The organism is Rosenbergiella epipactidis (assembly GCF_018494055.1).
GTDB lineage: Bacteria > Pseudomonadota > Gammaproteobacteria > Enterobacterales > Enterobacteriaceae > Rosenbergiella > Rosenbergiella epipactidis.
Genome location: NZ_JABBFQ010000001.1, coordinates 57672 through 115342, shown reverse-complemented (window position 1 = coordinate 115342; position 57671 = coordinate 57672). Strand labels below are relative to the sequence as shown.

Genomic DNA, 57671 nt, shown 5'->3' with positions numbered 1-57671 from the left:
AGAAAGTGCGTGATGTTGCGGCAGAGTTGCTGGATATTTATGCGCAGCGCGCGGCAAAAACCGGTTTTGCCTTCACTCAGAACCGTGAACATTATCAGCAATTCTGCGAATCATTCCCCTATGACACGACCCCCGACCAGAAACAAGCCATCAGCGCAGTGATCAGCGATATGTGCCAACCGCTGGCCATGGACCGCTTAGTCTGTGGTGATGTCGGTTTCGGTAAAACCGAAGTCGCGATGCGTGCCGCCTTCCTCGCAGTTGAAAATAATAAGCAAGTTGCCGTACTGGTCCCGACCACCTTATTGGCACAGCAACATTACGATAATTTCCGTGATCGCTTCGCCGACTGGCCGGTACGTGTCGAGATGTTATCTCGCTTTCGTAGCGCGAAAGAGCAAAGCCAAGTGCTGCAAGATGCGGCCGACGGTAAGGTCGATATCCTGATCGGTACCCATAAGTTACTGATGAGCGATCTGCAGTGGTCCGACCTTGGGCTACTGATTGTCGATGAGGAGCATCGCTTTGGCGTTCGCCATAAAGAACGCATTAAAGCGATGCGTGCGGATGTCGATATCTTAACCTTAACCGCCACCCCAATTCCTCGCACCTTAAATATGGCGATGAGCGGTATGCGTGATCTCTCTATCATCGCTACGCCCCCTGCCCGACGTCTGGCGGTCAAAACCTTTGTCCGTGAGTACGATGCCCTAACGGTGCGTGAAGCCATCCTGCGTGAAATATTGCGTGGCGGCCAAGTCTATTATCTCTACAACGATGTCGAAAACATCAACAAAGCGGCAGAGAAATTAGCCGAGTTGGTGCCTGAGGCGCGAATCGGTATCGGACACGGACAGATGCGGGAGCGTGAGCTGGAAAAAGTGATGAACGATTTCCACCATCAACGTTTCAATGTGCTGGTCTGTACCACCATTATCGAGACAGGTATCGATATTCCTACTGCGAACACTATTATCATTGAGCGCGCCGATCACTTCGGTTTGGCACAGCTCCACCAATTACGGGGTCGCGTGGGGCGTTCGCACCATCAAGCTTATGCTTGGTTACTAACGCCTCATCCTAAAGCGATGACCACCGATGCCCGTAAACGCTTAGAAGCCATCGCTTCACTGGAGGATTTAGGCGCTGGATTCGCTTTGGCCACCCATGATTTAGAGATCCGTGGTGCCGGTGAGTTGCTGGGGGATGACCAGAGTGGCCAGATGGAAACGCTTGGTTTTACACTCTATATGGAGCTGCTGGAAAATGCCGTAGAGTCGCTCAAAGCGGGCAAAGAACCGTCGCTAGAAGACCTGTCACAGCGCCATACCGATGTCGAGTTACGGATGCCAGCGTTAATTCCCGATGAGTTTATCTCTGATATCAATACCCGCTTATCGCTGTATAAACGTATTGCCAGTGCCAGCGAATCGGCAGAATTGAACGATATTAAGGTCGAGATGATCGACCGTTTCGGGCTATTACCGGATCCGACACGTAATCTCTTGATGCAAACGGAGATCCGTCTTCACGCTGAATCATTAGGTATTGCGAAGATTGAGGCCGGAGAGAAAGGCGGTTATATCGAGTTTGCGGAACACAATAATGTCGATCCAGGCTGGCTGATTGGCTTACTGCAACAAGATCCGAAACAGTGGAAGCTGGAAGGACCGGTAAAACTGCGTTTTACCCGTGACTTAACTGAACGTCAATTACGGATTGATTGGTTAATGGAGTTGTTAGCGCAGATGGATAAACATCGCGTGAAGGCTCAGTAAATCGTCTTACAGCCACCCAAGGGTGGCTGTTTAGGGTTAGCTCTTCTGAACGGTGGGTTCGCTTAGTTTCAGATTTCCTTGCGCGTCCAGCGGGATCACCGAACCGGGTTTATGATCCATCATAACCGTGCCTTGTTTATCCCCGACCTTATAGGTCACGTTATACCCTTTAGTGCGTTGCTCCTGCGTGTATTGCGTCGAGCAACGACGATGAGCGGTCTGATAGGTATCGCTATTTTGTAGGCTTTGCTGCGCTTGATTCCCCGCATAACCTCCTGCCAGTGCGCCAGCGACGGTTGCAATATCCCGTCCATGTCCGCCTCCGAACTGGTGGCCTAATACCCCTCCTGCTACGGCACCTAATACCGAACCGGTAATACGGTTTTCATCTTGTACCGATCGACGATGGACCACATTCACATTACGGCAGACTTCGTGTGGTGTTGTAACCGTTTCGGTCTGCGGCTGTACAGCAATGACTTCAGCAAATTGTGGCGGTTGTTGCGTGAAATGACTGCCTGCAACGGCTGCAACCCCTAACGCGGCTAATGCACCGATACCAACACCGGCAACTAATGATTTATTCATATTCTCTCCTGCAATTTATTCTGGTTGATGGATACAGGGTTAACACTTTGCTTACGCAATCACTGCGCTGAGTGTGCCAAAGCAATCTAGTATCAGCTATCGGAATTATGGAGAAAATTAGGATAAGACTCTGCTGAAAATTGTGTATCGCTATTTTATCTGCCAGCAGCGAGAGGTGAGTGGAAAAAGCGCGAAAAAAAAGGCCGCTTTCGCGGCCCCTGACTTTAGTGCAGTTTTAACTTCGGTCGAATAACTTTATTGATACTACCTGAAAGCATCATTAATCCGGTACGGAAGTAGCCATGTAAGGCAACTTGGTGCATACGGTACAGTGATAGATAAACTAAGCGGGCAATACGTCCCTCTACCATCATCGAACCGTGCATAAGGTTACCCATCAAGCTTCCGACAGTACTGAAACGCGACAGCGACACTAATGACCCATGGTCTTTATATTTATACGCCGTTTGTGGCTTACCCTTACGCGCCGCTAAGATATTTTTCAGAACTTGTGACGCCATTTGGTGAGCCGATTGCGCACGCGGTGGCACGAAGCCGCCTTCAGGTAGCGCGCAGCTGGCACAGTCACCAATCGCATAGATATTCTCATCACGCGTGGTTTGTAACGTCGGCTGAACCACCAGCTGGTTAATACGGTTAGTTTCTAAGCCCGCGATCTCTTTCATAAAATCCGGTGCTTTAATCCCTGCGGCCCACACCATCAGATCTGCTGCAATAAAGCTACCGTCTTTAGTATTTAAGCCATCCTGTTGTGCACTAGTGACCATGGTCCCTGTTTTAACTTGGACCCCTAATTTGGTCAATTCCTGATGCGCCGCCGCCGAAATACGGGTCGGCAAGGCAGGAAGAATACGTTCACCCGCTTCGACCAAGGTGACATTAAGTGCTTCACGGCCTAAGGTTTTATAGCCGTAGCTGTTCAGCTGTTTGACGGCGTTATACAACTCGGCGGATAACTCCACGCCCGTCGCACCACCGCCGACAATCGCGATATTCACCGGCTTATCGTTCTGTTGCGCAGACGAGTGTTTCAGGAACTGATTCAGCATTTCATTACGGAAACGATGCGCTTGCTGAGGGTTGTCTAGATAAATACAGTGATCCTTGACGCCCTGTGTACCGAAGTCATTCGAGGTACTGCCCAGTGCCATCACTAAGGTGTCGTAACCAATGCTACGTGTCTCCACTAATACATTACCTTGCGCATCGTGGATAGGGGCCAGTTCGAGTTGCTGAGTTTCGCGGTCAATATTCACCAGACTCCCTAATTGGAACTGGAAATGATGATGGTGTGCATGAGCCATATAACTCAACGCATCGATCCCTTCATCCATCGATCCGGTAGCAATTTCATGTAATAACGGTTTCCATAGATGCGTCGGGTTGCGGTCAATCAGCGTGATCTCAGCCTCGCCTTTACGTCCCAGCTTATTTCCGAGTTGCGTAGCAAGTTCCAATCCCCCTGCTCCGCCACCTACTATTACAATTTTTTGTTTCGTCGTAGTCACATGACCCCCAAAGATTAACCTTCCCTAGTTAAATTAATGTTAAGAATAAACTTAATTAACATAGGGTTATAAAGTAAAATCGTTCACTGATTTCAGCATAGCACGCTCAGATTATTCAGCGTAATAAATTTGATCTCAATCAAGTCGATTGGCACAGATGCATAAATTAAGTTGTTTGATAGGATAAAAAAACGTGGTGGGAGTCATAAATGGGGGCCATGCTGGCCCCTTTTGACGATTACTGGTCGCGCGCAGTCTGCTTTGCTTCTAACCAACGCTGCTGGAAAGTCGCTAATTGTTGATGATTCGTTACCCAACGACGATGCTGTTGGCGTGTTTTCCATTCGAAGCGGCCATGATGGTAAAGGCGTTCAAGGCCAGCAGCCTGAGAAACCGGTAGCTGGTCCAAAATACTGATCACACCCGGGCGGTGATTGCAGACGAGGATCGCATCACACCCGGCATTCAGCGATTGTTTTGCGCGTTCAGGGTAGCTCCCCATTACGGCAGCACCTTCCATATGCAGATCGTCAGAGAAAATTACGCCTTTAAAGCCCAGCTCGTTACGCAGAACCTCTTTCAGCCAATAAGGTGAACCACTGGCGGGACGGTCATCAATGGTTGGATAAATCACGTGGGCAGGCATCATCGCATCAAGCTGATGCTGCTCGATAAAATGACGAAAGATTGCCATATCTTTCTGGCGGATTTCACTGGCTTCACGCAAATCGATAGGCGTTTCTTTATGGGAGTCCGCGACAACCGCACCATGTCCTGGAAAATGTTTGCCGGTAGTTTTCATGCCTGCACTGTGCATACCTTCCATAAAGGCTGCTGCCACAGGTAAGACTTTGTCTTGCTGATCGCTAAAGGCCCGATCACCAATGGCTAAGCTGATGTGGCCAAGATCTAATACCGGGGCAAAACTGAGGTCAATATCCATTGCTGTCATCTCACTGGCCATCTGCCAGCCCGTCTCGCGAGCGATCTGAATCGCCTCATCGACAGTCGCGCTAAGCGCAAGGAAAGATTGCATCGCTGGGAGTTGCGTAAACCCTTCACGAAAACGTTGCACTCGCCCGCCCTCTTGGTCCACTGCGACCACCAGGCGCGTGTGTGAGGCTTCACGGATCTGTTGAACGAGATGCGCCAATTGCTCAGGGTCGTGGTAGTTGCGCGCAAACAGGATCACCCCTCCAGTTAATGGGTGTTGCAGTAATTCGCGCTCTTCCGCATCGAGCTCATACTGCTCGACGTCCAACATTAGGGGGCCAGGGGTACTTGTCATGTTTTGTCCTATCGTACTCAATTCAAGAAGGTAAAAGGTATCGCCAACTCTCTGCCGCCTGCTTGGTCATCGCGGCACATTGGGTTTGTTCAGCCCGCAATTGGAACCAACTGGCTTGTAACAGTAATAACCAAGGTCGCCAGCGCTTGACCTGCGACCGCAACTGCGTGCTCTCCAGCGCAAAGGCATTGGCATAAGCCTCGATCCATGCCTCTGAGTGATCGGCATTCTGTAGACACAGGGTGGCGAGTTCCAGCGCAATATCGCCATCCGCGCTGTATTCCCAATCGATTAACCTCAAGCCCTTATCGCTCTGAATAATATTCCCGGGATGGAGGTCCATATGGAGAGGAACTAGGCGAAGTGGCCGTGGCTCGCCAAGGCGTTGTAATCGTTTTAATTCCCGTAACCAACGGGGGTGATGCTGCCGACAAAGTTGCCAATAGCGCTGCAGCAGTGACCACAGCGGCAAGCGATAGCCGAATAACGGTTGCTGATGCAGACGGATAATCAGTTGCAATAGCTCAGGATTCTGCGCAATAAACCGCTCTTTCGCCAGTGGTTCACCCTTAATCCACTCCACCGTCAGCCGTCCTGACTGATAGCCTTTAGGCCAAGGAGCAAGTTGGCTAGGGCGGAGCTGACGAAGAATTCGACCTTCACGCTGGCGGTTCACAAAAGGGAGCGGTTGTGTGGGTGTAAAGCGGTAGACGTCTTCATGCTTGTCTAGGTCACGCCAGCTATTGCCGGAAAGCCCCGGCAATAGCTGGTAATGGACGTTAGTAACTGGCTTTGCCACTGCCTGTCCAGATAATTTCGCCCGTGTTCACTAACATTAACTGCATTTGTACGCGCGCCGCTTTTACATCGCCGCGAGTGGTGGTGTACAGGACGTATTGCGCATTCAGATTACGCGCAAGACCGATCGCTTTACCGCGAGAGTTCAAGCTATCGTTCGGTGAAATTCCTAAGGTCTTCTTCGCTTGCGCCAGCTGCTCAGCCGTCACTAAGCTAAAAGAGGAGCCAGATAAGGCTTGATTTAACGCGCTATTCGCGTTGTCGCTTTGAATCGAGCCATTGGTGCTGTTTTTAATGCGGTCAACTAACAACACGCTACCGGAGGCAATCCCTTTAGTACTCACCATTTTGCTTACCAAAGGTTGGACCGTTGCAGGCCAATCGATCGAAGTCAGCTTAGGGGCTTCCGGTACGGGTTGCGGTTGCGTCACGGGTGGCGTGTTCTGCCCAGGCTTAGTCGTTAAGGGGGGCTGGGTGCTGCCATTCCCTTGCTCTACCGGAGCCGGTTGTTGCGATTGATTCAAGACACAACCACTGAGTAAACAAGCGAAGAGTAGTGAGCTGCTATATTTTAAGTATTTAGTCACGGTAATGCCCTCAGAGAGAAATATAGATACGAACCTGACGCGCATTCACGCTGCCAGAGGAAGAAAGGAGTTCGGTCGAACTGTGCGCAGGAACACGCATGAATTGCCGTTTCGCATCGTGTGGGATATCCAATCCTTGTTCATCGTACCAAAAATAGTGGTAATGAATGGTGACTGGAACATCCCGGTCGTTATAAACGCGCGTGGTTGCCGCAGGCGCTTGATCACCGTTAATCACTGGCGCATCGGCAGTAATGCCTGCAGAAAGTACCTCAGACCCCATGACCAATGGCTGTGAAATAGTGATGGCGGGCGGTTTACTGCTACAGCCGACCATTCCGATGACAGAGAGGGCTAACACACATAAAAAGCGCATGGTTCGACTCCGATTGATTAGCGTGTCAGCATCGGTCCGAGGGGTTTTCCACCTACCAGATGCATATGGATATGATAGACCTCTTGGCCACCATGTTGATTACAATTGATAATCAGACGGTAACCATCCTGTGCAATGCCCTCTTCCTTCGCGAGCTTAGCCGCTACCGTCATCATGCGTCCTAACGCGAGTTCATGTTCCGCCTTAACATCGTTAACGGTAGGAATAAGAATGTTAGGGATAATTAAGATATGACTCGGCGCTTGCGGGGAGATATCACGAAATGCCGTCACTAATTCGTCTTGATACAATTTTTGTGCGGGAATTTCGTCGCGAATAATCTTACTGAAAATCGTCTCTTCTGCCATGGTCAATCATTCCTTTAGGTCATCTCGCCGCAACGCGGCGAGTTATATTACGATAGCGTTAAGCGCTCAGGGGCAATATTAAATAATTTAGCAAAGTTTTCCGTAGTTTGCTCAGCGACTTGCTCAATACTGAGACCTTTGACCACCGCCAAATAGTCGGCGACATCACGGGTATAGGCTGGTTGATTCGCTTTACCGCGATACGGCACCGGGGCTAAGTAGGGAGAGTCTGTCTCGACCAAAATTCTATCCATCGGTACATAACGCGCGGCTTCACGGATCTGCTCCGCATTCTTGAAGGTTAAAATCCCGGAAAAAGAGATATACATCCCCAAGTCTAACAATCTTTTCGCCGTCTCACGGTCTTCGGTGAAACAGTGCAGCACGCCACCACAGCGATCGACATGATTTTCTGCCAATAAGCTGATCGTGTCTTCGCGCGCATCACGAGTGTGCACAATTACCGGCTTGTTAAGCTGACAGGCGACGTCTAGATGGTCGCGAAACGCTTGTTGCTGAATCGCCCACAGCTCTGGCGTCTTATGGTAGAAATAATCCAGCCCGGTTTCCCCTAATGCCACCACGTTTGGATCACTCGCATAAGCATGAAGGCGCTCGATATCCCAATCATCGTCAAGATTGAGAGGGTGAACACCGCAGGAGAGCACGACCTGTGCGTGATCCGCGGTAAGTTGTTGTAAGGCAGGAAAGGCGCTCAGCGTGGTGGAGACCGCCAACATAAACTGGACGTCACGCGCCTGAGCCTTACCGATCACTTCAGCCAGGTTCTGATGTTCTTTCTCGTAATCTAAGCCATCAACATGGCAGTGCGAATCCACTAAAAACATAATTCTCTCTATCACTTAATATTAATTATCTAACAGCGTTTCCCACGCCACTAACAGGTCGCTAATCACCAACTCGGTGTTGACTTGCGGGGTTTGCGTCAATAATGCATGGCAGTCACGACACCGCACAATCATCTGCTGCAAGCGGTGTTCGTCCATCAGCGTCGTCAAATAGTGACTGGCCTCATACCCGTCGACGTGCGTTAACCATGCCTGACTGCCACGCTGTAATTTTAGCGCATCGAGCAGAAAAGCCATCAGCCAATAGATTTTTTCGCTGCTTGGCTCATCCACTAACAGAGGAAGCAGCTGCATAGGCTGTCGTGGCAACGCGGTGCGTAACGCTTCCGCTAATTGACTTCGCTTTTGCCAACGCGGGGCGTTTATTAACGCAAGCGCTTGTGCCGGTGCCCCGCCGCTTAAGCGTAGCGCTGTTAATAATGTTTGCTCAGGTAATTGGCTTTCACGCGCTAGCCAAGCCAATCCTTGCGACTCTTCGGGTGCACGAATAGGGGTAACCACGCAGCGGCTACGCAGGGTCGCAGGCAATTGACTTAAGTGTGGCGTGGTGAATAAAAACCAACAGTTTGCTGGCGGCTCTTCGACCGTTTTCAGTAAGGCGTTAACCGCCGATTCGGACAGCCGCTGGGCCCCATCAATCCACACCACCCGCGCCCCCCCTTGCTGCGGCGAATGCCACACTTTCTCGCAGGTTTCACGGATCACATCGATACCAATAATCTGTTTACCTTTTTCGGCAGCAATGGGATACCAGTCAGGATGGTTATTCGCCAACATAAGCTGGCAACCGTGGCAGTGACCACAGGCTTTATGCCCTTGAGGTGTTTCACATAATAACCAGCGTGCAACGCCCCATACCAAGGCTTCCGCACCCATGCCTTCATGAGCATGCACTATCTGTGCAGGATGGGCCTGTTGCGTCTGATGCTGTGCAATCAGCTGCTTATAATAGGGCGTTAACCACGGAAACCATTGCATTACTGCTGTTCCTTAAGCCAGCGGCGCAGAATATCTTGTACCGCTTGCTGTACTTGCGGCTGGGGCTGTGTGGCATCAATCGTCAAGATGCTGCTATCACTTGCCGCGAGCGCCCTGTAACGCTGATGAGCACGATGAAAGAAAGCTAATGACTCTTGCTCAATGCGATCCAACTGCCCCCGTGCACGGGCACGAGACAGGCCGATTTCCGGAGTGACATCAAGATACAACGTCATATCCGGGGCGAAATCGCCCAAGACCGACTGTTTGATCGTCTGCATCATCACGGTATCAAGCCCCCGTCCGCCGCCTTGATAGGCTTGTGAGGAGAGATCATGACGATCCCCTACCACCCAAGCACCTCGTGCTAAGGCGGGTTTGATGACGGTCTCGACCAGTTGTACTCGTGCCGCATAGAGTAAGAGCAGTTCGGCATTGGCGGTAATGCTCTCCCCTTCGATCCCCTCTTTGACTATCTGCCGTAAGGCTTCGGCCAGCGGTGTACCGCCGGGTTCGCGGGTAAAGACAATATCGGTAATGCCGTGCGCGTGTAATTCGCTCACGACTTTATCGCGAACAGTGGTTTTCCCTGCGCCTTCTAAACCTTCAATCACAATGAATTTACTTTTCACTGGTTTTACGCTCATTTTCAACTTTGCGCCACGCTTTGACGGCTTGATTATGATTGGCGAGGGTCGAGGTAAAAGTGTGCCCCCCCTGACCATTCGCAACAAAATAGAGTAAGTCACTTTTTTCTGGATGCGCGGCTGCTTCCAGCGAAGCGCGGCTAGGGATAGCAATCGGCCCAGGGGGCAATCCAGGAATAATATAAGTGTTGTAAGCGGTGGGTTTTTCTAAATCACTACGCGTTAAAACCCCGGTAAAGGCACTGCCCAGGCCATAGATCACCGTCGGATCAGTTTGCAGGCGCATCCCTTTACGCAGACGATTGACAAATACCGAGGCCACTTTACCGCGCTCCGCCGATACCGCGGTCTCTTTTTCGATAATCGAGGCCATGGTTACCAGTTGATTGAGATCTTGATAAGGCAGACCGGCCTCACGTTGTTGCCAGACAGACTGTTGAAGCTGCACCATGCGCTGGCGTGCCTGTTTCAACAAGCTGATATCGGATCGTTTCGCGGTATAGTAGTAAGTGTCAGGGTAGAAGCCACCCTCTAACTCGGAGGTTTGCATACCCAGCGCTTTCGCCACAGTGGTTAACTGGTCATCGGCAAGTTGATGAGTGATCCACGGCGCATTACGTAACGTCTTCAACCACTCTTCGATTCGTTGACCTTCGACGAAACGCACAGGGAATTGCGCTTCTTTGCCGCTGGCTAATAGGGCCAGAAGTTGACGGACCGTCATTCCCGGCGTTAAACGATAGGTACCGGCTTTAAATTTCGATAGCTGTGGTTCGACCTTCAATAACCAACCAAACCATGGGCCGCGCGGCACAATGTGCTGAGATTCGAGTTGTTGCTCTAACACCAGGCGCCCCGATCCGGCGGGCAAGGTATAAATCGTTTCTTGCTGGATTAATAACGGATGCGCAGCAAAGCGCTTGACCTGCCAGAGGCCAGCGGTTGCCAAGATCACACATAAAATAACTAAGCCTAATAGGCCCTTACTTTTTTTCTGCATAACTTAACTCGCAGTAAATCCTAATTTAATCAGTGTTGCCATCGCCTCACCGGGTTGATATTGCCACTGGTCAATACGGATGACGGGAAGCACGGGCATTAACGCATTACAGATAATGACTTCGTCAGCCTGTTCAAGCGCGGTCGGCGCTTGGGTGACGTGGCTGCAATGGTACCCTTCCGCCTGCAAGGCTTCAATCACTAAGCCTTTCATTATTCCTTCAACGCCACTGTGGGTTAGCGCCGGGGTATAAAGCTGTCGCCCTTTACGCCACAGGATATTCGCGGCACAACACTCCACCACATTACCTTGAGAATCGAGTACCAGGGCTTCTTGCGCGGCTTGGCGGTCAAGATGCTGCTTGATTAACACCTGCTCTAAACGGTTGAGATGTTTGATCCCGGCTAGATAAGGGTTCATCCCTAAAGGTATTGGGCTGGTGATGAGGGAGACGCCTTGCTGTTGCCACGCAGCATAATGCGAGGGATAAGGCGCTAAGGTCAGGATACGTTGCGTCGCTGTACAGCCTGCAGTACTGTAGCCCCTTCCCCCACTGCCACGGGTTAAAAGGATCTTCAGCACCCCTAAGTCACACTGCGAGGCCAATGCAGTAATTTCTTGCGTTAACTCGGGCCACGCATCAAATACAATACCCAAGCGCTGGCTATCACGCGCCAATCGTGCCAGATGGTGTGCCAAGTGGCGCACCTGACCTGCCGCCACCTGTGCTGTTGTAAAACAGCCATCTCCGAATTGTAAGCCACGGTCGAGACTTGAGAGTTGAGATGTGTTAACACCATTGATCAGCTGCATACAAGAGGCCTTAGCGTTGGCAAAAAAAAAGCCCGTCAGACGGGCTTTTTGATGGAGTCAGCATTTAGATCTTACGGAAGATCAATGAACCATTTGTTCCACCGAACCCAAATGAGTTACAAAGTGAATACTCAAGGCCAGAAACCTGACGTGCAGTGTGTGGCACGAAATCGAGATCACAGCCCACATCTGGATTATCCAGATTCAAGGTCGGCGGGATCGCTTGATCACGTAAGGCCAGAATAGAGTAAATCGATTCGACGGCCCCTGCTGCACCCAGCAGATGTCCAGTCATCGATTTTGTCGAGCTGACCAACACCTTGGTATCTTGACCAAATACTGATTTAACGGCTTGGCACTCGGCTAAATCACCCGCTGGGGTTGAAGTGCCGTGTGCATTCACATAGCCAATCTGATCAGCATTCAGTTGTGCATCATTCAACGCATTATGCATTGCTTGTGCTGCCCCTTCACCATTTTCAGGTGGGGAAGTCATGTGATAGGCATCGCTGCTCATCCCAAAACCGACCAATTCAGCATAAATTTTTGCGCCACGGGCTTTCGCGTGCTCGTACTCTTCGAGGACCAACACTCCAGCACCGTCGCCCAACACGAATCCATCACGATCTTTGTCCCAAGGACGACTCGCCGCCTGAGGGTTATCGTTATGTGTTGAGAGCGCACGGGCCGCGCCGAAACCGCCGACACCAAGAGGAGTACTCCCCTTTTCTGCTCCACCGGCTAACATCACGTCAGCATCGTTGTAAGCAATCATACGTGCTGCATGACCGATATTATGAACACCGGACGTACACGCCGTCGCAATACAGATGCTTGGCCCTTTCAGACCGTACATAATGGTGAGATGACCTGCCACCATATTGACGATAGTACTAGGGACGAAGAATGGACTGATTTTACGCGGTCCACCTTTGGTCAAGGCTGCATGGTTCTCTTCAATCAGGCCAAGTCCACCAATACCCGAACCAATGGCGGCACCAATACGGTGGGCATTTTGTTCGGTAACGGTAATTCCAGAGTCTTGTAATGCTTGAACACCCGCCACGATACCGTATTGGATAAACATATCCATTTTACGTTGTTCTTTACGCGAGATGATCTCATCACAATTAAAATCTTTTACTGTTCCTGCAAAACGGGTTGCATAAGAACTAGTATCAAAATGGTCAATCAGGTTGATGCCGCTCTGACCGGCTAGGAGAGAATTCCAGGTAGACTCTACTGTATTGCCGACAGGAGACAACATGCCAAGACCGGTCACAACTACACGACGCTTAGACACGTTCGTCCTCCAGGGAGGGGAATAATTATTCTTCGTGGGACGGAATAAATTTCAGGCGGTCGAGTGACCGCCTGAAGGTGTTCATTAGCCCTGATGGCTATTGATGTAGTCGATCGCTGCCTGTACGGTAGTGATTTTCTCAGCTTCTTCGTCTGGAATCTCAGTATCAAACTCTTCTTCCAGAGCCATTACCAGCTCAACGGTGTCAAGAGAATCAGCACCCAGGTCTTCTACGAAAGAAGCAGAGTTGATCACTTCATCTTCTTTAACACCCAGCTGCTCAGCAATGATTTTCTTAACGCGTTGTTCGATATCGCTCATACTATTTAATTTCCTATCAAAACTCGCTAATGCGACGGTTTTCGTAGTTTATAAAATGTTTAAAAAGATGCAACTACTTCCCTGCTTTTCTGACGACAAATTAGTATTTTTTGTACAATAATTCGCAAAAATAATAATTTGAAGCAGATCAGACCATGTACATCCCGCCATTGACGTGCAAAGTTTCACCAGTGATGTAACTTGCTTCGTCAGAGGCTAAGAAGGCCACAGCGTTAGCAATTTCCTGAGGCTCCCCTAAACGGGCAGCAGGAACTTCTGCCAAAATACCAGATCGTTGCTCTTCATTCAGTGCTCGCGTCATGTCGGTTTCGATGAAACCAGGAGCCACAACGTTCACAGTAATACCACGTGACGCAACTTCTCGCGCCAGTGATTTGCTAAAGCCAATTAAACCCGCCTTTGCAGCAGCGTAGTTTGCTTGGCCCGCATTACCCATTGTTCCGACAACCGAACCAATGGTAATGATTCTTCCCATGCGCTTTTTCATCATGGCACGTAGGACGGCCTTAGATAGTCTAAAAACAGAAGTGAGGTTCGTGTCAAGAATATCCTGCCACTCATCATCCTTCATACGCATTAATAGGTTATCACGAGTTACCCCTGCATTATTAACTAAAATATCAATTTCGCCAAATTCTGCACGGATTTGTTGCAATACTGCATCGATAGATGCCGCATCAGTCACATTGAGAACCAGTCCTTTGCCCTTATCCCCAAGGTAGGCACTGATTGCTTCAGCACCACTGTCGCTGGTCGCCGTACCGATAACTGTTGCGCCACCGGCGACTAATTTCTCAGCAATAGCACGGCCAATTCCACGACTAGCACCCGTAACGAGTGCGATCTTACCATTGAAGTTCATGTTTTTCCTCTTATTCTTTAATCAATGCTGCGCTGAATGCAGCTGGATCGTTAATCGCTGACGCTGTTAACGTATCAACAATTCTTTTTGTCAGCCCAGTCAGGACCTTACCAGGTCCCACTTCGACGAGCTGTGTCACACCTTGTGCGGCGATGTATTGCACGCTTTCGGTCCAACGTACTGGGCTGTACAGTTGACGCACTAATGCCTCACGAATTGCTTCTGCATCCGTCTCACATTTTACATCAACATTGTTGACCACAGAAATTTTAGGCTCACTGAAAGTGATCTCCCGCAAAGCAACCGCTAATTTTTCTGCAGCAGGCTTCATAAGCGCGCAGTGGGACGGGACGCTTACCGGCAGCGGTAAGGCTCTTTTCGCGCCAGCTACTTTACAGGCTGCACCAGCACGCTCTACCGCCTCTTTATTGCCCGCGATTACCACTTGACCTGGAGAGTTAAAGTTAACAGGGGATACAACTTGCCCTTGAGCACTCTCTTCGCAGGCTTGACGAATGGCAGCATCGTCAAGACCAATAATCGCTTGCATCGCACCTGTACCTTCTGGCACAGCTTCTTGCATCAATTTGCCACGCAGTTCCACTAAACGGATCGCGTCAGCAAAGTCAATGACGCCCGCGCAGACCAATGCCGAGTATTCCCCTAAGCTGTGTCCAGCCAACAGCGCAGGCTGTGCGCCGCCCTGTTGTTGCCATAAGCGGAATAATGCGACAGACGCCGCCAGTAACGCTGGCTGGGTTTGCCAGGTTTTATTCAGCTCCTCAGCGGGGCCTTGTTGAACCAGTTGCCATAAGTCGTAACCTAGGGCCTCTGAGGCTTGCGCATAAGTGGCTTCAATGATCGGCTGCTCAGCGGCTAATTCCGCCAGCATCCCCACTGTCTGTGAACCCTGACCGGGAAAAACAAAAGCAAACTGTGTCATAAAAGATACCTGTCAATCAAAAACGAACGAGGGCAGAGCCCCAAGTGAAACCACCGCCAAAGGCTTCTAATAAAATCAGTTGCCCCCGTTGAATTCGCCCATCGCGCACTGCTTCGTCGAGTGCGGTCGGGACAGAGGCCGCAGAGGTATTACCATGACGGTCGAGGGTGACAACGACTTTATCCACTCCCATATGGAGCTTTTTAGCGGTGGCGCTGATGATACGTAGGTTGGCTTGGTGAGGCACTAACCAATCAAGCTCTGAACGATCAATGCCATTCGCTTCCAATGTTTCTTCGACAATATGAGCGAGTTCAGTCACCGCAACCTTAAACACCTCATTGCCCGCCATGGTTAAGTACGACGGTTGGTCTTGATGTGCACGGTCTTGGTAACCGAGTGTCAGGAGTTTGCCATAACTGCCATCAGCGTGCAGATGGGTTGAGATAATCCCTTCATTTTCACTCTGTCCAAGTAACACTGCGCCAGCCCCATCACCGAACAAAATAACGGTTCCCCGATCGGCAGGATCGAGCGTTCGGGTTAACGCATCTGAACCAATGACCAGTGCGTATTTGACTGCGCCATTTTTGATATATTGGTCTGCGACACTCAGTGCATAGGTGAATCCGGCACAGGCGGCGGCTAAGTCAAAGGCAGGACAGTCGGCGATCGCTAACAGTTGTTGGATCATACAGGCTGAACTTGGAAAAGCATGGCTTGATGAGGTGGTCGCGACGATAATTAATCCGATATCATCTTTATCGACACCTGCCATCTCGATGGCTTTTTGCGCAGCATGGAAACCCATCGTTGCCACATTTTCATCGGGACCCGCAACGCGACGTTCACGGATGCCAGTACGAGTGACAATCCATTCATCGGTCGTCTCTACCATTTTTTCTAAATCTGCATTGGTGCGGATTTGTTCAGGTAGATAGCTACCCGTACCCATAATTTTGCTAAACATTTATGTTCTGTCACTCCTGGCTACTACAGTGGCTAATTGGCGGGCGACTCGCTGCGAGAGTTGCCGCTGCACCGTCAATATCGACTGCTCAATTGCCGCTAAAAAAGCTTGCTGATTCGCTGCCCCATGGCTCTTAATGACCACGCCCGACAACCCTAATAAAAATGCACCATTATACTTGTCTGGATCAATCTTACTGGTATTTGGTGAAAGCAGTGTTCGGATAAGTCGCCGCCAGATTGACTGGCCACGCCCTGCACGTTGAAGAAAATATCTGACTGCCCCTTCTAACGTCTTCAATGCCACATTGCCACTGAATCCATCACAGACCAAGACATCCGCTTGACCTGTTAGTAATTCACTTCCTTCTAAGAAGCCAGTATAACGGATCCCGCTCTGTTGCCGTAATAATTTCGCGGCTTGACGGATAGATTCTTTCCCTTTGCTCTCTTCTTGACCAACATTGAGTAACGCGACCCGCGGCTCAGAGATGGCTAACATTTGTTGGGCCACCACTGTGCCCATCAACGCAAACTGTAATAACATTTCGCTGTCTGCTTCGACATTGGCACCAATATCAAGGATGACAGTCTGCCCATTTAACGCATTGGGTAACAGGGTCATTAAGGCTGGACGGCGGATTTGTGGCAGAGGTTTGAGCAGTAATAATGCAATCCCCATCAGTGCGCCGGTATCTCCCGCACTTAGGCAAGCCTGCGCCTTCTGGTCTTTGACTAACTCAAGCGCGAGTCGCATGGAGCTATTTTTACTTTGCCGGATGGCCGATGAGGGTTTGACATCACTGGTGATAACAGACTCGGCGGCAATACAATGCAGGCGTTCGAGCACAGAAGAATCTGCTTTAACAAGTAATGGCTGGAGTGTGTCGGGGAGCCCGACGAGATAAATCTCTAAGAAGGGGTAGATGCCCAGTGCCTGCAGAACTGCAGGCACTGTCACGTGGGGACCGAAGTCCCCGCCCATGGCGTCAACAGCCAGGGTCACACGTGTCAAAGTAATACCTAGCTTCGCGGCCAGAATTACTTAGCAATTACCTTGCGACCACGGTAGTAACCGTCAGCAGTCACATGGTGACGCAGATGCGTTTCGCCAGAAACTTTATCTACGGACAGAGCAGACGTAGTCAGTGCATCGTGTGAACGGCGCATGCCACGCTTGGAACGGGTTGGTTTATTCTGTTGTACGGCCATGGACCTTACTCCTATTACTTACGCTTTAAACTTGCTAATACGGCAAATGGATTCGGTTTTTCTGCCTCTGCAGGCAAATCGCCAAATACCATGTCCGCGTCGGACACTTCACAGTGTTCAGAATCATGTACCGGAACGACTGGTAATGCGAGGATAAGTTCATCTTCGATTACCGCAAGCAAATTGACTTCGCCAAACTCATCGACTTCAACCGGCTCATAATCTTCTGGTAACGCTTCCGCCTGCTCGTCATTGCGAACAGGGCTGAAGAGGTATTTTACGTGGACAGGATGGGTGAACGTGTCATTACAGCGCTGGCAGCATAACGTTACCGTTACGTCAGCAGTGCCCTCAAGGACGGCTAAGCGCTGGCTATCAATGCCGAACGACATGGTACACGACACATCGGTGTCCACACTCACCACTGAATCGGCTAAACGTTGTAACGCGTCCGCGACATAGACTCCCTGATAATCAAGGCGTTTTTGTGCAGTACGTTGCAGATCCAGAGTAAGAGGTAATTTTACTATTTGCATAGGGCGCGCATATTAACTTTGTAATGATGAAGAGTCAAAGAAAAAGGCCATTGACCCGCATCTTTAACCGAGAAATTCGCAACCAGTGCGGCAGATAGTTTAAGATGAGTTGACCTAATTCGCTATAGATTATGAAAAAAATATGCCATATAACCTCGTACTCGCCTCATCATCGCCATTTCGTCAGGCCGTTTTAGACAAATTAGGCCTGCCCTTCTTCTGTGCTGCACCGGATATCGATGAGTCCGCTATCCCCAATGAATCGATCGAAGAGCAAGTCTTGCGCTTAGCCCGTGAAAAAGCCTCCGCGCTGATTGACCAGTATCCAGACAGTATTATCATTGGCTGTGACCAGCTAGGAAGTTTAGCGGAACGCGTACTCGGTAAGCCGCATACGCCTGAGCAAGCTTTTACCCAATTACGGGCATCGTCGGGAAAATGTGTGACCTTTCACACAGGATTAGCGGTGTATGACGGCGTAAATAACCAGTGGCATCAACGTTTGGACACCTATCAAGTGTTCTTTAGAGAACTGACCGACGACGAAATTTGGGGCTATATTCACAAAGAGCAGCCTTTGCAGTGTGCAGGAAGTTTTAAATCGGAGGGATTGGGGATTACGTTGTTTGAGAAAATGGCGGGAGACGATCCCAACACACTGGTCGGGTTACCCTTAATTGCGCTATCAGCTATCCTGAGAAAAATAGGCATTAATCCTTTAACCGATTAATGCCCGACGCGGTTTAAGCGTTTTTCTTCTGACGTAAAGTATTCAAGCAGTGTTTAAGCCCTAAATCCAACGGGGCTTCAACCCTTAAGGTTTCACCTGTTGCCGGATGGGTAAAGGTGAGCGCTGCCGCATGGAGGAAGAGACGTGACAGTCCGGTGCTCGCTAATTGTTGATCAAACACGGCTACACCGTAGCGATCATCAAAGGCGATAGGATGCCCTGCATGCAGAGTGTGCACCCGAATTTGGTGAGTTCGACCGGTAACAGGACTCGCTTTCACCAGCGTCGCAAAGCCAAAGCGCTCTTCAACCTTGAAGCGTGTCTCAGAAGGTTTCCCTTCGCTGCTGACTTTCACCACCCGCTCACCACTTTGCAGAATATTTTTCAACAGTGGCGCTTTGACGGATTTGAGATGTGACGGCCATTCGCCACGCACTAAGGCAAGATAATCCTTCTGCATAGTCTTATCGCGGAGCTGCTCGTGAAGAGAGCGTAACGCAGAGCGTTTTTTAGCGACCAGCAGAATACCCGAGGTATCACGATCCAATCGATGCACTAACTCCAGAAAGCGCGCTTCAGGTCGTAACGCCCGCAACCCCTCGATCACACCAAAACTCAGGCCACTGCCACCGTGTACGGCGGTACCAGACGGCTTATTCAATACCAGAATGGCCTCGTCTTCATACAGAATAGCGTCATCCAACTGTGCGACGCGGGCTAACTTAGGCGAGACTTCCGGCGCGTCACTTTTAGACGTTCGAATCGGCGGGATACGCAGTTCATCCCCGGCAATAAGCTTGTATTCCGGTTTTATTCTTTTCTTATTCACTCGAACCTCACCTTTACGCAAGATTCGATAAATCATGCTCTTCGGAACCCCTTTTAAAAAGGTTCGCAAAAAGTTATCAATTCGCTGTCCGTCGTGTTCCGACGTGATGGCAATCAGCTGTACGCCATTATGTTCTGTTTTCATGCGAATAAGTGTAAAGAGAGTCAAGATTTATCGCCACTCTTTTATTACGCAGACGTGTGCTAATCTCGCGCGCCATGCTCTCTTTTTAACCAGCTATTTTCCGGTTTTCCCCTTAAATTGCTTAAATAATAAATAAAGTGATCAACAACGCGAAAGTCACCTTGCTATATGAAGGGGAGCAATGGAATAATGCTGGGGCTGAACGATTGCAGAACTTTGCATCGTAAAGCGACTTAGTTGAATTTTTATCTGAAAAGACAACACGCTGCAATGGCATAAGACGTTTAGTTGATTCAGATAGTTAGCGGGCTGCGGACTGCAGCCTGAACGAGATGGGATATTGCCCTCTGCCCTTAATTCGGGAAGAGATGATCTCTACGGAATTGTGAAACTGATTAGTAACACTTCCCCGACGTTATGCGCTTCTTAAGCGATCGACAGCCGTGAGGCTGACGTGATTGCCTACAGACACGAAGCCATCGGATAACTCGCTCATCGCAGTAATGCCCGCAGCTTTTCAAAAATGATAATGACGAGAACATGTAAATGAAAAGAATGCTCATTAACGCAACTCAGCAGGAGGAGTTGCGTGTCGCACTGGTAGATGGACAAAAACTCTATGACTTGGATATTGAAAGTCCGGGTCATGAACAAAAGAAAGCGAACATTTATAAAGGTAAAATCACTCGTATTGAACCCAGTTTAGAAGCCGCTTTTGTCGACTATGGTGCTGAACGCCATGGTTTTCTCCCGCTAAAAGAAATCTCCCGCGAATACTTCCCTGATAATTACTCCGGCCACGGGCGTCCAAACATCAAAGATGTTTTACGCGAAGGTCAAGAAGTAATCGTTCAGATCGATAAAGAAGAACGTGGGAATAAAGGTGCCGCTTTAACGACTTTTATCAGTTTAGCGGGAAGCTATTTGGTCCTTATGCCAAATAACCCTCGCGCAGGCGGTATTTCTCGCCGTATTGAAGGCGATGACCGCAGCGAATTAAAAGAAGCCCTCTCCTCTCTCGATATCCCTAATGGCATGGGTCTGATTGTTCGGACCGCAGGTGTTGGCAAATCAGCAGAATCACTGCAGTGGGATTTAAACTTCCGACTGAAGCACTGGGAAGCGATCCAAAAGGCAGCGAACAGCCGCCCAGCACCGTTCCTTATCCACCAAGAAAGCAATGTGATTGTCCGTGCCTTCCGCGACTACTTGCGTCAAGATATCGGTGAGATCCTGATCGATAACCCAAGTGTTCTGGAATTAGCCCGCCAACATATTGCTGCGTTGGGTCGCCCTGATTTCACCAGTAAAATCAAATTATACTCCGGTGAAATTCCGCTATTCAGCCACTACCAAATCGAATCGCAGATTGAATCCGCGTTCCAACGTGAAGTCCGTCTTCCTTCCGGCGGTTCGATCGTTATCGATACCACCGAAGCGCTAACCGCTATCGATATTAACTCCGCGCGTTCAACCCGTGGTGGCGATATCGAAGAAACCGCCTTCAATACCAACCTCGAAGCGGCGGATGAAATCGCCCGTCAATTGCGTTTGCGCGATTTAGGTGGCCTGATCGTTATCGACTTTATCGATATGACGCCAGCCCGCCATCAGCGCGCAGTCGAGAATAAATTACGTGATGCCGTGCGCCAAGACCGTGCACGTATTCAAATTAGCCATATCTCACGCTTTGGTTTGCTTGAGATGTCGCGTCAGCGTCTAAGTCCTTCACTGGGCGAATCAAGTCACCATGTTTGTCCACGTTGTAGTGGCACCGGAACCATCCGTGATAACGAATCTTTAGCGCTCTCTATCCTGCGTCTTATCGAAGAAGAAGCGTTAAAAGATAACACCAAAGAAGTGCATGCAATCGTACCGGTTCAAGTCGCCTCTTACTTACTTAACGAGAAGCGCTCGGCAGTCAATGCTATTGAGACGCGTCAAGGTGGCGTAAAAACCGTTATCGTTCCTGACGACAAAATGCAAACGCCACACTACTCAGTGCTGCGTGTCCGTAAAGGTGAAGAGACTCACACGCTCAGCTACCATTTACCGAAACTGCATGAAACCGAGATGGCACTGCCTTCGGAAGAAGAGACCGCTGAACGTCGTCGTCCAGAGCAACCTGCACTGGCCGCCTTTGTTATGCCTGATGCACCACCGGTTGTCAGCGAAACGCAAGCCACCCCTGCAGCAGAAAAAACCACGGGCTGTTTCTTTAGCCGCTTAGTGAAAGGTATTAAAGCCTTCTTTGCAGGTTCAGACAATGCAGAAAAGCCGGCGACAGAAACCTCGACCGCCGCGCCAACTGCATCGACTGCGTCTCAGTCACAAGATAGACAACGCCAATCAGATCGCCGTAATAATCAACGCCGTAATAACAACCGTTATGACCGCAATGATAAGAACGACCGTTCTGGCCGTCAGAATCAAAAAGAGAGCAGCAACTCGGGACAACAAGACGATACGCGTCGTCAACCAGCGCGTCCCTCAGCAAACAACAGTGAAAACACCCCTCGTCAAGAACGCGCACCGCGTCAAGACAATGCTGTCAGTGAGGAAGTCCGTCAACAGCGCGAGCAACAACGCCGTGAACAACGTGCTGAGCGTCAGCGTCGTCGTCAAGAAGAGCGTCGTCAGCAACAAGAAGCGCGTAAGCAAGAAACGGCTCCTGAGCAGCAAGCTGAAACGCCTGTTAGCGAAGAAGCGCCACGTGAAGCGAAGGTGATGCCACGTCGTCAACCGCGTGCGCTGCAACAAAAAGTACGGGTGGCTGATACGGATACTGCTGCGCCAATCGCCGCGCCACAGGCTGAGGCAACGGGTGACGTCGCTGAAACCTCTCCGGCTCGTCTGGCTGCGGAGAATCAAGATAACGTTGCACCGCGCCGTTCACGTCGTTCACCACGCCATCTGCGAGTCAGTGGTCAACGCCGCCGTCGCTATCGTGACGACCGTTACCCGCAACAAACCCCGATGGCTGTCACCACCGCTGCTGCGGCACCGGAAATGGCCTCAGGTAAAGTTTGGGTACGTTATGATCTGCCGGTGACTGCTGTCGAGTCAGTTGCAGAGACGCCAGTTGACACCGACATCGAGCAGGCCGCTACGCTGCCGGTCACTGATACGGTACAGGTTGAAACCCCTGCGATGCCTGTTGCCCCAACACCTGTCGAGACTGAAACAGCGCCAGTGGTTGCTGAACCAGAACCGGTCGCAACGGTTGAATCCGCTCCTGTACAAGATGAGCCTGCTGTGTCACAGCCTGCAGCGGTCGAAACTCAGCCTCTGGTTGCGGAACCTGTTACCCCAACAGCGGTTACCGCAGGCCGCCTGGTCGCAACCTCACCTGTCACCAAAGCCGAGGCCCCAGCTTGGGTAGCCGAGCCAGTGAAACAGAGTGATTGGGTACGTCCGGTTTATCATTTCATCGGTAAAGGGGCGGCAGGTGGACATGCTGCACGCCATCATGCTACCGCGGACGTGACCAAAGCGAGCTAAGTTAGCGCAAAATAAAACACCCGCGAATTTCGCGGGTGTTTTTTTATCTATCACTTATTCATCTGAAACAGAGAGAGTTTAGACATCTGTGTATAGGCGGTATAACTGGCCTGTAACGCCGTCTCTTTCATTTGGTATTCCGAAATGGTCTGTGTCACATCAGCATCTACTAATTGACTCAATTGCCCTTGTGCCAGAATACTCTGGCTAGCGCTGATCGAGCCTAAACTTTCCAACTCCTGTAGCTGAGTCCCATTTTCAGACTGCAACGTCAGAATATTATTTAAGCTATTATTCAGGCCTCGGTTGGCCGAATTCATCGCCTGCTGGAAATCTTTCATCGCCGAATCATCCGCATCGTGCAGCGGCGTTTTAAGCGCTGCAATAGCCTTATCGATTATCGAAAAGAGATCGGTATCGCCTAAACTGCCATCAGGTTCTAATTTTGGATTAAGGGACGCTGACTGAAAAACTTGCTTACCGGTGTGAGTCAGGGTCATCACCCGCTGATTATCCACTTGCTGCGTAATCGGTTGCTCGCCGCCTTGATAAGTCACCCCTTGAGCGTCCTCGACAAAAGGTGGCTGAGCGGTGTTATAGCCAGCAAACAGATAACGCCCGCTACTGTCTTGGCTATTAGCAATAGTCAACAGTTGATTGCGCACCCCCTCTAGCTTCACTGCCACAGACTGCCTATCATCATCGTTAAGAGTACCGGTTGCGCCATACACAATATCGCTGATCGCCGCTTGGATATTGTCGCTAATCGAGGAGAGCGCGGTGGCTTCTGTACTCATGGTGGTTTGCGCAAATTGCTGCGCCATACTGTAACGCTGCTCGGTGCGTTGATGCTGCTGGATCCCCAAAGCTTGTGAAGCGGCAACCGGATCATCGGAAGGCGATACTACCCGCTTCCCGGAGGATAATCGCTGTCCTGCCGCTAACCAGTCCGCTTGCGCCCGGCTTATTCCCTGCGTTTGTTGTTGGAAAATGAAGGTGGTACTTAATCGCATATCACTGACTCCCGCTCTGTACTAGCTCCGCACGCTGATTAAGGCATCGAATAGCGCACTGGCCGTATTCAACACTTGTGTATTGGCAATGTAATACTGTTGATATTGGGTGAGGTTGGCATATTCCTCATCCAGATTAACCCCCGAGACGGCTTGCTGACGCGCGGTGAGCTGGGTAATGATATTGTCTGATAAGTTGACGGCATTACCATAGGCTTGCGTTTGTGTACCAACAAAACTGACTGCAGCGCTCCAGGTTTGACTGAAGGTTTGCGTGCCGCCGACCCGTTTTTGCGACTGTAAGTCGAGCATCTTCTGAATATTACGATTATCGCTTTCGCCCGACAGATCCTCTGCCGCGGCTAATTTATTAGGGTCGCTAAAATTTAATGAAAACTGATGGGTTATCTGATTAACAGGCTGGAGGAGGAAACGGTCCTGTTCGCTCGGGCTACCACTGACAGTGATCGACAGTCCTTCGAAATTGAGCGTCGTCCCATCTGCCGAGGTCTCGACCGGGACGGAGGTATTATCGCTCAATCGAGTCACCTGCCAGCTGCCTTGTTGAAAGACCAGCTGATAATCGGAAGCTTGCACCTGTTGAGCATCGGTGAATACCGCACTCATTGAGGCCGTCCCGGTATTCAATACGTTTTGCTTAACACCCGGCTGGCCGATACTGAACATCGCTTCCCCTTGCTGGCCGTTCAAATCATAGCCTTGCTCCTGCACACTGTTGATCGCGGTAGCGAACGCTAAGGTCAATTGACCGAGTCGATTCTGCAACTGATTAAGCTCATCATGGCGAAAAGCGAGAAGCCCCCCTACCTTACCGGTCTTAAACAGCTTTTCAGGCAACTCCACTTGGCCAGCCAGCTTATCCTGATACCCCAAGGTTAACTGCTCAGGATTGGCATTCGAGGGCATTGCCTCTAAGGCATAACTTTTGTTGCCACTGACTAATGTAAAGCCGTTGGCAACACTGACGGTCATGTTGCCATCTTGCATCGCGACCGTCACCCCCACCTGATCGTTAAGCTCTCGAACTAATTGGTCACGCTGATCGAGCAGGTTATTCGGGGCATCGCCACTCTGCGATAATTGTGAGATACGTTGATTTAGGGTGGCAATTTGCTGGGTATAGCTGTTAATCGCGGAAACGGTGCTCTGTAATTGCGAATTGATATCGCGCTGTTGCTGATCGAGCATCGTCTGCGTGCTGGTAAACTGATTAGTGAGCGCTGCAGCTTGCGACATTACCGCCTGACGAGCGGCAGGGTCGGCAGCGTTATTCACCACATTCTGCAAGGTATCGAAGAAGGTTTCTAGCCCATCATTTAAGGTGCCGCCTTCCAGCGTCATCTGTTTATCAATGGCAGAGAGCTGAGTGTAATGCGCGGATTGCGCGCTACTCTTAGCACTGGCATTGCGTAATTGACTATCGATTAATGCATCGTATTGCCGTTGAACACCGTTCACAATCGCCCCATTTCCATACCAACTGTTACCACTAAAGGTGTTTTGTGCCTCAGAAATCACCGTAATCTGACGGTTATACCCCGCAATGGTATAACTACTGATATTACTCGCGGTGCTGGTTAACAGTTGCTGGGCGGCATTTAATCCACTCATCGCAGAATTAATTAAACTCGACATAACTTTTCCTTACCCTAATAAACTTGCGAAGGTCTTGGCCTGACAACGCTCCAACCTGTTTATCGGCACAAGATAAGAGAGACTTTATAAAGACAATTAAAATAATTCGTTTAGGTTGAGCGTGGCGGTAGGGTGCTGACTGGGCAGACGCTGATTGAGCTGGCGGATAATGGCGATAAGCTTTTGGGCGTAGTGCGGATCCGTAGCATAGCCCGCTTGCTGTAACGCGTAGGCCCCTTGCTCGGCGCTACGTGCAGAGGTCACTGCCTGATAACGAGGATTATTCACCAAGAGATCGCCGTAATCCTTTAACGCCTCCTGCCATGAAGGATAGACGCGAAACGACTCGGTGGTTTTTTCTGCCTGACCTTGACGATACTCTGTCGTGAGGGTCGCCGTTGTCGGCCCCCGCCAGCGCCCACCGGCTTTAATCCCGAACAGGTTATGACTGGGTTGCCCCCGCTCGGTGGTGATTTGCCGTTGTCCCCAGCCAGACTCTAGCGCCGCTTGGGCCAGAATCAGTTTCTCCGGGATGCCGGTTTCTCGGCTTACACTTTTCACATGCGGCAGTAATCGTTGAATAAATTGCTGCATAGGTTGAGCTAACTGCACAACGCTATCGACTTTTCGTTCCACCAACTGTGATAGCCGTTGGAAAAATTGCCGGTCATTATCGAATGGCATCGCCCGTTGCCCGACCTCCGCACTCGGCGGTGTCACAGGCTGCATCTGCTTCTCAATTAATGCCGCTAATCCTAGCGGACTAGCAGGGGCCATCTGGGTAATCTGTTGATCATAGAGCGAGGTAAAAAGCCGTTGCGAGTCGCTCCCCAGCAAATCTCCTCCGGGCAGGCTTTGCCGCATACTTTTTAGCATCATCTGCAGGAAGATACCTTCCACTTGTCGCGCCACAGTGGCGATATTCTCTTGCGGCGACTGCTTCGCCGCCCCACGTAACGCGTTCAGCTCATTGACATCCCACCCCGTTGTGACCGTCATATCCATTAGAGGATCTCCAATTCAGCATTCAAGCAGCCCGCGCTATCCATCGCTTGTAAAATGGACATTAGCTCCGTCGGGGTAGCACCAAGCGTATTCAGCGCGGCCACCACATCATTTAATGATGCGCTGGTATTCACTTTCTGTAGCGCCCCTCCCTGCTCACGTAACGAAATATTCGTTTGCGGGGTGACGACCGTTTCTCCCCCGGCCAATGGCGTATCCGGTTGATTCACCTTCGCTTGATTATCCACGGTGACCGACAGGTTACCCTGAGCGACGGCACAGCGTTCAATGCTGACTTGCTGATTCATAATGACCGAACCGGTTCGCGCATTAATCACAATTTTCGCGCGGGCAGTCGGTAACCGAATCGGTAAATCTAACAGTTTGGCTAATAGCTGTACTTGCGAGGCTTGGGTGGGCGAGACACGCACCGCGACGCTGCCCGCATCCAATGGCTCAGCAGCAGAATAGCCACTGTGTTGATTGATCACATCAGCCACCCGCTGGGCGAGGGAAAAATCGTTACGCGACAGTTGTAAGATCAGTTGGTTTTTATCACCAAAATTATGCGGCAGTTCCCGCTCGACGGTCGCGCCGCCGGTGATCCGCCCACCATTGAGTTGGTTAACCTGCACACTGCTACCCCCGGCTTGTGCGCCTGCCCCGCCGATCAGTACATTACCTTGCGCGAGGGCATAGACCTGATTATCCACCCCTTTCAGTGGCGTCAATAACAGCGTACCGCCGCGTAGACTTTTCGCATTCCCCATCGAGGACACCACGACATCGACCGTTTGGCCTTGTCGCGCGAAGGCGGGTAGCTTCGCCGTTACCATCACAGCGGCCACATTTTTCAGCTGAATATTAGTGCCCGCAGGCAGTGTAATCCCGAGCTGTGACAACATATTACTCATCGACTGTGTGGTAAAAGGGGTTTGCGTGGTTTGGTCGCCCGTACCATCTAAGCCCACCACTAATCCATAACCAATCAGGGCATTTTCCCTGACCCCTTGCACTTGGGTGACGTCTCGGATGTGCAGGGTTTGCGCAAGCGAGGTGGCACTCAAGCACAGTAATCCAATCATGATGATAATTCGCATCCTAAGACTCCCTTACATCGGTGCGATTGTTAAGAAGAAACGCTGTAGCCATCCCATTTGTTGGGCATCATTGATATAGCCGTTACCCACATACTCGATGCGCGCGTCGGCAACTGACGTGGAGAGCACCGCATTATCGGCATTAATAGTGCGCGGATTGACGACGCCAGAGAAACGGATAAATTCGGTTCCCTGATTAATTTCAATCTGCTTCTCGCCAACCACGTTTAAATTACCGTTGGCCAGTACGGCTGAGACCGATACGGTGATTGTTCCAGTGAAGGTATTATTCGCCGACGCGCCCCCTTTACCGCTGAAATCATTACCGCCTGACCCATCGAAGTTCGCTTTATCACCGCCCAATAAGCCATTCAACGACCGTGGCACCACACTCAGTCCAAACTGGCTACTGCCTTTTCGTGAGGCATTACTGCTGGAACTTTTACTGGCGCTGACGTTTTCCCGCAGGATGATGGTTAAGGTATCGCCGATCGCGCGAGGTCTACGATCTTCAAACAAGGGTTGATAGCCGAAATTCATTGGCGCAACAGCTTGAAAGATTGACCCATTCATTACGGGTTGCGGCAATACGGCGGGTTTGGCTGAGGTATCTCCTTTCACTAACGGAGTATGAGGAATGAGGGCGCAGCCGCTGAGGGCGCTCATACATGACCACATCAATCCTGTGTAAAACCAGCGCATTTTCACCGTGATCTCCTGTCTTATGTTGGGCGTGTCGACACGCCCATGGCGGGTTAGAGTTGCGTGAGTCGTTGTAACATCTGGTCCGAGGTACTGATGGCTTTACTGTTAATCTCGTAAGCACGTTGCGTCTGGATCATGGTGACCAACTCCTCAGCAACATTGACATTCGAGGTTTCAACATAGCCTTGATAGAGTGAGCCAGCCCCATTTTGGCCCGGCGTACTCTCGGTCGCCGCACCGGACGCTTGGGTCTCTTGATACAAGTTCTCCCCTTTACTCTCTAACCCAGCATCGTTAATAAAAGTGTTCAAGGTCAATTGCCCAACCTGCGCCGGTTGTGTCTGCCCGGCCTGCGTCACACTGACGATGCCATCTTTCGATATAGTGATGCTCAGCGCATCTGCCGGAATGGTGATCCCAGGCTGAACCGGATAACCGGCGTTAGTCACCAGTTGGCCATTTTGATCAACTTGAAACGATCCGTCGCGGGTGTAAGCCGAACTACCGTCCGGCAGTAAGACTTGGAAATAGCCTTGACCATTGATGGCGACATCTTTCGCATTATCGGTTTTCGATAAATTCCCCTGAGAATGCAGACGCTCAGTGGTGACGGGGCGAACCCCAGTACCGATTTGTAAACCCGAAGGCAACGTATTTTGCTCTGAGGCCTGAGTCCCCGGCTGGCGTAAGGTTTGATAGAGCAAGTCTTCAAATACCGCGCGTGAGCGCTTAAAGCCATTGGTTGAAACGTTGGCAAGGTTATTAGAAATGACATCCATATTTGTTTGCTGGGCATCAAGCCCGGTTTTGGCAATCCATAAAGAACGGATCATGGTCTTTCCTTATCAACTCGTAATGGATAATAACTGGTTAGCCTTTTGCTCGTTCTGATCAGCGTGACTAATCTCTTTCATTTGCATCTCGAAACGGCGAGCATGGTTAATCATCTCCACCATCGATTGCACAGGATTGACGTTGCTCTCCTCTAACACGCCCGGCATCACTTTACCCAAAGGATTAACCGGTAAGCGTGCATCGCCAAACTGGGCAATGGCCTTTGCCGTCGGCCGAAAGAGCCCATCATCCCCCCGCATCACCATTGACGGCTCGCCTTGTGCAATCTTTAATCGCCCAATCGCCACTGTGGCATTCGGCTGATCGCCAGCATTCAATGCGGTGAGGGTCCCATCCGTTGCGAGGGTTAATTGCGCATGCTCAGGAATGGCAATCGGCCCACCTTCCCCGACCACAGGATGGCCATTTAAGGTCAGGATCCCCTCCGGTGAGATCTGCATATTGCCATTACGTGTGTAGGCCTCACTGCCATCGGGTAATGTGACGGCAAGCCAGTCATTGGCTTGCAGCGCAACGTCGAGTGTCCGTTCCGTGTAATTGAAGCGACCGGCGGACAGATCCGCTGCTGGTGTGGAGGCGGTCACAAAGCTGCGTGTGGCGAGTGAGGCGCCCTCCACCGGCACCGCGCGAAAATTTGCCAGTTGCGCTTTAAAGCCGGGGGTCGACACATTGGCTAAATTATTCGAGGTCACCGCTTGTAAAGCGAGGGTTTGGCTCGCTCCGCTCATCGCGGTATAGATCATCCTATCCATGAATGGCGCGATCCTTTATCGTAAGTTAACCAAGGTATTGAGGATTTGATCTTGCGTTTTTATCGTCTGTGCGTTGGATTGATAATTACGTTGCGCAACAATCATATTGACCAACTCTTTACTTAGATCGACATTTGAAGCCTCAAGCGCGCCAGCCGTCATGGTGCCAAAATTACCGCTGCCGGGTGTGCCGATAGCCGGTTGGCCTGAGGATGAACTTTCGCTCCACAGATTGTCACCCATCGGTTGTAAGCCTTCACTGTTGGTGAAGCTACTGAGGACAATCTGCCCCATCGCCTGCGTGCGTTGGTTCGAATAGCTGCCGATAATCGTACCGTCGTCATTGATGGTAAATCCGGTCAAATCCCCCGGCGCATAGCCATCTTGCTTTGGATTACCAAATTGTGTTTCACCCGTGTTCTGTTGGCTGCTGCCAGCAAAATCTAAGGTTAAGGCTTGATTGGCTGCCGCCCCGTTGCTGCCTTGAATAGTGATTGACTGCATGGCATCACTCGTCAACTGACCGTTCTCATCAAAACTCATGGTGAAATCGGCGGAAGCTTCACCGGTTGAACTGTCGATGGGATAGACTTGCCATTGATTATTGGCGGTTTTTACAAAATAGAGATCGAGTTGGTGGTCATTCCCTTGGCTGTCGTAAACGGTCATACTGCTCTTCGCGTTATAACTGTTCACCTCTTTGGCATCGAACGGCGTCATCGTCGGTAACGCGTCTGAAGAGTTGAGATTGGCCTGCAAAGATCCCTGAGTCGTGGCTTTGGCAGGAAGCTGAGTCGTCGGGATCATAATCGGCACCGGATCCGCACCCGTTTGCACCGTGGCAGGGGAGCCCGTTACCGGATAGCCCGTCACTTGTAGACCTTCGGTATTCACTAGGTAACCGTCGGCGTTACGCTGTAACTGGCCATTACGGGAGTAATAAATCGAGCCATTGCTGTCTTCTAAGCGAAAAAAACCATTTCCCGACAAGGCGACATCGAGGTTACGACCCGTCGCATTGATTGCCCCATCGCCAAAATTCTGGATAACTGCAGAGACTTTGGTTCCCAGCCCGGTTTGGCTACCGGCAAACATATCGGCAAAGGCAGCGGTTGAACTCTTAAAGCCACTGGTTGCCGAGTTAGCAATATTATTCCCTATTACATCCAGGTTACTCGAGGCAGCATTCAATCCACTGACTGCTTGCGAAAAAGACATACTTATCTCCTAATAGTTAAAGAATTTGCTTAATTTGATCGAGGGTCGCGGTACCGTAGGCCCCTAAATTAAGCACTGCACCATTGGCGGTAGGGTTGACACCATAGACCATGGCATAGGTTAATGACGAGGTATGAATCGCTCCTGTATCGTTGGCGGCATCGATACTTACGCTATATTTTCCTGCGGGGGCGGCACTCTCATCTTCAAGCGTGCCATCCCATTGGAAGGTATGAGTCCCCGCTCCCATCGCCCCAAGATCGAGTTGCGCAATAACATTACCGCTACTGTCTTTAATGGTGGCGGTCACCGACGTCGCAGCGTCATCCGTTACGAACCCGAAAGGTGTCGTCGCCTCTTCTCCCACCAAAATGGCATCGCCAGGGACCATTACGCCATGGCCGATGAGTAGCGTATTTTGTACCGATTGGGTGGTATTGATTTGTCCAGAGATCGAGGAGAGCGTGGTATTTAAGTTCTCGATCCCCGCCAGGGTATTAATCTGGGCTAACTGGGTGGTTAACTGGCTGTTATCCATCGGATTAGTGGGATCTTGATTTTTTAATTGCGCAATAAGCAGCGTGAGGAATTGGTTTTGTAAATCGGCGCTCGAGTTTCCCGTCGCTGAGGCGGTTGCCGTCGCGCTGGCGCTTAGTCGGTTGGCGCTGCTGATTTCAGATAACATGCGTCGCGCCTCCTTATTGGCCTAGTGTCAGAGTCTTTAACATCAGGCTTTTAACGGTATTTAATACCTCAACATTGGCTTGATAGCTGCGTGAGGCAGAGATGCTATTTACCGTTTCGGCAACGACATTAACGTTAGGCATCTTGACGTATCCTTTATCATCGGCGAGGGGGTTCTCTGGCTGATAAACCTGCTTAAATGGCGTGGGGTCATCGATAATCCCGGAGACCTTTACACCACCGATACCGCTGGCGCTCATCGGTTCGGTTTTAAAAATCACCTGCTTGGCGACATAAGGCTGTCCCTCGGGACCCGTCACACTGTCAGCATTGGCCAAATTACTGGCGCTAACATTAAGGCGCTGCGACTGAGCGCGTAACGCCGAGCCTGAGATATCGAATATTGAGAGCATGTTACGGGATTCCTTATCCTTGGATGGCACTGCTCAGCCATTTGATTTGATTAGAAAGGTAGGTGAGGTCCGTTTGGTATTTCACACTATTTTCCGAGAACGCCACCCGCTCTCTATCCATATCCACGGTATTACCGTCCGCGGAAGGTTGATCGGGAACGCGATACATCAGGTTAATAGGCTGAGAGGGTTGGCTTTTTCCAGCAATATGACCTGCTGAGGTCAAGCGTAATGGCACGCCCTCGACCCGGGCCGCTGCACCGGATACCGCACGCTTAAGTGTGGCGGCGAAGGGAATATCACGCGCTTGATAGCCGGGCGTATCGGCATTGGCAATATTACCGGCCAATATGCTTTGTCGCTGGGTACGTAACGCGAGCGCTTGACTCGCAAAGTTGAGAGTTTGGTCGAGGCGGTCCATCTTAACGTTATCCTTGCTGACTGAATATTACGCAGAATACGTTAATCATTTCAGAACAAATCGTTTGAATAGCCGATAAAACGCCGAGTAATTCCGCGCTTGGTGATCGCTAACCAGGGTTACACTTGTCTCATTTATTGGGGGATAAGGCATGAAAGCGCTCTGGATCATAGTGGGTTTGTTAATGGCGACTTGCACCCACGCCACCCCCTTAGCCGACCAGTTAGTGACATTCTTCGCCCAACGAGAACCTGACTATGCCAAGGGGCTACAAGTGGATATTCTGCAATCGCCCTCGACGCCGCTCACCTGCGCCGCTCCTCGCTTTAAGTTACCCAGTAATAGCCGTCGATGGGGTGCCCTGACACTGACGGCCCGCTGTGATCGACAGGTCGCTGTGTTACGCGTCAGAGTAAAAGTGAGAGGAACATTTTATCGCAGTCAACGCCCGATTAAACAAGGCGACTGGGTCACTAAAGAGGATATTACGACTGAGGTGGGGCGCCTTGATACACTGCCCGCAAATAGCTGGTTGACCCCCTTACCCTTGCCGTTAATCGCCTTGCAACGGATCGCTGCAGGCCGGGTACTGACGAAGAACCAATTTCGCCAACCTTGGGTCATCAAGCAAGGTGAAACGGTTCCGATAACCTTTACGGGCAAAGGGTTTCATATTGCGGGACGTGGCACGGCATTAGACAATGCCGCGGTCAATCAGTCCCTGAGAATACGACTGGATAACGGCCAATGGTTGACCGCCACCGTGAACGAACGCAAAGAGATTATCGTGAAATAATCACCGAATAAAACTTATCAAGTTTTTCGTTATCTCGCCGATAAATAGAGTGAGCACCTCTTATTATGCTTTTTTTTTACAAGGACAGCGTATGACAATCGAAAAAATGCCAGGTATTACGGGGATAGGCAATGATCTGGTCCAAGGCCAAACGCGCTCACGCACCCTGTCAGCCGGCCAACAGTCGACCCCTACCCTGATCGCCGATAATCAAACTGATAGCGTCGATTTGAGTCACTCTCTCTCACGCTTTACGCAGATCAGCCATAACGATATCGATAATCAAAAAGTGCAGCGATTACGTCAAGCCATCGCTGAAGGCACTTATCAGGTGGATGCCGGTAAGATTGCCGACAAACTACTGGCCGCCGCTAAGGGAGACTATGATGCCTGATCGTTATCGTAATCTTAACGCCGTGCTGAATAGTCTGTATCAAGTGCTCGCCTCGCTAGGTCATCTGATGAAGGAAGAGCAGCAGCAACTGATGGCGGCTACGCCGAATAGCCGTCGTTTGATGAGTTTGAGCGAAGATAAGCAGGCACTGTTGGTGACCTTAACCTTTGTGGAACTGCGACGATCCGAGTCAGAAGGCGCGTTAGCGTTAGCGCCGCCCTATTCGGATCACCCCTCGCTGGCAGCAGTGTGGCAGCGTATCGAGCCGCTGGCACAACAGCTTGCCGAACAGAATCAGCATACAGCGTTAATGCTAAACCAGCAGCTGGCGTGGACCGAACAGGTGCTTAACGTCCTCCAACCGCTACAAGCCCAGCATTTTTATGGACCGGACGGTCATCCGGTCATCAATCGATAGGATCAGCAAACACTGCGACGAGAGAAATCTTTCACACGAAAACCCAGCAGCAGCAGCGTGGCAAAGAAACTGATTCCGCCCGCGGCACAGACCGCTGTCAGACGCAGTAATCGCTCAAACATTAGGCCTTGGCCCCATGCTGGCATATACAGCAGCACGCCATACAGTACGGCGGCCATCACCCCCACGGCGACGATCAAGCGAGCTAAAAAGATGCCCCAGCCTGCTTGCGGAATGAAGAATTTTTTCTTGCGCAGTTGCCAATAGAGTAATGCTGCATTAAGGCATGCGGCCAGACCGATTGAGAGCGACAAGCCAGCATGTTTCAGTGGCCCTATAAAGGCTAAGTTCATCACCTGCGTCATAATCAGTGTCATGATCGCAATCTTCACTGGCGTTTTAATATCCTGACGCGAGTAAAAACCAGGCGCCAATACCTTCACCACAATTAAACCGACCAAGCCAATAGAATAGGCAACCAACGCGCGTTGGGTCATCGCGGCATCAAAGGCAGAAAACTTGCCATATTGAAACAGTGCTGAGGTCAAGGGACCTGCAAGAATACCGAGTGCCACCGCACTCGGCAGTGCCAGTAAGAGACAGAGACGTAAGCCCCAATCCATTAAGCGGGAATACTCATCGAAATTACCGCTCGAAAAACTGCGCGACAGTGACGGTAACAGAATCGTCCCTAAGGCCACCCCCAGTACGCCCGAGGGAAACTCCATCAAACGGTCGGCGTAATACATCCACGAAACGGAACCGGAAACCAAAAACGAGGCAAAAATAGTATTAATGATCAGCGAGATTTGGCTGACGGATACCCCTAAAATCGCTGGCCCCATTTGACGTAAGACGCGCCAGACGCCAGCATCCCGTAAGTTAATTCGCGGCAGCACTAACATGCCAATTTTTTTCAAGTGAGGGAGCTGATAGCCTAACTGCAAGATGCCGCCGACCACGACTGCCCACGCCAGCGCCATCACCGGCGGATGGAAAAAGCGTGATCCAATCAGCGCAAAGCCAATCATACTGATGTTCAGTAATGTCGGCGCAAAGGCTGGGACTGAAAAGCGGTTCCAAGTATTGAGGATAGCGCCCAATAAGGAGGCGATCGAGATTAACAAGATATAGGGAAAGGTAACCCGTAATAACGCGGTGGTCAGTGCAAATTTATCGGCCGTATCGGCAAAACCAGGCGCCGTCACATAAATCACCCAAGGCGCAGCGATAATCCCGGCAACGGTCACCAGTGCGAGAACGAGGGTTAATAACCCTGCCACATAGGAGACGAAAATTCGTGTCGCCTCCTCGCCCTCCTTACTCTTATATTCGGCGAGGATCGGAACAAAGGCTTGCGAGAATGCGCCCTCAGCAAAAATTCGACGCAGTAGATTCGGTAATTTAAAGGCAACAAAAAAGGCATCGGTCGCCATCCCGGCACCGAAAACTCGCGCCACAATGGCATCGCGCGCAAAACCTAGCACCCGCGAGAACAGTGTCATCGAGCTCACGGCCGCTAATGATTTAAGTAAATTCATAAAAGAAAAACATCCTGAATAATCGACAATTTAGGGTGACCCACACGAATAATGCTGGCTAGTGTACTGTCATTCCTAGAAATAATCAGTTCCGATTGTTACAAGTAATGATCACTTAGCCAGTTGGGGTGATCAACGCCGTGAGAATATGATCTTCCCATCGTCCGTTAATCTTAAGATAATCGCGGGCATATCCCTCTTTTTCGAAACCTAACCGCTGTAACAGTGCCCCACTACGCTGGTTACGAGGCATATAGTTAGCCATAATCCGATGGAGTTGCTGCTGTTTTTGCAGATAGGGAATGATGGTGGACAAGCCCTCAAACATTAGTCCCTTGCCTTGCTGCGAGGCGGCGAGTGAATAGCCGAGATAACAGGCCTGAAAACAGCCGCGGATCACCTGGCTAAAATTGGCGACGCCCCATACCTGTTGCTGGTGAGGATCCATTAATAAAAAGTAAAAAGCTTCGCCCTGCTTTTGTTGCATCCCCATCACCTGAAGACGCGCTTCCCAGCCATGATGCTGGAAGTAATTTTCGTCGCGCAACGGTTCCCACGGTACTAAGAAGTCGCGATTTTCTTGATAATAATCGGTCAATAACCAACTGTCGCGTTCTGCGACGGTTCTGATATGCATCGAGGAAGAATTCAGTGATATTCTCGGGCTAGATGAACGATAGCCAAACATAATGTCTCCAAGGAAACCCACTTTGCGCTGATTATTTGCTAATTATCGTAACGAGTAAAGTGACATGCCTCATTTCGCTGTTTGGCAGAACCCACCGTCTGGCGTACAATTATTGTCACTAGAAGATTGATTCCCTTAAGAATAGGACTGACTATGCATCTTTATGTTTATGACCACTGCCCGTTCTGTGTGAAAGCGCGGATGATTTTCGGTTTAGATCAGCAACCGGTTGAAGTCTCATTCTTATTAAATGATGATGAAGAGACGCCCAATAAGCTGATTGGGAAAAAGATGTTACCTATTTTGGTAAAAGACGATAATAGTGCGATGGGCGAAAGCTTGGACATCGTCAACTATATCGAGTCGCTCTCATCGACGCCTCGCCTATCCAGTGCGACCTCTGAAAAATTGGCTCAGTGGCTCACCGAGGTCGGGACTTATATCAATAAACTGCTGTTGCCTATTATGCCAACTACCGACTTTGCGGAGTTCACCACCTCCTCTGCCCGCGACTACTACTCGGCAAAAAAACAGGCTTATATTGGCGACTTCGGCCCCTTACGCGAACAACGCGCCGATTTCGTTGCAAAAATTAATCATGATTTAACGCGCTTGGTCGAGATTATCCAGTCGCCGCACGCGGTCAACGGCACGCTTTCCTACGATGATATTCATCTCTTTCCGTTACTGCGTAACTTGACCTTGGTCAAAGAGATTGACTGGCCTGCGCCCGTCGCCGCCCTGCGGGATTCGCTTTCGACTCAATCCGGGGTTCCCCTATTATCCGATTTAGCCCAGTAGAGGTGGATTGCCATGCGTAAGTGTCTTACCCTTATGGTGTTCTGTTGCAGCCTAGTGTTAGCTGGCTGTGATCACTTGGCATCCTATACGCTAAGTGAACAGGAAATTAACCAGAGCCTAAGCAAGCATGCAGCGTTTGACAAAGATATTGGTATCAATGGATTAGCCAATGCGCATATCACCCTAGATACCTTGCACGCTGAAATAGGTCGCGCTGCGGCGAACCAAGTGGTGCTATCAGGGCACGCCACGGTTGATTTTGCTTCGCTATTTGGCAAACAAAATGCCGATCTCCAGCTAAAAATGAGCGCAGTACCAGTCTTCAATCGTGAGCAAGGTGCGGTCTACCTGCACGATCTCACCATCCTCGATGCGCAGGCTCAGCCGCAAAAAGTCCAAGGTATCGTTGACGGTCTTAAACCGATATTGGCAACCTCTTTGCGTGAATACTTCAGCCAACAACCGGCATGGGTATTAAGCAGCGATCGTTCTAAAGCCGAATCGCTCGCTAAGAAATATGCGACGGGTATTGAGGTGAAACCGGGGGAGATAGTGATCCCTCTCGCCCCTTAACCGCGATAAATACCTGCCCAGCCGGGTGGGTATTACCCTTATCTTGCCAATTATCATCACTTTTCCTAATAAGATAACCGCCCTTTCCTGCTACTCATCCCCACGGGGACTCGAGCCGATCCCTATATAGTGCACTCACCTCAGGTTCTGTTCACACTTTCACTGTCTGGTAAAGGTTCTTGCACCGATAGAATGTATAAGAAATGTTAAACTAATGACCTTGTTAATCATATGGATTACAATATGGATACAAAAAATATAATTTTTACTATCAATTGTGAGCGTGATAACGATGTTGTTACAGAAACCCACCAGTAGGAGAAAGTTCCTATTAGCGTCGTTGATGGCCCTGCCGTTAACCGAATTGGTCCTCAAAGGGCTTACTGCAGCCGAGGCCGCAGAGCTCGCGGCCCCTGATCTAAGCACTTATCAACCGCATTTTTTCACCGCCGAGGAATGGCAATTTATTCTTGCGGCAACCGATCGGCTGATCCCGGCGGGAGGGCAAGGTAAAGCTCCTGGTGCCTTAGAAACGAATGTGCCTATCTTTATCGACCAACAGCTGCATGACCCCCATTTTGGCAAAGAAATCTATATGCAAGGCCCCTTTCCCGCCAACCTCCCTGCGAGCTTGGGCTATCAGATCCCCTGTTATCCTCAGCAAATCTACCAAGTAGGGATTGCAGCGATCGAACAATGGTGCCAGCAGCAACACAGTAAAAGTTTTGTGCAACTGCCTCATACCGAGCAACAGCAGGTACTGACGTTGGCAGAGAAAGGAGTAATACCCTTCGCACAGCGCCAAGATAGCGCTTCGCTTACCGCCGCTCAGTTCTTTAGCCAACTGCTTAACGATACTAAGCACGGCTATCTCGCCGATCCGATGTATGGCGGAAATAAAGGGATGAAAGCATGGATCGCGATTGGCTTTCCCGGCGCGCGCGCCAGCTATCTCGAGTGGGTTAAGCAACATAATGTGCAATACCCTTTAGGCCCAGTCAGTATCCAAAGCGTGCAAGCATAAGCGGGGAGTATTAAGAGATGCCAAACGTCACAAAACAAGCAGTTGATGTCGTGGTCTGTGGACTGGGTTGGGCAGGGTCCCTGATGAGTATTGAACTGGCGCAAGCAGGGCTGAGCGTTCGCGCATTGGAAAAAGGCCCCGATCGCGATTACGATGAGTTCGCCTATCCTAAACCCGCTGATGAGTACGCTTATGCAGTGCGGAATAAAGTGATGACCACGCCTGCCGAGTCAGCGGTCACCGTCCGTTATGGACTGCAAGACACCGCCGTGCCAACGCGTAAATGGGGAGCCTTTGTCCCCGGGGGAGGCGTCGGCGGATCCGGTATGCACTGGACGGGAGTCTTGATCCGCCCGACCCCTACCGACCTCAAACTAAAAACCTATGCCGACCAAGCCTACAAACCCGGTATCCTGCAAGAAGATATGCGGATTATGGATTTCCCTTTTAGTTGGCAAGAGATCGAGCCTTACTACGATAAGTTTGAGCGGATTTGCGGCTTATCGGGTAACACCGGTAACTTAAAGGGGGTGATCCAGCCGGGGGGCGACCCGTTTGAAGGTCCTCGTTCTCATCCTTATCCCTTACCTGCCTTGGAGGACACCTTAAATAATGTGATGTTCTCCGCTGCAGCCAAAAAACTCGGTTACCACCCTTTCCCTAACCCTTCCGCCGCCGCGTCACGGGCTTGGACCAATCCCTATGGCAATACGATTACACCCTGTAACTATTGTGGGTATTGCTCTAAATATCCCTGCTTAAACTATTCGAAAGCCTCGCCGCAAACTGCCGTTATGGATGCCTTAAAGCGTATGGATAACTTTTCCTATGAGGTGAATGCCGAAGTGACGCGCGTGGTCTTGCATGACGATAAAAAGAGCGCGAAAGGCGTAATCTATTACGATGCCGAGGGTAATGAGTGTTTCCAGCCAGCCAAAATCGTCATTCTCAGTAGCTTCCAATATTACAACGTTCGATTAATGTTGCTATCAGGGATCGGCAAGCCCTATAACCCGATCACCGAAGAAGGCGTGGTGGGCCGTAACTATGCGTTTCTAAGTAACGGGGGTGCTACGCTGTTTTTTAAAGATAAAAACTTTAATCCATTTGTCGCAGCAGGACCTACCGGTCAGATGTTTAACGATATCTCACCCGGTAATGTTGACGGCCCGAGCTTAGGTTTTATCGGTGGGGCAAAAATTCATAGCTCACAAGCGACGGGGACACCTATTAGCGCCGCGCTACCCAAAGATACGCCCAAGTGGGGATCCGGCTGGAAAGAGGGGTTAGAAACTTGGTACGGCCACTCGATGAAAGTCAGTATTACTACCACCTGTATGGCATACCGCGACAGTTATCTGGATCTCGATCCGACCTATACGGATAAGTATGGGCAACCCCTGCTACGCATGACGTTTAATTGGAAGCGAAATGAATTATTGTTACAGCAGTACCTAAAAGGGATCGTCGGTAATCTGGTTAACGAGTTGAATCCCGACAGCTTTAGCATGAGTTTTCTACCTATGGACGCCAATTTTGATCTGACCAAATATGTCTCAACCCATAATGTCGGTGGCGCAGTGATGGGCGATAACCCTAACACTTCCGCATTAAACCGCTACCTACAAAGTTGGGATGTGCATAACGTGTTTGTGCCAGGGGGGAACGCTTTCCCACAGAATTTCCAAGCTAACCCTACCGACACCATTGGCGCGATCACCTTAATGGCTGCACAAGCGATTAAAGATCACTATTTATCCAATCCTGGCCCTTTGGTAGAGGCGTAAGCGAATGAAATATACTTTACTTGCCTTAGCACTCTGTTCCAGCCTGTTCAGTAGTGTCTCTGCTTCGGCGGAATCGGCTTCCCCTACTCTCATTCAGCAGGGTGAATACTTGGCGCGGTTAGGGGACTGTATGGCCTGCCATACCGTTTCAGGAAAGGACGATTACGCGGGAGGCTTAGCAATCAGCTCACCGCTAGGGACGATTTATTCAACCAATATTACTCCCGATAAGGAGCACGGTATCGGTAACTTTACCGAGCAGCAATTTGCCGATGCGGTGCGCAAAGGGATATTACCGGATGGTCGTCATCTCTATCCTGCTATGCCTTATCCGGACTACGCTAAGATTAGCGACCAGGATATCAGCGCCCTGTATCACTATTTTATGCAAGGGGTAAAACCTAGCTCGCAACAGCCTCCCACTACCGCGTTACCGTTTCCCTTTAACCAACGTTGGGGCCTTGCACTTTGGAACTGGGCCTTCGTCGATGACCAACCCTTCACTCCATTACAAGGGGCTAGCCAGCAGATTAATCGCGGTGCGTATATCGTGGAAAGCTTGGGTCACTGCGGCAGTTGTCACTCGCCTCGTGGCCTTGCTATGAATGAGAAGAGTATGAAGAGTGGCGAACAAAGCTTTATTTCTGGTGGAGAGCTGAATGGATGGGCCGTGCCCTCACTGCGTGGCATCGCCCGCTGGTCGCAACAAGATATCGTCGACTATCTGCAAACCGGTCGTAATCGTCAGGCTGGGGTAGCGGGAGAGATGACCTCCGTGGTGGCACACAGTACCGCATACCTAACGGATGAGGATGCGCAAGCCATTGCAGCCTACCTTAAAGCTTTGGGTGGGAACCCGACGATCGATACCGGTAATCCACAGGCGGTGCAGCGCACTGCAGACAAGTTAACCGCGGCGAAAAATCTCACTGCGGGTGAAACCTTGTATCTTGATAACTGTAATGCCTGTCACGTCGTCGATGGCAAAGGTGCTCCCCATGCCTTCCCTGCGCTGGATCAAGCGTCAATCGTTAACGCCGAGAACCCCACTGGTCTGATTCATATCATTCTTGCAGGTGCGCAATTGCCTTCGACGGCGAAATCGGCTTCGGCACTGAAAATGCCTGGGTTTGCGCAACGCCTGACCGATCCGCAGGTTGCGGCGTTAGCGACTTTTATCCGCCAAGGCTGGAGTAATCAGGCTGGTGCGGTGACCGCCGAACAGGTCAAAGAGGTCCGCGAACAGCTCGCTAAACCCTAACTAACGCTGTCAGCCTTAACCCCACTGCTTTGGGTTAAGGCTGAGTGATCTCCCACCGACAGGTGGTTACCAGTCGAGCGTCTGTCCTTGATAATCGAGGTAATGATGACCGCCTTGACTCGCCGCCGTTATAATCACCTGTTTTAATCCGCTGCTACTTTGTTCAACCGAGACTGGGGCGTGATCACCGCCCATATCGGTCTGCACCCAACCGGGATGTAACGATAATAAAGTGATACCCGCTTGCTGCGCTGCAGGGTGTAGCGCACGCACGAGCATATTCAGGGCAGCCTTGCTGGCAGCATAAAGTGACATTTCGGCAGTGGGGTTTTCCGTTAAGCTCGCCATTTGTGAACTGGTGAAGGCCAGTACGCCGCTCTGCGGGACAAGATAAGGGAGTAAACGCTGCGCCAAGCGTACGGGGGCAAAACTATTGGTCAGGAACAGTTGATGTAACTGCGCATCGCTCGCAAGATCGACACGTTGTTCAGCCGGGCCAAATACCCCCGCATTGATCACGATGGCCGCGAAACGTTGGTCAGCTATCTGTTCGATAAACTGTTGCTGGCTGGCCGGGTCAGTAATATCCAGCGCCAACCACTGTGCCGAGCTATTGTTCACGGGTGTACCGCGGTAGGTTGCGGTCACTTGCCAACCTTGTGCGGAAAATTGCTCGACTAATCCCAGTCCAATCCCCCGTGAGGCGCCAATAATTAAGATCGTTTGATTGCTTGCCACAATAGCCATAATACCTCCCAACTTGTGTCAATAAAGATACTATAGTCAACCTTGACCCACCTGACGTTATCGAGAGTGCGATTAAAGGGTTAGGCAGTGCCTCCTCGCTTTAGCAGGTATTGCCATGCATCACACTTCGCCCGCCGCACCTTGATACAACGCGTCCATTTCATCTAACGCTGCTTGATTTTCCAGCCCCCATTGATACAGGGTCTCAATCGGTTCGGCGAAGGTACGACCTAAAGGGGTCAACCGATAATCGACTTTCGGCGGGACAACATCGTAGACATGTCGTGCGATCAAACCGCGTGATTCCAACTCCTTAAGTGTTTGAAACAGCATCTTTTTTGAGATGCCCTGTAAGCTGCGTTGCAGTTCTCCCGTACGGGCACGCCCCTCGGGCCAGTGATATAGCGCATGCAGGACCATCGAACTCCATTTCACTGAGAAGAGATCCATGATGCGCCGCGCGGGCGAATCGGCATAAAAATAGAGTTTCCCCTCGACCCAATCGGGCATCTTTCGCTCCTTAACTTTATGGTTACCAAATGGTAACTACTATCCAAATAGACTGTTCTTCACTATAGTCCTGCCCCGCACTCAGACCAAGTCATTACCGTGAGGAAACATGAAAATTACTGCTTTAGTGGCCCATGATGCCAACGCCCCCCTCGTCTCAGCACCGATCACGCTGCGATCGCTACAGGATCAGGATGTCAACATTGAAGTCCTGTATTGCGGCGTCTGCCATTCCGATCTGCATATGGCACGTAATGAGTGGGCAGTGAGTCGCTATACCCTCGTTCCCGGCCATGAGATTGTCGGCAGAGTGGTCGAGGTCGGGGCCGGTGTGACTCGCTTCCATCGTAACCAGATCGTCGGCGTTGGCGTGATGGTCGATTCATGCCGCGAGTGCCACTTCTGTCAGATGCAGGAAGAGCAATATTGCGAGCAAGGCTTTACCGCCACCTACAACGGAATTGATCGCTACACCGGTCAGAGTACCACGGGCGGTTATGCGCAGAATATTATCGTCGATCAGAACTTTGTGGTGTCAGTTCCCGATAGCTTACCGCTGGCCGGTGTTGCCCCGCTATTGTGTGCCGGAGTGACGGTATGGTCACCGCTGCGCCACTTCAACGTTAAAGCGGGTGATCGCGTGGGGGTTGTCGGCCTGGGTGGCTTGGGCCATATGGCGGTGAAGTTAGCCAGTGCATTGGGTGCCGAAGTCACCTTGTTCACGACCTCACCCCAAAAAGGCGCGGATGCTTATCGCCTAGGAGCTAAGCAGGTTGTGGTCTCTACCCAAAGCGAACAGATGGCGGCAAGCCAAGCCTCGCTCGATATCATTATCGACTGCGTCGCGGCGGCCCACGACTTAACCCCTTACCTCGCGGCACTGAAAACGAATGGCCACTTAGTGTTAGTCGGTATACCGGAAACCTCGCACCCTTCGCCGCAAATCACTCCAATGGTATTTCGACGCCTGAGTATCAGCGGATCGTCGATCGGCAGTATCAAAGAGACTCAAGAGATGCTTGATTTCTGTGGGCAGCATTCGATTACGTCGGATATCGAATTGCTACAAGGCGAGGAGATCGAAACCGCCTTCGAACGCATGCTGAAAGGCGATGTAAAATACCGCTTTGTAATTGATATGCAAGCGACTCAGTGGTAAGCCGTCTTAGGTCGAGCCTTTTACTCACCTATCATGCAGTGCTGCCTCACTGATGGGCGCAGGTAAAGCAGTGGGCGGCCTAGTGGTCCACTGCTTTGACCCATCGGGGACTATTTTTATGCCGCGGCAGATGCTGCCTCGACGGGCCTTTCGCAGCTAGAGATTGTTGACTCCGCGTATTTTTAAAAAAAAGGGTGCAATCTGTAGCGCTGCCCATTATCCTTGGTGCCCGGCCTGAACGCCCAAATCGTTGACACTTTAGCCGGAGCCTTGCTGATGAAATCCCCTGTAAACACGCTTACCCTTCGTCGTCCTGATGATTGGCATATCCATCTGCGTGATGATGCTATGCTGAACACTGTCCTGCCTTATACCAGTGCGCATTTTGGTCGAGCCATTGTGATGCCGAATCTGGTTCCGCCAGTGACCACCGTTCACGCTGCAGAACACTATCGTCAACGCATTTTAGCCGCACTGCCTGCTGATCATCACTTTACCCCTTTAATGACGTGTTATCTGACGGATAGCTTGTCTGCCGACGAGATTGAACGGGGCTTTACGCAGGGCGTCTTTACTGCAGCAAAACTGTATCCGGCCCATGCGACCACTAACTCCAGTCATGGCGTGACCAGCATCGATCATATCGCTGCGGTGCTCGAACGTATGGAAGCCCTCGGCATGCCGTTGCTAATCCACGGCGAAGTCACCGATGCCCATGTCGATATTTTTGACCGTGAAGCGCAATTCATCGATCAGGTGTTAATCCCGCTACGTCAACGCTACCCTGCGCTACGTGTCGTAATGGAACATATCACCACCCGTGATGCGGCGCAGTATGTGCAAGAAGGCAATGAGCTATTGGCCGCAACAGTGACCCCACAACACTTGATGTTTAACCGTAACCATATGCTGAGCGGTGGGATTCGTCCGCACCTGTACTGCTTACCGATTCTGAAGCGCAACATCCACCAGCAAGCACTGCGCGATGTGGTCTCAAGCGGGCATCCTCGCTTTTTCCTTGGCACAGATACTGCGCCGCACGTGCAGTCTCGCAAGGAATCTAGCTGCGGCTGCGCCGGTGTTTTCAATGCTCCCACCGCCCTAGCCGCCTATACCAGTGTATTCGACGAGCTTGGCGCCCTAGAGCATCTTGAAGCGTTCTGTTCCATTAATGGCCCTACCTTCTATCGACTGCCGGTCAGCGAGCAAACCATCACCTTGCAGCGTCAAGCGTGGACGGTACCTGAACAGATCGCGATGGGCAATGAACAGCTTATTCCATTCTTAGCGGGCGAAACGCTGCAATGGCAGGTGGTTACTGAATAATCAGCAGGCCGTAAAATCCATGCTATACTCTATCCTTCCTGTGTAACGAAACAGGGAACTTGTGACCTCAGTCTTCACTTACGTTTGACGATTATGGAGGTTAAGATGGATAAAGAAAATAATGTGATCCAAACACATCCGTTAGTCGGTTGGGATATCAGTACCGTAGAAGATTATGATGCGATGATGATTCGTCTGCATTCAGTCTCTTCGGACCAACAAACAGAAGAAAACGCCGACATCGGTCCAGCTTATTGGATCACGACGGATGTGGCCAGGCAGTTTATTTCTCTACTCGAAGCGGGGATTGCCCGTATTGAAGAGTCAGAGAGCCAGCCAATCAGGGCAAAGCATTAATCATCCAAGGCACCTTAGGGTGCCTTTTTTTGTCTCCTGCCGCTCGACTCTGCTATGCTGCAAAGAAAATAGCGGAGCAATGCAATGATTTACGATGTCATTATTGTCGGAAGCGGGTCAGTCGGCGCTGCAGCGGGCTGCTACGCGACCATTAACAACCTCAACGTCTTAATGATCGATGCCCACCACCCTCCCCACCAGCAAGGCTCACACCATGGCAAGACGCGTTTAATCCGTTATGCCTATGCCGAAGGTGACCAGTATGTACCGCTACTTCAACGCAGTAAGGTACTGTGGGAGGCGTTAGAAAAAACTGCCGCGACCACGCTTTTTCGACGCAGTGGCGTACTTTCTCTCGCCCCCATCGATAGCCCGCTCATTCCACAATTACTTGACAGTGCTAAGACCTGGTCAATCGATGTCGAAGCGCTCAGCGCCGAAGAAATTATGCAACGCTGGGAAACCTTCGTTATCCCAGCGGAATACCACGGCGTAATCGATAAAGACGCTGGGTACCTTTACTGCGAAAAAGCGGTTGAACAATGGATCCGCCTCGCGCAAGAGCAAGGCTGCGCACAGCTGTTTAATTGCCCGGTAGAGTCGATAAGCCACTATGATGATCTCTATCGCGTGACCACCGCCGACGGTGACTACACCGCACGAAAAATTATCGTGACGGCCGGCAGTTGGGCGAAAAAGCTACTGCCAGAATTACCGATTACCCCTGTACGCAAGGTTATGGCCTGGTTTCAATCCGATGGCCGCTTTAGCCACCATACTCACTTTCCAGCGTTCACCGCTCAGTTAACCGATGGCAGCCAATATTACGGTTTTCCTGCTGAGGATGATCAGCTGAAAGTGGCGCGGCATGATGGCGGCCAACCGCTTAATGATGCTACGGAGTGCCTGCCCTTTGGTCACTCTCCATCCGATGGCAGCGAATGCTTCAGCTTCCTAAAGCAATTTTTACCGGGTCAGAGCGCGTGCCTATTCGGTCAAGCCTGCAGCTACGATAACTCGCCAGATGGTCACTTCATTATCGACTACCTTGGAGAGGATAAAACCGGGTTGGTGATCAGTGGCTTAAGTGGCCATGGGTTTAAATGCGCCCCGGCACTGGGCGAAATCGCGAGTCAGTTCGCTCTGGGCAATGATATAGAAACAGTCATCTCTCCTTTCCGCTTAAGCCGCTTCGCAAAAAGTTAATTCCCCTGAGTGCTTGTCATAAAAGCGTCACGATCAATCCGTATCGTGACGCTAACTTTTCTTGTTAGAACAAGGGCATCGCATGAAGTCGAAGAATAAAAACGCCTCCACTCCTGAAAATCCACAACGTCGTCGGCTACTGGCGGGCGCATCCGCTCTTGGAGTTAGCTCCACTTTACTGCCCCTCAGTGGCGCCAACGCTGGCCAAGGTAAAACCGCTGCCGCACGCCCGCTAAATGATTATTCCGCGCCAAGACAGACGGAACTGTTGCGCGAGCACGTGAAAAATATCGTGGTGATTTATGCGGAGAACCGCAGCTTTAATAATCTGTTTGCCAATTTCCCTGGCAGTCAGCAACCGTTAAATCAACTGAGTGAACAGTCAACGCGTCAAGTTGATCGAGATGGATCGCCATTACCGCATCTACCGCCAATTTGGAAAGGGATGGTACCGGATCCTCAAGTCGTCAATCATAAGCGTTACCAAATCGATCAACAGGCGGAGTATCTGACCAATCTACCCAATAAACCTTTCGCCTTGCAGGGTGATGATCACGAAGCACTGCCACAGGGGGTAATCACCCGCGATTTATGGCATGTGTTCTACCAAAATCAGATGCAGATTAACGGCGGTAAAAATGACCGCTTTGTCGCTTGGGCCGATTCTGGCGCCCTCACCATGGGCTACTATGCCGACAGCGCCTACAATATGCGCTTATGGCAGCTGGCGCGTGAATACACGCTCTGTGATAACTTTTTCCAAGGTGCATTCGGCGGATCCTTCCTTAATCACCAATATCTGGCCTGCGCGCAAGCCCCTTTCTACCCAGAGGTTAAGACGTCCCCTGCCAAAGGCTTAATCGCTGAGTTGATGAGCGATGATCCCACAGACACACGGTTAAAACCACTGGCTGACTCGCCCGCCAGCGCCTTAACCGGTATCCCGAAATTCGGGCCGAGTCAAATTACCCCTGATGGCTACGCCGTAAACACGATGCAACCGCCGCACTGGCCCTCTGCCAGCCGCGATCCGCAGCGTCCCGATTACGCCGATGCCAGTAAGGCCAATGTACTGCCCGCACAAAAGCACGCGCATATTGGCGATAAGCTCACGGAAAAAGGCATTGATTGGGCATGGTATGCCGGTGGCTGGCAATTTGCGATTGACGACCAGAAAGACAGCACGGATTTCCCTCCTCGTCCTGATTTCCAGCTCCATCATCAACCGTTTAACTATTTTGAAAACCTTGGCCCGAGCCATCCGGCTGCCAGAAAGCAACACTTACGTGATGGCGGATTGGGGGACTCCCCAGCGACTAACCATTTTCTCGCCGATGTACAAGCCGGTAAATTACCGCCCGTCACCTTCTATAAACCGCAAGGTAACCTGAATATGCATGCCGGTTACTCCGATGTCGAAGCCGGGGACCGTCATATTGCGCATATTATTGACCAATTACAACGCAGTCCGCAGTGGAAAAATACGGTAGTGGTGATCACTTTTGATGAAAATGGTGGCTGGTGGGATCCTGTCGCTCCCCCGAAAGGTGATAGATGGGGACCCGGTTCACGCATTCCAGCATTGGTGATTTCCCCTTTTGCACGGCGCGGACATGTGGACAATACGCAATACGATACCGGATCGATCTTGCGGTTTATTAGTCGCGTACACGACCTACCGTTACTGAACGGCTTAACCGCACGCGATCACGCATTGATGGTACACGGCCATCAAAAAATGGGCGACCTAACGGCCGCCCTGCAATTTTAGTAATCGTCCCACGTAAACAGCCCCTGCTCAGCAGGGGCAACCCTTAGGCGTCGTTTTTATTGATTGGCGTTGGCAGGGTCATCCGTAATAATCCTCGCGACTTATTGAAGATTTTATTACTGGTTTCACGGCCTGCACGGCGCTGGCGTTGCTCTTCGGGGGTCAACGCTGACTCTTCCAAGCATTCAGGGCTACAACAGCCACGGTATTTCACTGCGCAGTCATCACACTGAATAAACAGAAGATGGCAACCATCGTTCAGGCAATTGACGTGGGTGTCGCAAGAGGCCCCGCACTGGTGACAATGGGCTAAGACATCATCGGAGATACGCTCGCCCATCCGCTCATCAAAGACGAAGTTTTTGCCTTTAAAACGAACCGGTAGTCCTTGCTCACGTGCTTTACGGGTATATTCAATAATCCCGCCCTCGATATGATAAATATTATCGAAGCCTTGGTGTTTCATGTACGCACTCGCTTTCTCGCAACGGATACCACCGGTGCAATACATGACGATCTTCTTCTCTTTTTGCTCTGCCAGCATCTCGACGGCCATCGGCAATTGATCGCGGAACGTATCAGCGGGGATTTCCATCGCATTGTCGAAATGGCCCACCTCGAACTCATAGTGGTTACGCATATCGACAAAGACAGCCTCGGGGTCGTCAAGCATAGCGTTGACCTCATCGGCCTTCAGGTAAGCACCGACATCACTGGCATCGAAACTGGGATCGTCAATACCGTCCGCCACGATACGTTCACGAACCTTCATCCGTAATACCCAAAAGGACTTCCCGTCATCATCCAGGGCGATATTCATCCGTAAGCCATTTAGCGCAGGATCGAAGTCGAAAATTTGCTGCTTCATTGCCTCAAATCGGCTAGCAGGGACACTGATCTGTGCGTTAATCCCTTCCGCCGCGATATAGACACGGCCAAACACTTTTAGGTTGAGGAATGCTTGATAAAGCCGGTCGCGAAACGCCTGCGGATCATCGATGGTGAAATACTTATAGAACGAGACCGTGGTACGCGGCTCGGTCTCCTCCATTAAACGCTGTTTTAATTCTTTATTCGAGACAAGGTTATGTAACACTGGCATGGTGTTCGTCCTGTTTAGGGGGATTGAAAAGGCGCCTATGATACCCGATAGCCCCACGCATCCCAAGAGCCTATCCGCACTTCATTCAGGAAAAACTGAAAAGTAATAAAAATCTGCTGTGGTCCCTCAGGCTGAAAAATATGTTCTATGCTTCATCTATTCCCACAGTGATTGAGGTTACGACAATGGATTTATTCACCACCTTAGACGAAGCAATCAGCGTTGCAAAAGAGACTTTCCTGGCCGATCACCCTGAGGTGGACGAGTTAAGCGCCTCGGTAAGCCAGTTTTCATTACAAAAATATGTGATGCAAGACGGTGACACCATGTGGCAGGCGGAGTTTGCCGACCAAGAAGAAGCCCCCAGCGAATGTCTGCCGCTTTACTTCGATGAAGCCGCTCAAGCGATCTGGGATAACGAGTTTGATGAAGACGAGATTTTAGCCGAGTGGCAACCAGAGAATACGCTGCACGAATGGGACGAGGGTGAGTTTCAACTTGCGCCACCCACCGATACCGAGGAAGGTAGAGCCGCTGCCGAAGAGTGGAGCGATGACAACAGCGACTCTGAGCGCTGGTAATTACGGATAATCACCGTGCTTGGCATCAATGGGTAACATAAAGGTGTCAACAATTAACGAAAGCGGTAGATCAAGAATGGTCAAAAAGCGCCAATAGCCTTGGCGCAAATCCCACTGCACCCCGGGGTAATACTGATGCCCCGCTCCCTGCCCCGCGACACTTCGACTGATAATACTGCCGCAACCCGTGAGCATGACAATCGACAGCACAATACAAAGTCTTTTTATCATAACAGTGTAAACCCATTAAAAAAGGCGGCTTACGCCGCCTTCTTATCAGTTAACTTGTAAAGCGTTAGGGTTAAATTCGACTTTGGCATAACTGTCGTGCCATTGGCGATATTTATCCTGCTGCTGCCACAAGCGGCTGTGTAATCGCGCTAACACCACCGGATCGCTGATGGCCAGCAAGCGCTGATTGGCACTGCTTTTTTCTGGCGATTCACTCAACAGTTGGTCGATCTGGCGCTCACGCGCATGTTCCAGCAGATCACTTTGTAGGTGACGCGCCGTCGCCAGCGCAGTGGCTAACGCATTGAAGGACGGATGGAACAGCGCGTGCATAAAGCCATTCTCTAAGACGCGTTGGCGGTTAAGCAGCACGTAGTTATCCGTATCAATCAGCTCTTGTGGTGTCTCAAACTCTTCAGGAATTAAGAACAGTTTCGCGCGGCGTGAGGCTAAGCCAACGGTTGCACGGCTTGAGATAACCGACACAATTGGAGAAAGAATCAGCGAGCCTACAATTGGTGCTAACCACCACAGGAAGTTAAGATCCAGATAGCCCATGCCTGCCGCCCAGACAATCCCTAACAACATCTGAGAACCATGACGACGGAAGGCTTCGCTCCACGGCGTCGAGTCATCGTCACGCTGCGGGGAATCCCATACCGCTTTTAAGCCCAAGAAGGCGCTTACTACAAATAAGGTATGGAACAACATTCTGACCGGCGCTAACAGAACCGAGAACAGCATTTCCAGTATCAGCGAGATAAACACTCGAACAAATCCGCCATACGGCTTCGCACCTTTACACCAAACCAATAACACACTCAGCATCTTCGGTAAGAAGAGTAACACTAAGGTGGTAGAGAACAGCGCAATCGCTAATTCTGGACGCCAATGCGGCCACACCGGATAGAGCTGACGCGGTTGTAAAAAGTAGGTCGGCTCCACTAAGGAGTGAACGACCTGTAGCGCCGTCGACAACGCCAAGAACATAAACCACAGCGGTGCAGACAGATAAGACATCACGCCCGTTAGGAAGACCGCACGGTGAACTGGGTGCATCCCCTTCACCATAAACAGACGGAAGTTCATCAAGTTACCATGACACCAGCGGCGGTCACGCTTTAGTTCGTCCAACAGGTTCGGTGGCAGCTCTTCATAAGAACCAGGCAAGTCATAGGCAATCCACACGCCCCAACCCGCACGACGCATTAGTGCGGCTTCAACGAAGTCATGCGACATAATTGAACCGGCAAACGATCCTTCACCTGGTAGCGGGGCTAAGGCACAATGCTCGATAAACGGCTTAACCCGAATAATCGCATTGTGGCCCCAGTAGTGAGATTCGCCGAGCTGCCAAAAGTGCAGCCCCGCTGTAAAGAGCGGTCCATAGACGCGGGTAGCAAATTGTTGACAACGTGCGTACAGCGTATCCATCCCCGAAGCCTTCGGAGATGATTGGATAATCCCTGCATTAGGGTTAGCTTCCATCATCCGCACCAGGCCAGAGAGACATTCACCACTCATCACACTGTCGGCATCCAACACCACCATATAGGCGTAGTTTTGGCCCCAGCGGCGGCAGAAGTCGTCGATATTACCGCTTTTACGCTTCACACGACGACGGCGACGGCGATAGAAAATTTGCCCTGCTCCGCCCACATCACGGACCAGTTCCATCCACGCTTTTTGCTCGGCAATCGCGATATCGGCATCGTAACTGTCGCTCAGAATATAAACGTCGAAGTGTTCGCTATTACCGCTGCGTACTACCGATTCCCAGGTCGCACGTAAACCGGCGAATACCCGTTGCACATCTTCGTTACAGATAGGCATGATCAATGCAGTACGGTTCTCGGGATTCAGCGGCTCATCGCCCACCGTACCGTAAGAGATACTGTATTTATCTTTACCGATCAGCAGCTGTAAGAAGCCCATTAGCGCGGTCCAAAACCCGGCGGAGACCCAGCAGAACAAAATGGCAAAGAGGAAGAGAATTCCTGTCTGCAGCACATAAGGAAGGATTTGCAATACCGCCTGCTTCCAGTCCGGTGTGAACAGTTGCGTCGGATCAATTAGGGTCCAACCTTGATAAGGCAGGATGGTTTTCATGTACCAGGTAGCAACAATGGTCTGCGCTAAGGTAAGCAGCAACAGGATATAGCGACGAATCGTACCAACAACCCGCCATTTCTCTTCAGCGTTACGGGTTGGTGCATCTTGCAAACGCTCGCGTTGCTTACGGGATTTACCGCGTATTGTGCGCCATGCCCGCGTAATCGGGTTAGTTTCCCAGCTATCTGGAGACATCAACGCACGACGCACCGGCGGCATCGCCTTCAAAGTGGTGCGGTGTAAATCATCTTCAGCAAACTGAGCATCGTTATCGATCGCCTCTGACCACGCCATCTTCACACGCGATGAGACGGAGGCCAGTGCGGCATCCTCGTCACGATCGCTGGCAGTCACATCGTTGCCCAGTGTGTGATGGAACTGAGCAAAGCTATCTGATGCGGTCTCAGAGGCGAGTAGCGAAGACTGCTCTGCCGCATCAAGCGGCAGAGAGTCAACATACTGTTTAGAGTTAAACGTTGATTTATTCATTGGCAGGTAACTGATAGCTCCACGTTTCGGTCAATGGTTTTTCGTTGCTGGTTAACGCAGCACGCATCTCGGTCACTTGTTTCGGATCTTTCACGCGTAGACGTAACGTCAAACGCCAGCCTTTAATTACTGGGTTATAACGTACGTTTTGTTCAACGATTTCGCCATTTTTACCGATGCTCACTTCTGGAGCAATCTTCGCATCGCTAGCCATCTTGCTAAGGTTTTTGCCCACGAAGTCGACTAAGAACGCGATACTGCCATCAGGTTGACGCACCAGATTGGACTGTTTGACATCACCCGTTGAGCGCAGGGTATCCTGTACCCAAGCGACATTGTTGTCATGCAGCGCAGACTCATCACGGGTAAAGTGCAGGCGATAGTCAAATTTCATCTCTTTACCGGCTTCCGGTAATTTTTCCGGGCTCCAGAAAGCAACGATATTATCGTTCGTTTCATCGTTAGTTGGGATTTCAACCAGTTCGATATGACCTTTGCCCCACTGGCCAATAGGCTCTACCCATCCGCTTGGACGTTGGTCGTAACGATCGTCGAGATCTTGGTAGTGGCTGAAGTCACGATTACGTTGCAACAAACCGAAGCCTTTTAGGTTCTCAACTTGATAGGTGCTGACCCCTAAGCGACGCGGATTGTTGATAGGACGCCAGATCCATTCACCATTGCCGTTATGAATTGAGAGACCGTCAGAATCATGTAACTCATTACGGTAATTCACCACTGGAGAAGGTTGATTTGCCCCGAAAAGGTACATGCTGGTCAGTGGCGCGATCCCGAGCTTTGTGACAGCGTCACGAAGGTAGACCCGAGACTGTACATCAACCGTACTCTCTTTACCTGGATGGATAATAAAGCGGTAAGCGCCGGTTGCACGTGGCGAGTCTAGCAACGCATAGATCGTAAGTTGTTTAGCGTTGGCCGTTGGACGTTCAATCCAGAACTCTTTGAAGCGCGGGAACTCTTCCCCCGCTGGCACGGCGGTATCGATAGCAAGGCCACGCGCCGACAGACCATAAGTTTGGCCTGCGCCAACCACACGGAAATAGCTCGCGCCTAAGAAGGAGCTGATCTCATCTTCTTTTTTACGACTATTGAGCGGGTATAAGACTTTAAAACCTGCAAACCCTAGGTTTTTAAGGGTATCGGCATCGTGCGGAACTTTACCGAAGTCAAAGTAGGCAGGGTCGTATTTAATTTCATGCACGGTGGAAGCCGTGACTTCATTTATTTTAACCGCTTGGTCAAAATACATTCCTTCATGATAAAACTCGAGTTTAAAAGGCGTATGGAGTTTAGACCAATAAGCTTTATCACGTTTAAATTGAATTTGTTGGTAATCTGCATATTTCAATTCACGGAGTTGTGAAGGCAAATTACTGTTTGGAGCTTGATAGTTTTTCTTCGCTAACGATTTAGCTTGCTTTGCGACATCGTCGATACTAAATGCCCAGCTATTGCTCGTGTAGAGTGCGACAAGTACCGCTGCGCCAACCCATTTGAGCTGTCGTCCTTTATATGTAGTATCTTTCTTGATGAGCACATCGCCCCCTTAAAAATGTGTACCTAACTGACTAAGCTTATAATAATTGATTCCCAAGCATTCTGACAGTCATCTTCGAGTTATAGTTTCTTTTTATTAGAAATGCCGGATTTTTCGGATAGTTTTACGAAACCCGATTCCAGCCAAGGTTGTCTGATATACTTAATGTAATCTTAGCCGTAATCGTGCAAATTGCACCCTAGACGATGAGTATAGATGATGTCTACCCAACCCCCACAACGTGAATATTTTCTCGATTCCATCCGCGCCATTTTGATGCTACTCGGTGTTCCCTTTCATGTATCGCTGATTTATTCTTCACAGCATTGGACAGTCAATAGCCCAACTTCATCGTTCGGCTTGACCCTTTTTAATGAATTTATTCACTCGTTTCGGATGCAAGTATTTTTCGTCATTTCCGGTTATTTTTCCTATATGCTTTTCTTACGTTACTCGCCGCATCGCTGGTTAAAAGTAAGATTGGAGCGGGTTGGTATTCCTTTTTTAGCCGCAATCCCGTTAATCACGTTGCCGCAATTTTTACTATTAAAGAATGTCTCGGATAAATTTCCGCAGTGGTCTCAATTCACGCTGTATGAAAAATATAATACCCTGTGTTGGGAGCTCATTTCCCACCTATGGTTTTTATTCATTCTCTGCTTGTTAACGATGATCGGTTATCGGTTGTTTCATTTCCTAAAACAGCGGACTGAACAGTGGCAAGATAAAGAGATTGGCTGGTGGCAGGTTATTGGCGGCTTAACCCTCAGTATTCTGGTCTGGTGCCCACTACGTCGCGTATTGCTACTCACCCTGCCGCTGGTGATGAAAGATGCATTAATGAATATCGTGGTAATGCAGGTTCTGTTCTATTTACCTTTCTTTATGCTGGGCGCGCTCGCGTGGCAGATCACCTCGTTAAAAGCACTGTTTATCAAACCCCATCCATTACTGTGGATCGGCACGGTACTGGCCTTTTGTGCCTACCATTACAACCAACACTACAGCTCGGGTGATGGCTGGCTCTATGAACTTGATGCACTAATCTCGATGGTAATGGGGATCTGTATGCTGAATATCTGCTTTAGCAGTGGTTACCGGTTATTAAATATCCATTCACCCGCTGTCAGTTATTTGGTCAATGCCTCACTCTTTATCTACTTAGTTCACCATCCGTTAACCTTGGTTTATGGCTTATATGTCAGTCACGCAATCCATAATAATTACCTTGGTTTTTTTACAGGATTAGTGATGGTTTTTGGCGTATCATTTATCCTTTACGAAATTCATCTACGTATTCCTGTGTTGAGATTCCTCTTTTCAGGCAAAAGCAATAATAAATAAGTCGTATTTTACAAGGTATAATGAATGGAACCCTGTTCTGCAGCAAAAGCTGGGCAAGTGAAAGCGGTGCTGACCTCACCCGCCAAACTGATTACTGAGAGTTTAGCGGGTATCGTTACTGCTCTGGCGCTGATCCCTGAAGTCATCTCGTTTTCTGTTATTTCTGGTGTCGACCCGAAAGTCAGTCTTATCGCCTCCTTTGTCATCTGCTTAACCCTCTCTTTTATTGGCGGTCGGCCGGCGATGGTCAGTGCAGCAGCAGGCTCTGTCGCCTTGGTGATTGGCCCAATGGTGGCAGCCCATGGCGTGAACTATATTTTGCCGACGGTTGTGTTAGCTGGTGTAATGCAAATCCTGTTCGGTTGGCTAGGTTTAGCGAGAATGATGCGCTACATTCCGCAATCGGTGATGACCGGCTTTGTGAATGCATTGGGTATCCTTATCTTTATGGCCCAAGTCCCGCATATCATCGGCCACGGACCGATGGTCTGGCTGTTCTTTGCGATAACACTCGCTATCGTCTTGGGCTTACCGCGACTGTTTACCGCCATCCCTGCCCCGCTTATCGCTATCGTCCTGCTGACTGCGGTGGTGGCCTATAGCGGTATGCATTTACCGAATGTTGGCGATGAAGGCAGCATGTCGCCCGGATTGCCGGGTTTCAACTCCCTTCAGGTCGCCCTTAACTGGCAAACCTTAAGCATTATCTGGCCAGCCGCGATCAGCGTAGCCTTGGTCGGACTGATGGAGTCGTTATTAACCGCCAAACTGGTGGACGAGCTCACAGATACGCCTTCAAATAAGCATCGGGAGTCTTGGGGATTAGGTATCGCCAATATTTTGGCGGCTTTTTACGGTGGTGTAGCCGGTTGTGCGATGATCGGCCAAACTATTGTCAACGTTGAGCTAGGTAAAGCGCGCAGCCGTGTGTCTACCGTGGTCGCCGCCTGTGTGTTATTGCTGTTAGTTAGTGTATTAAGCCAGGTGATGGCGAAAATACCGATGGTGGTGCTTGCCGCCATCATGGTGATCGTCTCAATCAAGACGGTCAATTGGCATAGCTTACAGCCTAAAACGCTGCGC

The 57671-nt window shown here is 50.5% G+C and carries 59 protein-coding genes (2 of these 59 cut by a window edge); 19 read left to right on the top strand and 40 right to left on the bottom strand.

Features of this window, described 5'->3' with window-relative positions; genetic code table 11:
• Nucleotides 1-1778 carry the 3' portion of a transcription-repair coupling factor gene (gene mfd, locus HGT71_RS00560; protein ID WP_214216077.1) on the top strand. Its footprint begins 1678 nt before the window's first position, so only the last 1778 of its 3456 coding nucleotides appear in the window; its start codon lies beyond the left edge, outside the window; the stop codon is at nt 1776-1778.
• Nucleotides 1779-1814: 36 nt separating this feature from the next.
• Here mfd and HGT71_RS00555 read toward each other — a convergent pair whose 3' ends face one another.
• From HGT71_RS00555 to yceD, 20 genes are all read right to left on the bottom strand, one after another.
• The gene (locus tag HGT71_RS00555; RefSeq protein WP_214216076.1) at nt 1815-2366 is read right to left on the bottom strand and encodes a glycine zipper 2TM domain-containing protein; all 552 of its coding nucleotides are present in this window, start codon (nt 2364-2366) and stop codon (nt 1815-1817) included.
• 224 nt (nt 2367-2590) lie between these two features.
• Entirely contained in the window at nt 2591-3895 is a 1305-nt protein-coding gene (locus tag HGT71_RS00550; protein ID WP_214216075.1) for an NAD(P)/FAD-dependent oxidoreductase, read from the bottom strand.
• A gap of 238 nt (nt 3896-4133) precedes the next feature.
• Entirely contained in the window at nt 4134-5159 is a 1026-nt protein-coding gene (nagZ, locus tag HGT71_RS00545; RefSeq protein ID WP_214216496.1) for a beta-N-acetylhexosaminidase, read from the bottom strand.
• 46 nt (nt 5160-5205) lie between these two features.
• Nucleotides 5206-5982: a thiamine kinase gene (gene thiK, locus HGT71_RS00540; protein WP_214216074.1), complete on the bottom strand. Its 777-nt coding sequence runs from the start codon at nt 5980-5982 to the stop codon at nt 5206-5208.
• Complete coding sequence (gene lpoB, locus HGT71_RS00535) at nt 5963-6568, bottom strand: penicillin-binding protein activator LpoB (RefSeq protein ID WP_342355438.1); 606 nt, start codon at nt 6566-6568, stop codon at nt 5963-5965. Before lpoB ends, thiK begins: the two co-directional genes overlap by 20 nt.
• Before the next feature lie 10 nt (nt 6569-6578).
• Entirely contained in the window at nt 6579-6944 is a 366-nt protein-coding gene (locus tag HGT71_RS00530; RefSeq protein WP_214216072.1) for a YcfL family putative periplasmic lipoprotein, read from the bottom strand.
• A gap of 17 nt (nt 6945-6961) precedes the next feature.
• Nucleotides 6962-7312, bottom strand: coding sequence for a purine nucleoside phosphoramidase (gene hinT, locus HGT71_RS00525; protein ID WP_099822667.1), 351 nt, complete (start codon nt 7310-7312; stop codon nt 6962-6964).
• A gap of 47 nt (nt 7313-7359) precedes the next feature.
• Nucleotides 7360-8160 carry a YchF/TatD family DNA exonuclease gene (locus HGT71_RS00520; protein WP_214216071.1) on the bottom strand — a complete coding sequence of 267 codons (801 nt, stop codon included), beginning with the start codon at nt 8158-8160 and terminating at the stop codon, nt 7360-7362.
• A gap of 21 nt (nt 8161-8181) precedes the next feature.
• Entirely contained in the window at nt 8182-9159 is a 978-nt protein-coding gene (locus tag HGT71_RS00515; RefSeq protein ID WP_214216070.1) for a DNA polymerase III subunit delta' C-terminal domain-containing protein, read from the bottom strand.
• Nucleotides 9159-9791, bottom strand: coding sequence for a dTMP kinase (tmk, locus tag HGT71_RS00510; protein WP_214216069.1), 633 nt, complete (start codon nt 9789-9791; stop codon nt 9159-9161). Before tmk ends, HGT71_RS00515 begins: the two co-directional genes overlap by 1 nt.
• Nucleotides 9781-10806 (bottom strand): endolytic transglycosylase MltG, encoded by a 1026-nt coding sequence (gene mltG, locus HGT71_RS00505; RefSeq protein ID WP_214216068.1) that lies wholly within the window; start codon nt 10804-10806, stop codon nt 9781-9783. The genes tmk and mltG overlap by 11 nt, the downstream gene beginning before the upstream one ends.
• 3 nt (nt 10807-10809) lie before the next feature.
• Nucleotides 10810-11619 carry an aminodeoxychorismate lyase gene (gene pabC, locus HGT71_RS00500; protein WP_214216067.1) on the bottom strand — a complete coding sequence of 270 codons (810 nt, stop codon included), beginning with the start codon at nt 11617-11619 and terminating at the stop codon, nt 10810-10812.
• Nucleotides 11620-11683: 64 nt separating this feature from the next.
• The gene (gene fabF / locus HGT71_RS00495) at nt 11684-12922 is read right to left on the bottom strand and encodes a beta-ketoacyl-ACP synthase II (protein ID WP_214216066.1); all 1239 of its coding nucleotides are present in this window, start codon (nt 12920-12922) and stop codon (nt 11684-11686) included.
• An 84-nt stretch (nt 12923-13006) separates the two neighbouring features.
• Entirely contained in the window at nt 13007-13243 is a 237-nt protein-coding gene (gene acpP / locus HGT71_RS00490) for an acyl carrier protein (RefSeq protein WP_028685983.1), read from the bottom strand.
• A gap of 148 nt (nt 13244-13391) precedes the next feature.
• Entirely contained in the window at nt 13392-14126 is a 735-nt protein-coding gene (gene fabG, locus HGT71_RS00485; RefSeq protein WP_214216065.1) for a 3-oxoacyl-ACP reductase FabG, read from the bottom strand.
• Nucleotides 14127-14136: 10 nt separating this feature from the next.
• Nucleotides 14137-15069, bottom strand: a complete 933-nt coding sequence (fabD, locus tag HGT71_RS00480) for an ACP S-malonyltransferase (protein ID WP_214216064.1) — start codon at nt 15067-15069, stop codon at nt 14137-14139.
• Nucleotides 15070-15085: 16 nt separating this feature from the next.
• On the bottom strand, nt 15086-16039 hold the full coding sequence (locus HGT71_RS00475; protein ID WP_214216063.1) for a beta-ketoacyl-ACP synthase III: 954 nt from the start codon (nt 16037-16039) through the stop codon (nt 15086-15088).
• Complete coding sequence (gene plsX / locus HGT71_RS00470; protein ID WP_214216062.1) at nt 16040-17053, bottom strand: phosphate acyltransferase PlsX; 1014 nt, start codon at nt 17051-17053, stop codon at nt 16040-16042.
• 26 nt (nt 17054-17079) lie between these two features.
• Nucleotides 17080-17250, bottom strand: a complete 171-nt coding sequence (gene rpmF / locus HGT71_RS00465; RefSeq protein ID WP_048911991.1) for a 50S ribosomal protein L32 — start codon at nt 17248-17250, stop codon at nt 17080-17082.
• 14 nt (nt 17251-17264) lie between these two features.
• The gene (gene yceD / locus HGT71_RS00460; RefSeq protein WP_048911990.1) at nt 17265-17786 is read right to left on the bottom strand and encodes a 23S rRNA accumulation protein YceD; all 522 of its coding nucleotides are present in this window, start codon (nt 17784-17786) and stop codon (nt 17265-17267) included.
• A gap of 142 nt (nt 17787-17928) precedes the next feature.
• Between yceD and HGT71_RS00455 the strand changes: the two genes are divergently transcribed.
• A complete protein-coding gene (locus tag HGT71_RS00455) occupies nt 17929-18516 on the top strand; it encodes a Maf family protein (protein ID WP_214216061.1) in 588 nt (195 codons plus the stop codon).
• A gap of 13 nt (nt 18517-18529) precedes the next feature.
• Here the strand turns inward: HGT71_RS00455 and rluC are convergent, their stop codons facing one another.
• The gene (gene rluC / locus HGT71_RS00450) at nt 18530-19489 is read right to left on the bottom strand and encodes a 23S rRNA pseudouridine(955/2504/2580) synthase RluC (protein ID WP_214216060.1); all 960 of its coding nucleotides are present in this window, start codon (nt 19487-19489) and stop codon (nt 18530-18532) included.
• Between the two features lie 546 nt (nt 19490-20035).
• Between rluC and rne the strand changes: the two genes are divergently transcribed.
• Nucleotides 20036-22990, top strand: a complete 2955-nt coding sequence (gene rne / locus HGT71_RS00445; protein ID WP_214216059.1) for a ribonuclease E — start codon at nt 20036-20038, stop codon at nt 22988-22990.
• A 50-nt stretch (nt 22991-23040) separates the two neighbouring features.
• Here rne and flgL read toward each other — a convergent pair whose 3' ends face one another.
• From flgL to flgB, 11 genes are all read right to left on the bottom strand, one after another.
• Nucleotides 23041-24003 carry a flagellar hook-associated protein FlgL gene (flgL, locus tag HGT71_RS00440; protein ID WP_214216058.1) on the bottom strand — a complete coding sequence of 321 codons (963 nt, stop codon included), beginning with the start codon at nt 24001-24003 and terminating at the stop codon, nt 23041-23043.
• Nucleotides 24004-24024: 21 nt separating this feature from the next.
• On the bottom strand, nt 24025-25659 hold the full coding sequence (flgK, locus tag HGT71_RS00435) for a flagellar hook-associated protein FlgK (protein ID WP_214216057.1): 1635 nt from the start codon (nt 25657-25659) through the stop codon (nt 24025-24027).
• A gap of 96 nt (nt 25660-25755) precedes the next feature.
• Nucleotides 25756-26664, bottom strand: a complete 909-nt coding sequence (gene flgJ, locus HGT71_RS00430; protein ID WP_214216056.1) for a flagellar assembly peptidoglycan hydrolase FlgJ — start codon at nt 26662-26664, stop codon at nt 25756-25758.
• Nucleotides 26664-27764: a flagellar basal body P-ring protein FlgI gene (locus tag HGT71_RS00425; protein WP_214216055.1), complete on the bottom strand. Its 1101-nt coding sequence runs from the start codon at nt 27762-27764 to the stop codon at nt 26664-26666. Before HGT71_RS00425 ends, flgJ begins: the two co-directional genes overlap by 1 nt.
• Before the next feature lie 12 nt (nt 27765-27776).
• Nucleotides 27777-28466 (bottom strand): flagellar basal body L-ring protein FlgH, encoded by a 690-nt coding sequence (locus tag HGT71_RS00420; RefSeq protein WP_214216054.1) that lies wholly within the window; start codon nt 28464-28466, stop codon nt 27777-27779.
• A gap of 53 nt (nt 28467-28519) precedes the next feature.
• Nucleotides 28520-29302 carry a flagellar basal-body rod protein FlgG gene (gene flgG / locus HGT71_RS00415; protein ID WP_048911981.1) on the bottom strand — a complete coding sequence of 261 codons (783 nt, stop codon included), beginning with the start codon at nt 29300-29302 and terminating at the stop codon, nt 28520-28522.
• Between the two features lie 12 nt (nt 29303-29314).
• Complete coding sequence (locus HGT71_RS00410; protein ID WP_214216053.1) at nt 29315-30076, bottom strand: flagellar basal body rod protein FlgF; 762 nt, start codon at nt 30074-30076, stop codon at nt 29315-29317.
• Nucleotides 30077-30091: 15 nt separating this feature from the next.
• The gene (flgE, locus tag HGT71_RS00405) at nt 30092-31294 is read right to left on the bottom strand and encodes a flagellar hook protein FlgE (protein WP_099822649.1); all 1203 of its coding nucleotides are present in this window, start codon (nt 31292-31294) and stop codon (nt 30092-30094) included.
• A 16-nt stretch (nt 31295-31310) separates the two neighbouring features.
• A complete protein-coding gene (locus tag HGT71_RS00400) occupies nt 31311-31979 on the bottom strand; it encodes a flagellar hook assembly protein FlgD (RefSeq protein ID WP_214216052.1) in 669 nt (222 codons plus the stop codon).
• A 13-nt stretch (nt 31980-31992) separates the two neighbouring features.
• Nucleotides 31993-32391, bottom strand: a complete 399-nt coding sequence (gene flgC, locus HGT71_RS00395) for a flagellar basal body rod protein FlgC (protein WP_214216051.1) — start codon at nt 32389-32391, stop codon at nt 31993-31995.
• A gap of 13 nt (nt 32392-32404) precedes the next feature.
• A complete protein-coding gene (gene flgB, locus HGT71_RS00390) occupies nt 32405-32812 on the bottom strand; it encodes a flagellar basal body rod protein FlgB (protein ID WP_214216050.1) in 408 nt (135 codons plus the stop codon).
• A 151-nt stretch (nt 32813-32963) separates the two neighbouring features.
• Here flgB and flgA point away from each other — a divergent pair, with 151 nt between their 5' ends.
• The 3 genes from flgA to HGT71_RS00375 all read left to right on the top strand — a co-directional run bounded on the left by flgA (nt 32964) and on the right by HGT71_RS00375 (nt 34420).
• Nucleotides 32964-33608, top strand: coding sequence for a flagellar basal body P-ring formation chaperone FlgA (gene flgA, locus HGT71_RS00385; RefSeq protein ID WP_214216049.1), 645 nt, complete (start codon nt 32964-32966; stop codon nt 33606-33608).
• 91 nt (nt 33609-33699) lie between these two features.
• Nucleotides 33700-34002 carry a flagellar biosynthesis anti-sigma factor FlgM gene (flgM, locus tag HGT71_RS00380; protein ID WP_214216048.1) on the top strand — a complete coding sequence of 101 codons (303 nt, stop codon included), beginning with the start codon at nt 33700-33702 and terminating at the stop codon, nt 34000-34002.
• Nucleotides 33995-34420, top strand: coding sequence for a flagella synthesis protein FlgN (locus HGT71_RS00375; RefSeq protein ID WP_214216047.1), 426 nt, complete (start codon nt 33995-33997; stop codon nt 34418-34420). The genes flgM and HGT71_RS00375 overlap by 8 nt, the downstream gene beginning before the upstream one ends.
• 2 nt (nt 34421-34422) lie before the next feature.
• Here the strand turns inward: HGT71_RS00375 and murJ are convergent, their stop codons facing one another.
• On the bottom strand, nt 34423-35961 hold the full coding sequence (murJ, locus tag HGT71_RS00370; RefSeq protein ID WP_048911972.1) for a murein biosynthesis integral membrane protein MurJ: 1539 nt from the start codon (nt 35959-35961) through the stop codon (nt 34423-34425).
• A 115-nt stretch (nt 35962-36076) separates the two neighbouring features.
• Entirely contained in the window at nt 36077-36649 is a 573-nt protein-coding gene (rimJ, locus tag HGT71_RS00365) for a ribosomal protein S5-alanine N-acetyltransferase (protein ID WP_214216046.1), read from the bottom strand.
• Between the two features lie 153 nt (nt 36650-36802).
• On the opposite strand from rimJ, the gene grxB reads away from it, so the two are divergent.
• From grxB to HGT71_RS00340, 5 genes are all read left to right on the top strand, one after another.
• Nucleotides 36803-37450: a glutaredoxin 2 gene (grxB, locus tag HGT71_RS00360; RefSeq protein ID WP_214216045.1), complete on the top strand. Its 648-nt coding sequence runs from the start codon at nt 36803-36805 to the stop codon at nt 37448-37450.
• A 12-nt stretch (nt 37451-37462) separates the two neighbouring features.
• Entirely contained in the window at nt 37463-38023 is a 561-nt protein-coding gene (locus tag HGT71_RS00355) for a lipoprotein (RefSeq protein ID WP_048913994.1), read from the top strand.
• Nucleotides 38024-38315: 292 nt separating this feature from the next.
• Entirely contained in the window at nt 38316-39047 is a 732-nt protein-coding gene (locus HGT71_RS00350) for a gluconate 2-dehydrogenase subunit 3 family protein (protein ID WP_214216044.1), read from the top strand.
• A 17-nt stretch (nt 39048-39064) separates the two neighbouring features.
• Nucleotides 39065-40834 (top strand): GMC family oxidoreductase, encoded by a 1770-nt coding sequence (locus HGT71_RS00345; RefSeq protein WP_214216043.1) that lies wholly within the window; start codon nt 39065-39067, stop codon nt 40832-40834.
• Nucleotides 40835-40838: 4 nt separating this feature from the next.
• Nucleotides 40839-42095 (top strand): c-type cytochrome, encoded by a 1257-nt coding sequence (locus HGT71_RS00340; protein WP_214216042.1) that lies wholly within the window; start codon nt 40839-40841, stop codon nt 42093-42095.
• A gap of 66 nt (nt 42096-42161) precedes the next feature.
• Here HGT71_RS00340 and HGT71_RS00335 read toward each other — a convergent pair whose 3' ends face one another.
• Nucleotides 42162-42833: an SDR family oxidoreductase gene (locus tag HGT71_RS00335; protein ID WP_241596045.1), complete on the bottom strand. Its 672-nt coding sequence runs from the start codon at nt 42831-42833 to the stop codon at nt 42162-42164.
• A gap of 129 nt (nt 42834-42962) precedes the next feature.
• Nucleotides 42963-43352, bottom strand: a complete 390-nt coding sequence (locus HGT71_RS00330; protein WP_214216040.1) for a winged helix-turn-helix transcriptional regulator — start codon at nt 43350-43352, stop codon at nt 42963-42965.
• Nucleotides 43353-43461: 109 nt separating this feature from the next.
• On the opposite strand from HGT71_RS00330, the gene HGT71_RS00325 reads away from it, so the two are divergent.
• From HGT71_RS00325 to acpA, 5 genes are all read left to right on the top strand, one after another.
• Nucleotides 43462-44511: an NAD(P)-dependent alcohol dehydrogenase gene (locus tag HGT71_RS00325; protein ID WP_214216039.1), complete on the top strand. Its 1050-nt coding sequence runs from the start codon at nt 43462-43464 to the stop codon at nt 44509-44511.
• 276 nt (nt 44512-44787) lie between these two features.
• Nucleotides 44788-45837 (top strand): dihydroorotase, encoded by a 1050-nt coding sequence (gene pyrC / locus HGT71_RS00320; protein ID WP_214216038.1) that lies wholly within the window; start codon nt 44788-44790, stop codon nt 45835-45837.
• 105 nt (nt 45838-45942) lie between these two features.
• The gene (bssS, locus tag HGT71_RS00315; RefSeq protein WP_048911964.1) at nt 45943-46194 is read left to right on the top strand and encodes a biofilm formation regulator BssS; all 252 of its coding nucleotides are present in this window, start codon (nt 45943-45945) and stop codon (nt 46192-46194) included.
• A gap of 84 nt (nt 46195-46278) precedes the next feature.
• Nucleotides 46279-47400, top strand: a complete 1122-nt coding sequence (solA, locus tag HGT71_RS00310; RefSeq protein WP_214216037.1) for an N-methyl-L-tryptophan oxidase — start codon at nt 46279-46281, stop codon at nt 47398-47400.
• An 82-nt stretch (nt 47401-47482) separates the two neighbouring features.
• Nucleotides 47483-49171 carry an acid phosphatase gene (gene acpA, locus HGT71_RS00305; protein ID WP_214216036.1) on the top strand — a complete coding sequence of 563 codons (1689 nt, stop codon included), beginning with the start codon at nt 47483-47485 and terminating at the stop codon, nt 49169-49171.
• 43 nt (nt 49172-49214) lie between these two features.
• On the opposite strand, the gene trhO is transcribed toward acpA, so the two are convergent.
• Nucleotides 49215-50273 carry an oxygen-dependent tRNA uridine(34) hydroxylase TrhO gene (gene trhO / locus HGT71_RS00300; RefSeq protein ID WP_214216035.1) on the bottom strand — a complete coding sequence of 353 codons (1059 nt, stop codon included), beginning with the start codon at nt 50271-50273 and terminating at the stop codon, nt 49215-49217.
• A gap of 185 nt (nt 50274-50458) precedes the next feature.
• On the opposite strand from trhO, the gene HGT71_RS00295 reads away from it, so the two are divergent.
• A complete protein-coding gene (locus HGT71_RS00295; RefSeq protein ID WP_214216034.1) occupies nt 50459-50854 on the top strand; it encodes a MysB family protein in 396 nt (131 codons plus the stop codon).
• Here HGT71_RS00295 and HGT71_RS00290 read toward each other — a convergent pair whose 3' ends face one another.
• The 3 genes from HGT71_RS00290 to HGT71_RS00280 are packed head-to-tail and all read right to left on the bottom strand — an operon-like array spanning nt 50855 to nt 55244.
• Entirely contained in the window at nt 50855-51085 is a 231-nt protein-coding gene (locus tag HGT71_RS00290) for a YceK/YidQ family lipoprotein (RefSeq protein ID WP_048911944.1), read from the bottom strand. It abuts the gene before it with no gap.
• A 45-nt stretch (nt 51086-51130) separates the two neighbouring features.
• A complete protein-coding gene (gene mdoH, locus HGT71_RS00285) occupies nt 51131-53686 on the bottom strand; it encodes a glucans biosynthesis glucosyltransferase MdoH (protein WP_214216033.1) in 2556 nt (851 codons plus the stop codon).
• The gene (locus HGT71_RS00280) at nt 53679-55244 is read right to left on the bottom strand and encodes a glucan biosynthesis protein G (RefSeq protein ID WP_214216032.1); all 1566 of its coding nucleotides are present in this window, start codon (nt 55242-55244) and stop codon (nt 53679-53681) included. Before HGT71_RS00280 ends, mdoH begins: the two co-directional genes overlap by 8 nt.
• Nucleotides 55245-55463: 219 nt before the next feature.
• Between HGT71_RS00280 and mdoC the strand changes: the two genes are divergently transcribed.
• Together mdoC and HGT71_RS00270 are read left to right on the top strand one after the other, a co-directional pair.
• On the top strand, nt 55464-56588 hold the full coding sequence (mdoC, locus tag HGT71_RS00275; RefSeq protein ID WP_214216031.1) for a glucans biosynthesis protein MdoC: 1125 nt from the start codon (nt 55464-55466) through the stop codon (nt 56586-56588).
• 24 nt (nt 56589-56612) lie between these two features.
• A protein-coding gene (locus HGT71_RS00270; protein WP_214216030.1) for a SulP family inorganic anion transporter crosses the window boundary here: on the top strand, nt 56613-57671 show its 5' portion. 426 nt of this gene lie beyond the right edge of the window; 1059 of the gene's 1485 nt are visible here — the first part of the coding sequence; it begins with the start codon at nt 56613-56615; its stop codon lies beyond the right edge, outside the window.

Coding starts and splice junctions, on each gene's coding strand:
- HGT71_RS00555 (WP_214216076.1), bottom strand. CDS start 2,366: ATGAATAAATCATTAGTTGCCGGTGTTGGTATCGGTGCATTAGCCGCG.
- nagZ (WP_214216496.1), bottom strand. CDS start 5,159: ATGTTGGACGTCGAGCAGTATGAGCTCGATGCGGAAGAGCGCGAATTA.
- HGT71_RS00530 (WP_214216072.1), bottom strand. CDS start 6,944: ATGCGCTTTTTATGTGTGTTAGCCCTCTCTGTCATCGGAATGGTCGGC.
- hinT (WP_099822667.1), bottom strand. CDS start 7,312: ATGGCAGAAGAGACGATTTTCAGTAAGATTATTCGCGACGAAATTCCC.
- HGT71_RS00520 (WP_214216071.1), bottom strand. CDS start 8,160: ATGTTTTTAGTGGATTCGCACTGCCATGTTGATGGCTTAGATTACGAG.
- HGT71_RS00515 (WP_214216070.1), bottom strand. CDS start 9,159: ATGCAATGGTTTCCGTGGTTAACGCCCTATTATAAGCAGCTGATTGCA.
- mltG (WP_214216068.1), bottom strand. CDS start 10,806: ATGCAGAAAAAAAGTAAGGGCCTATTAGGCTTAGTTATTTTATGTGTG.
- pabC (WP_214216067.1), bottom strand. CDS start 11,619: ATGCAGCTGATCAATGGTGTTAACACATCTCAACTCTCAAGTCTCGAC.
- acpP (WP_028685983.1), bottom strand. CDS start 13,243: ATGAGCGATATCGAACAACGCGTTAAGAAAATCATTGCTGAGCAGCTG.
- fabG (WP_214216065.1), bottom strand. CDS start 14,126: ATGAACTTCAATGGTAAGATCGCACTCGTTACGGGTGCTAGTCGTGGA.
- fabD (WP_214216064.1), bottom strand. CDS start 15,069: ATGACACAGTTTGCTTTTGTTTTTCCCGGTCAGGGTTCACAGACAGTG.
- HGT71_RS00475 (WP_214216063.1), bottom strand. CDS start 16,039: ATGTTTAGCAAAATTATGGGTACGGGTAGCTATCTACCTGAACAAATC.
- rpmF (WP_048911991.1), bottom strand. CDS start 17,250: ATGGCCGTACAACAGAATAAACCAACCCGTTCCAAGCGTGGCATGCGC.
- yceD (WP_048911990.1), bottom strand. CDS start 17,786: ATGCAAATAGTAAAATTACCTCTTACTCTGGATCTGCAACGTACTGCA.
- HGT71_RS00455 (WP_214216061.1), top strand. CDS start 17,929: ATGCCATATAACCTCGTACTCGCCTCATCATCGCCATTTCGTCAGGCC.
- rluC (WP_214216060.1), bottom strand. CDS start 19,489: ATGAAAACAGAACATAATGGCGTACAGCTGATTGCCATCACGTCGGAA.
- rne (WP_214216059.1), top strand. CDS start 20,036: ATGAAAAGAATGCTCATTAACGCAACTCAGCAGGAGGAGTTGCGTGTC.
- flgL (WP_214216058.1), bottom strand. CDS start 24,003: ATGCGATTAAGTACCACCTTCATTTTCCAACAACAAACGCAGGGAATA.
- flgK (WP_214216057.1), bottom strand. CDS start 25,659: ATGTCGAGTTTAATTAATTCTGCGATGAGTGGATTAAATGCCGCCCAG.
- flgJ (WP_214216056.1), bottom strand. CDS start 26,664: ATGGATATGACGGTCACAACGGGGTGGGATGTCAATGAGCTGAACGCG.
- HGT71_RS00425 (WP_214216055.1), bottom strand. CDS start 27,764: ATGCGAATTATCATCATGATTGGATTACTGTGCTTGAGTGCCACCTCG.
- HGT71_RS00420 (WP_214216054.1), bottom strand. CDS start 28,466: ATGCGCTGGTTTTACACAGGATTGATGTGGTCATGTATGAGCGCCCTC.
- flgG (WP_048911981.1), bottom strand. CDS start 29,302: ATGATCCGTTCTTTATGGATTGCCAAAACCGGGCTTGATGCCCAGCAA.
- HGT71_RS00410 (WP_214216053.1), bottom strand. CDS start 30,076: ATGGATAGGATGATCTATACCGCGATGAGCGGAGCGAGCCAAACCCTC.
- flgE (WP_099822649.1), bottom strand. CDS start 31,294: ATGTCTTTTTCGCAAGCAGTCAGTGGATTGAATGCTGCCTCGAGTAAC.
- HGT71_RS00400 (WP_214216052.1), bottom strand. CDS start 31,979: ATGTTATCTGAAATCAGCAGCGCCAACCGACTAAGCGCCAGCGCGACG.
- flgC (WP_214216051.1), bottom strand. CDS start 32,391: ATGCTCTCAATATTCGATATCTCAGGCTCGGCGTTACGCGCTCAGTCG.
- flgB (WP_214216050.1), bottom strand. CDS start 32,812: ATGGACCGCCTCGACCAAACTCTCAACTTTGCGAGTCAAGCGCTCGCG.
- flgA (WP_214216049.1), top strand. CDS start 32,964: ATGAAAGCGCTCTGGATCATAGTGGGTTTGTTAATGGCGACTTGCACC.
- flgM (WP_214216048.1), top strand. CDS start 33,700: ATGACAATCGAAAAAATGCCAGGTATTACGGGGATAGGCAATGATCTG.
- HGT71_RS00375 (WP_214216047.1), top strand. CDS start 33,995: ATGCCTGATCGTTATCGTAATCTTAACGCCGTGCTGAATAGTCTGTAT.
- murJ (WP_048911972.1), bottom strand. CDS start 35,961: ATGAATTTACTTAAATCATTAGCGGCCGTGAGCTCGATGACACTGTTC.
- rimJ (WP_214216046.1), bottom strand. CDS start 36,649: ATGTTTGGCTATCGTTCATCTAGCCCGAGAATATCACTGAATTCTTCC.
- grxB (WP_214216045.1), top strand. CDS start 36,803: ATGCATCTTTATGTTTATGACCACTGCCCGTTCTGTGTGAAAGCGCGG.
- HGT71_RS00355 (WP_048913994.1), top strand. CDS start 37,463: ATGCGTAAGTGTCTTACCCTTATGGTGTTCTGTTGCAGCCTAGTGTTA.
- HGT71_RS00350 (WP_214216044.1), top strand. CDS start 38,316: ATGTTGTTACAGAAACCCACCAGTAGGAGAAAGTTCCTATTAGCGTCG.
- HGT71_RS00345 (WP_214216043.1), top strand. CDS start 39,065: ATGCCAAACGTCACAAAACAAGCAGTTGATGTCGTGGTCTGTGGACTG.
- HGT71_RS00340 (WP_214216042.1), top strand. CDS start 40,839: ATGAAATATACTTTACTTGCCTTAGCACTCTGTTCCAGCCTGTTCAGT.
- HGT71_RS00330 (WP_214216040.1), bottom strand. CDS start 43,352: ATGCCCGATTGGGTCGAGGGGAAACTCTATTTTTATGCCGATTCGCCC.
- HGT71_RS00325 (WP_214216039.1), top strand. CDS start 43,462: ATGAAAATTACTGCTTTAGTGGCCCATGATGCCAACGCCCCCCTCGTC.
- pyrC (WP_214216038.1), top strand. CDS start 44,788: ATGAAATCCCCTGTAAACACGCTTACCCTTCGTCGTCCTGATGATTGG.
- bssS (WP_048911964.1), top strand. CDS start 45,943: ATGGATAAAGAAAATAATGTGATCCAAACACATCCGTTAGTCGGTTGG.
- solA (WP_214216037.1), top strand. CDS start 46,279: ATGATTTACGATGTCATTATTGTCGGAAGCGGGTCAGTCGGCGCTGCA.
- acpA (WP_214216036.1), top strand. CDS start 47,483: ATGAAGTCGAAGAATAAAAACGCCTCCACTCCTGAAAATCCACAACGT.
- trhO (WP_214216035.1), bottom strand. CDS start 50,273: ATGCCAGTGTTACATAACCTTGTCTCGAATAAAGAATTAAAACAGCGT.
- HGT71_RS00295 (WP_214216034.1), top strand. CDS start 50,459: ATGGATTTATTCACCACCTTAGACGAAGCAATCAGCGTTGCAAAAGAG.
- HGT71_RS00290 (WP_048911944.1), bottom strand. CDS start 51,085: ATGATAAAAAGACTTTGTATTGTGCTGTCGATTGTCATGCTCACGGGT.
- mdoH (WP_214216033.1), bottom strand. CDS start 53,686: ATGAATAAATCAACGTTTAACTCTAAACAGTATGTTGACTCTCTGCCG.
- mdoC (WP_214216031.1), top strand. CDS start 55,464: ATGTCTACCCAACCCCCACAACGTGAATATTTTCTCGATTCCATCCGC.